Annotated in this window: 55 protein-coding genes (1 of these 55 cut by a window edge); 23 read left to right on the forward strand and 32 right to left on the reverse strand. The window is 73.2% G+C overall.

The features are described 5' to 3' along the window. Positions 1-112: 112 nt before the first annotated feature. Positions 113-691, reverse strand: a complete 579-nt coding sequence (locus AC27L3_RS26960) for a hypothetical protein (protein WP_487236670.1) — start codon at positions 689-691, stop codon at positions 113-115. A gap of 88 nt (positions 692-779) precedes the next feature. Between AC27L3_RS26960 and AC27L3_RS26965 the strand changes: the two genes are divergently transcribed. Then, complete coding sequence (locus AC27L3_RS26965) at positions 780-1,451, forward strand: ATP-binding protein (protein ID WP_487236671.1); 672 nt, start codon at positions 780-782, stop codon at positions 1,449-1,451. 249 nt (positions 1,452-1,700) lie between these two features. Here the strand turns inward: AC27L3_RS26965 and AC27L3_RS26970 are convergent, their stop codons facing one another. Beyond that, a complete protein-coding gene (locus AC27L3_RS26970; RefSeq protein WP_487236672.1) occupies positions 1,701-2,468 on the reverse strand; it encodes a SigE family RNA polymerase sigma factor in 768 nt (255 codons plus the stop codon). Positions 2,469-2,684: 216 nt separating this feature from the next. On the opposite strand from AC27L3_RS26970, the gene afsQ1 reads away from it, so the two are divergent. From afsQ1 to AC27L3_RS26995, 5 genes are all read left to right on the forward strand, one after another. Next, positions 2,685-3,365 (forward strand): two-component system response regulator AfsQ1, encoded by a 681-nt coding sequence (gene afsQ1, locus AC27L3_RS26975; RefSeq protein ID WP_344432836.1) that lies wholly within the window; start codon positions 2,685-2,687, stop codon positions 3,363-3,365. A gap of 107 nt (positions 3,366-3,472) precedes the next feature. Further along, complete coding sequence (locus tag AC27L3_RS26980) at positions 3,473-4,987, forward strand: ATP-binding protein (protein ID WP_487236673.1); 1,515 nt, start codon at positions 3,473-3,475, stop codon at positions 4,985-4,987. Next, positions 4,984-5,616, forward strand: a complete 633-nt coding sequence (locus tag AC27L3_RS26985; protein ID WP_487236674.1) for a hypothetical protein — start codon at positions 4,984-4,986, stop codon at positions 5,614-5,616. Before AC27L3_RS26980 ends, AC27L3_RS26985 begins: the two co-directional genes overlap by 4 nt. A 126-nt stretch (positions 5,617-5,742) precedes the next feature. After that, positions 5,743-6,297 carry a VanZ family protein gene (locus tag AC27L3_RS26990; RefSeq protein ID WP_487236675.1) on the forward strand — a complete coding sequence of 185 codons (555 nt, stop codon included), beginning with the start codon at positions 5,743-5,745 and terminating at the stop codon, positions 6,295-6,297. A 125-nt stretch (positions 6,298-6,422) separates the two neighbouring features. Further along, positions 6,423-6,641, forward strand: a complete 219-nt coding sequence (locus tag AC27L3_RS26995) for a PspC domain-containing protein (RefSeq protein ID WP_487236676.1) — start codon at positions 6,423-6,425, stop codon at positions 6,639-6,641. Between the two features lie 153 nt (positions 6,642-6,794). Here AC27L3_RS26995 and AC27L3_RS27000 read toward each other — a convergent pair whose 3' ends face one another. Both AC27L3_RS27000 and AC27L3_RS27005 read right to left on the reverse strand, forming a co-directional pair. After that, positions 6,795-7,262, reverse strand: a complete 468-nt coding sequence (locus AC27L3_RS27000) for a hypothetical protein (protein WP_487236677.1) — start codon at positions 7,260-7,262, stop codon at positions 6,795-6,797. A gap of 170 nt (positions 7,263-7,432) precedes the next feature. Further along, positions 7,433-8,587, reverse strand: a complete 1,155-nt coding sequence (locus AC27L3_RS27005) for an adenosine deaminase (RefSeq protein ID WP_487236678.1) — start codon at positions 8,585-8,587, stop codon at positions 7,433-7,435. A 266-nt stretch (positions 8,588-8,853) separates the two neighbouring features. On the opposite strand from AC27L3_RS27005, the gene AC27L3_RS27010 reads away from it, so the two are divergent. Beyond that, positions 8,854-9,534, forward strand: a complete 681-nt coding sequence (locus tag AC27L3_RS27010) for an alpha/beta hydrolase family protein (protein WP_487236732.1) — start codon at positions 8,854-8,856, stop codon at positions 9,532-9,534. A gap of 6 nt (positions 9,535-9,540) precedes the next feature. Here the strand turns inward: AC27L3_RS27010 and AC27L3_RS27015 are convergent, their stop codons facing one another. After that, positions 9,541-10,473 carry a LysR family transcriptional regulator gene (locus AC27L3_RS27015; protein ID WP_487236679.1) on the reverse strand — a complete coding sequence of 311 codons (933 nt, stop codon included), beginning with the start codon at positions 10,471-10,473 and terminating at the stop codon, positions 9,541-9,543. A 135-nt stretch (positions 10,474-10,608) separates the two neighbouring features. Here AC27L3_RS27015 and AC27L3_RS27020 point away from each other — a divergent pair, with 135 nt between their 5' ends. The 3 genes from AC27L3_RS27020 to AC27L3_RS27030 all read left to right on the forward strand — a co-directional run bounded on the left by AC27L3_RS27020 (position 10,609) and on the right by AC27L3_RS27030 (position 13,006). Continuing rightward, entirely contained in the window at positions 10,609-11,913 is a 1,305-nt protein-coding gene (locus tag AC27L3_RS27020; protein ID WP_487236680.1) for an MFS transporter, read from the forward strand. Positions 11,914-11,942: 29 nt separating this feature from the next. Beyond that, the gene (locus tag AC27L3_RS27025) at positions 11,943-12,482 is read left to right on the forward strand and encodes a DUF1697 domain-containing protein (RefSeq protein WP_487236681.1); all 540 of its coding nucleotides are present in this window, start codon (positions 11,943-11,945) and stop codon (positions 12,480-12,482) included. Between the two features lie 302 nt (positions 12,483-12,784). Further along, a complete protein-coding gene (locus AC27L3_RS27030) occupies positions 12,785-13,006 on the forward strand; it encodes a hypothetical protein (protein WP_487236682.1) in 222 nt (73 codons plus the stop codon). Between the two features lie 392 nt (positions 13,007-13,398). Here the strand turns inward: AC27L3_RS27030 and AC27L3_RS27035 are convergent, their stop codons facing one another. After that, positions 13,399-13,614, reverse strand: a complete 216-nt coding sequence (locus AC27L3_RS27035) for a hypothetical protein (RefSeq protein ID WP_487236683.1) — start codon at positions 13,612-13,614, stop codon at positions 13,399-13,401. Positions 13,615-13,749: 135 nt separating this feature from the next. Then, on the reverse strand, positions 13,750-14,832 hold the full coding sequence (locus AC27L3_RS27040; protein ID WP_487236684.1) for a hypothetical protein: 1,083 nt from the start codon (positions 14,830-14,832) through the stop codon (positions 13,750-13,752). 93 nt (positions 14,833-14,925) lie between these two features. On the opposite strand from AC27L3_RS27040, the gene AC27L3_RS27045 reads away from it, so the two are divergent. Together AC27L3_RS27045 and AC27L3_RS27050 are read left to right on the forward strand one after the other, a co-directional pair. After that, on the forward strand, positions 14,926-15,576 hold the full coding sequence (locus AC27L3_RS27045) for an HAD family hydrolase (protein ID WP_487236685.1): 651 nt from the start codon (positions 14,926-14,928) through the stop codon (positions 15,574-15,576). A 127-nt stretch (positions 15,577-15,703) separates the two neighbouring features. Next, the gene (locus AC27L3_RS27050) at positions 15,704-16,492 is read left to right on the forward strand and encodes an SDR family oxidoreductase (protein ID WP_487236686.1); all 789 of its coding nucleotides are present in this window, start codon (positions 15,704-15,706) and stop codon (positions 16,490-16,492) included. 226 nt (positions 16,493-16,718) lie between these two features. Here AC27L3_RS27050 and AC27L3_RS27055 read toward each other — a convergent pair whose 3' ends face one another. Both AC27L3_RS27055 and AC27L3_RS27060 read right to left on the reverse strand, forming a co-directional pair. Then, the gene (locus tag AC27L3_RS27055) at positions 16,719-17,114 is read right to left on the reverse strand and encodes a cupin domain-containing protein (protein WP_487236687.1); all 396 of its coding nucleotides are present in this window, start codon (positions 17,112-17,114) and stop codon (positions 16,719-16,721) included. Between the two features lie 34 nt (positions 17,115-17,148). Further along, positions 17,149-18,090: an alpha/beta hydrolase gene (locus tag AC27L3_RS27060; RefSeq protein ID WP_487236688.1), complete on the reverse strand. Its 942-nt coding sequence runs from the start codon at positions 18,088-18,090 to the stop codon at positions 17,149-17,151. A gap of 102 nt (positions 18,091-18,192) precedes the next feature. Here AC27L3_RS27060 and AC27L3_RS27065 point away from each other — a divergent pair, with 102 nt between their 5' ends. After that, the gene (locus tag AC27L3_RS27065) at positions 18,193-18,810 is read left to right on the forward strand and encodes a TetR/AcrR family transcriptional regulator C-terminal domain-containing protein (RefSeq protein ID WP_487236733.1); all 618 of its coding nucleotides are present in this window, start codon (positions 18,193-18,195) and stop codon (positions 18,808-18,810) included. On the opposite strand, the gene AC27L3_RS27070 is transcribed toward AC27L3_RS27065, so the two are convergent. Beyond that, positions 18,797-20,308 (reverse strand): oxidoreductase, encoded by a 1,512-nt coding sequence (locus AC27L3_RS27070; RefSeq protein WP_487236689.1) that lies wholly within the window; start codon positions 20,306-20,308, stop codon positions 18,797-18,799. The two genes, AC27L3_RS27065 and AC27L3_RS27070, sit on opposite strands and share 14 nt — an antisense overlap. A gap of 174 nt (positions 20,309-20,482) precedes the next feature. Between AC27L3_RS27070 and AC27L3_RS27075 the strand changes: the two genes are divergently transcribed. Both AC27L3_RS27075 and AC27L3_RS27080 read left to right on the forward strand, forming a co-directional pair. After that, a complete protein-coding gene (locus tag AC27L3_RS27075; protein ID WP_487236690.1) occupies positions 20,483-21,373 on the forward strand; it encodes an RICIN domain-containing protein in 891 nt (296 codons plus the stop codon). Between the two features lie 41 nt (positions 21,374-21,414). Next, positions 21,415-22,128: a ribonuclease H family protein gene (locus AC27L3_RS27080; RefSeq protein WP_487236691.1), complete on the forward strand. Its 714-nt coding sequence runs from the start codon at positions 21,415-21,417 to the stop codon at positions 22,126-22,128. 21 nt (positions 22,129-22,149) lie between these two features. On the opposite strand, the gene AC27L3_RS27085 is transcribed toward AC27L3_RS27080, so the two are convergent. Both AC27L3_RS27085 and AC27L3_RS27090 read right to left on the reverse strand, forming a co-directional pair. Next, positions 22,150-22,812, reverse strand: a complete 663-nt coding sequence (locus AC27L3_RS27085) for a DUF2690 domain-containing protein (protein ID WP_487236692.1) — start codon at positions 22,810-22,812, stop codon at positions 22,150-22,152. A gap of 53 nt (positions 22,813-22,865) precedes the next feature. Continuing rightward, the gene (locus tag AC27L3_RS27090; protein ID WP_487236693.1) at positions 22,866-23,528 is read right to left on the reverse strand and encodes a TRADD-N-associated membrane domain-containing protein; all 663 of its coding nucleotides are present in this window, start codon (positions 23,526-23,528) and stop codon (positions 22,866-22,868) included. Between the two features lie 359 nt (positions 23,529-23,887). On the opposite strand from AC27L3_RS27090, the gene AC27L3_RS27095 reads away from it, so the two are divergent. Further along, positions 23,888-24,031 (forward strand): hypothetical protein, encoded by a 144-nt coding sequence (locus AC27L3_RS27095; RefSeq protein WP_487236694.1) that lies wholly within the window; start codon positions 23,888-23,890, stop codon positions 24,029-24,031. Between the two features lie 8 nt (positions 24,032-24,039). Here the strand turns inward: AC27L3_RS27095 and AC27L3_RS27100 are convergent, their stop codons facing one another. Together AC27L3_RS27100 and AC27L3_RS27105 are read right to left on the reverse strand one after the other, a co-directional pair. Continuing rightward, positions 24,040-25,221 (reverse strand): MFS transporter, encoded by a 1,182-nt coding sequence (locus AC27L3_RS27100; protein ID WP_487236695.1) that lies wholly within the window; start codon positions 25,219-25,221, stop codon positions 24,040-24,042. A 52-nt stretch (positions 25,222-25,273) separates the two neighbouring features. Beyond that, complete coding sequence (locus AC27L3_RS27105; RefSeq protein ID WP_487236696.1) at positions 25,274-25,876, reverse strand: hypothetical protein; 603 nt, start codon at positions 25,874-25,876, stop codon at positions 25,274-25,276. A gap of 197 nt (positions 25,877-26,073) precedes the next feature. Here AC27L3_RS27105 and AC27L3_RS27110 point away from each other — a divergent pair, with 197 nt between their 5' ends. Next, positions 26,074-26,649, forward strand: coding sequence for a GNAT family N-acetyltransferase (locus AC27L3_RS27110; RefSeq protein WP_487236697.1), 576 nt, complete (start codon positions 26,074-26,076; stop codon positions 26,647-26,649). A 135-nt stretch (positions 26,650-26,784) separates the two neighbouring features. On the opposite strand, the gene AC27L3_RS27115 is transcribed toward AC27L3_RS27110, so the two are convergent. The 11 genes from AC27L3_RS27115 to AC27L3_RS27165 form a co-directional block, all read right to left on the reverse strand. After that, positions 26,785-28,068: a thymidine phosphorylase gene (locus AC27L3_RS27115; protein WP_487236698.1), complete on the reverse strand. Its 1,284-nt coding sequence runs from the start codon at positions 28,066-28,068 to the stop codon at positions 26,785-26,787. A gap of 95 nt (positions 28,069-28,163) precedes the next feature. Next, positions 28,164-28,565, reverse strand: coding sequence for a cytidine deaminase (locus AC27L3_RS27120; protein WP_487236699.1), 402 nt, complete (start codon positions 28,563-28,565; stop codon positions 28,164-28,166). Continuing rightward, complete coding sequence (locus AC27L3_RS27125) at positions 28,562-29,848, reverse strand: ABC transporter permease (RefSeq protein WP_487236700.1); 1,287 nt, start codon at positions 29,846-29,848, stop codon at positions 28,562-28,564. The genes AC27L3_RS27120 and AC27L3_RS27125 overlap by 4 nt, the downstream gene beginning before the upstream one ends. Continuing rightward, entirely contained in the window at positions 29,845-30,951 is a 1,107-nt protein-coding gene (locus AC27L3_RS27130) for an ABC transporter permease (protein ID WP_487236701.1), read from the reverse strand. Before AC27L3_RS27130 ends, AC27L3_RS27125 begins: the two co-directional genes overlap by 4 nt. Continuing rightward, positions 30,948-32,567, reverse strand: a complete 1,620-nt coding sequence (locus tag AC27L3_RS27135) for an ABC transporter ATP-binding protein (RefSeq protein WP_487236702.1) — start codon at positions 32,565-32,567, stop codon at positions 30,948-30,950. The genes AC27L3_RS27130 and AC27L3_RS27135 overlap by 4 nt, the downstream gene beginning before the upstream one ends. A 296-nt stretch (positions 32,568-32,863) precedes the next feature. Further along, positions 32,864-33,898 carry a BMP family lipoprotein gene (locus AC27L3_RS27140; RefSeq protein WP_487236703.1) on the reverse strand — a complete coding sequence of 345 codons (1,035 nt, stop codon included), beginning with the start codon at positions 33,896-33,898 and terminating at the stop codon, positions 32,864-32,866. Positions 33,899-34,032: 134 nt separating this feature from the next. Then, entirely contained in the window at positions 34,033-35,265 is a 1,233-nt protein-coding gene (locus AC27L3_RS27145; RefSeq protein WP_487236734.1) for an amidohydrolase, read from the reverse strand. A 106-nt stretch (positions 35,266-35,371) separates the two neighbouring features. After that, positions 35,372-36,517 carry a hypothetical protein gene (locus AC27L3_RS27150; protein ID WP_487236704.1) on the reverse strand — a complete coding sequence of 382 codons (1,146 nt, stop codon included), beginning with the start codon at positions 36,515-36,517 and terminating at the stop codon, positions 35,372-35,374. Between the two features lie 13 nt (positions 36,518-36,530). After that, the gene (locus AC27L3_RS27155; RefSeq protein WP_487236735.1) at positions 36,531-37,397 is read right to left on the reverse strand and encodes an N-acetylneuraminate synthase family protein; all 867 of its coding nucleotides are present in this window, start codon (positions 37,395-37,397) and stop codon (positions 36,531-36,533) included. 45 nt (positions 37,398-37,442) lie between these two features. Beyond that, positions 37,443-38,723 (reverse strand): cytidylyltransferase domain-containing protein, encoded by a 1,281-nt coding sequence (locus AC27L3_RS27160; protein ID WP_487236705.1) that lies wholly within the window; start codon positions 38,721-38,723, stop codon positions 37,443-37,445. Further along, positions 38,723-40,039, reverse strand: a complete 1,317-nt coding sequence (locus AC27L3_RS27165) for a DUF6716 putative glycosyltransferase (protein WP_487236706.1) — start codon at positions 40,037-40,039, stop codon at positions 38,723-38,725. Before AC27L3_RS27165 ends, AC27L3_RS27160 begins: the two co-directional genes overlap by 1 nt. A 187-nt stretch (positions 40,040-40,226) precedes the next feature. Here AC27L3_RS27165 and AC27L3_RS27170 point away from each other — a divergent pair, with 187 nt between their 5' ends. The 3 genes from AC27L3_RS27170 to AC27L3_RS27180 are packed head-to-tail and all read left to right on the forward strand — an operon-like array spanning position 40,227 to position 43,659. Further along, complete coding sequence (locus tag AC27L3_RS27170; RefSeq protein ID WP_487236707.1) at positions 40,227-41,204, forward strand: glycosyltransferase family 2 protein; 978 nt, start codon at positions 40,227-40,229, stop codon at positions 41,202-41,204. Further along, complete coding sequence (locus AC27L3_RS27175) at positions 41,204-42,556, forward strand: polysialyltransferase family glycosyltransferase (protein ID WP_487236708.1); 1,353 nt, start codon at positions 41,204-41,206, stop codon at positions 42,554-42,556. Before AC27L3_RS27170 ends, AC27L3_RS27175 begins: the two co-directional genes overlap by 1 nt. Continuing rightward, on the forward strand, positions 42,553-43,659 hold the full coding sequence (locus AC27L3_RS27180; protein WP_487236709.1) for an acyltransferase family protein: 1,107 nt from the start codon (positions 42,553-42,555) through the stop codon (positions 43,657-43,659). The genes AC27L3_RS27175 and AC27L3_RS27180 overlap by 4 nt, the downstream gene beginning before the upstream one ends. Here the strand turns inward: AC27L3_RS27180 and AC27L3_RS27185 are convergent. Continuing rightward, complete coding sequence (locus AC27L3_RS27185; RefSeq protein WP_487236710.1) at positions 43,645-44,289, reverse strand: TetR/AcrR family transcriptional regulator C-terminal domain-containing protein; 645 nt, start codon at positions 44,287-44,289, stop codon at positions 43,645-43,647. The genes AC27L3_RS27180 and AC27L3_RS27185 overlap by 15 nt on opposite strands. 80 nt (positions 44,290-44,369) lie before the next feature. Between AC27L3_RS27185 and AC27L3_RS27190 the strand changes: the two genes are divergently transcribed. Continuing rightward, on the forward strand, positions 44,370-45,836 hold the full coding sequence (locus AC27L3_RS27190) for an FAD-dependent monooxygenase (protein WP_487236711.1): 1,467 nt from the start codon (positions 44,370-44,372) through the stop codon (positions 45,834-45,836). A 154-nt stretch (positions 45,837-45,990) separates the two neighbouring features. Here AC27L3_RS27190 and AC27L3_RS27195 read toward each other — a convergent pair whose 3' ends face one another. Then, on the reverse strand, positions 45,991-47,379 hold the full coding sequence (locus AC27L3_RS27195) for a GntP family permease (protein WP_487236712.1): 1,389 nt from the start codon (positions 47,377-47,379) through the stop codon (positions 45,991-45,993). Positions 47,380-47,405: 26 nt separating this feature from the next. Further along, positions 47,406-47,891 carry a gluconokinase gene (locus AC27L3_RS27200; RefSeq protein WP_487236736.1) on the reverse strand — a complete coding sequence of 162 codons (486 nt, stop codon included), beginning with the start codon at positions 47,889-47,891 and terminating at the stop codon, positions 47,406-47,408. A 112-nt stretch (positions 47,892-48,003) separates the two neighbouring features. Here AC27L3_RS27200 and AC27L3_RS27205 point away from each other — a divergent pair, with 112 nt between their 5' ends. Next, a complete protein-coding gene (locus tag AC27L3_RS27205) occupies positions 48,004-48,696 on the forward strand; it encodes a FadR/GntR family transcriptional regulator (protein WP_487236713.1) in 693 nt (230 codons plus the stop codon). Positions 48,697-48,713: 17 nt separating this feature from the next. Here the strand turns inward: AC27L3_RS27205 and AC27L3_RS27210 are convergent, their stop codons facing one another. Next, a complete protein-coding gene (locus AC27L3_RS27210) occupies positions 48,714-50,132 on the reverse strand; it encodes an amidase (protein ID WP_487236714.1) in 1,419 nt (472 codons plus the stop codon). A 221-nt stretch (positions 50,133-50,353) separates the two neighbouring features. On the opposite strand from AC27L3_RS27210, the gene AC27L3_RS27215 reads away from it, so the two are divergent. Next, positions 50,354-52,597: a HelD family protein gene (locus AC27L3_RS27215; protein WP_487236737.1), complete on the forward strand. Its 2,244-nt coding sequence runs from the start codon at positions 50,354-50,356 to the stop codon at positions 52,595-52,597. 65 nt (positions 52,598-52,662) lie between these two features. On the opposite strand, the gene AC27L3_RS27220 is transcribed toward AC27L3_RS27215, so the two are convergent. From AC27L3_RS27220 to AC27L3_RS27230, 3 genes are all read right to left on the reverse strand, one after another. Next, the gene (locus AC27L3_RS27220; protein WP_487236715.1) at positions 52,663-52,878 is read right to left on the reverse strand and encodes a hypothetical protein; all 216 of its coding nucleotides are present in this window, start codon (positions 52,876-52,878) and stop codon (positions 52,663-52,665) included. A gap of 19 nt (positions 52,879-52,897) precedes the next feature. Beyond that, positions 52,898-54,487 (reverse strand): acyl-CoA mutase large subunit family protein, encoded by a 1,590-nt coding sequence (locus AC27L3_RS27225; RefSeq protein ID WP_487236716.1) that lies wholly within the window; start codon positions 54,485-54,487, stop codon positions 52,898-52,900. A 270-nt stretch (positions 54,488-54,757) separates the two neighbouring features. After that, positions 54,758-55,627, reverse strand: the 3' portion of a protein-coding gene (locus AC27L3_RS27230; protein ID WP_487236717.1) for a hypothetical protein. 129 nt of this gene lie beyond the right edge of the window; the window shows 870 of its 999 coding nt (coding positions 130-999); its start codon lies beyond the right edge, outside the window; it ends in the stop codon at positions 54,758-54,760.

The following is a 55,627-nucleotide window of genomic DNA, read 5'->3' on the forward strand; positions in this document are numbered from 1 at the left end:
CCCACGGCCGCCCCTCGTCGGGGGGGGGGGGGGGCTCCCCCGCCCCCCCCCACCGCCGTTGTCGTCCCTGCGTCCTGTATCCGCTCTGCCCGCCGTGCCCGCCGTGTCCGCCTCAGCCGATGAGGCCCTTGCCGGGCGGGCCGAAGAGGGCCTGGCCCTCGCCCTGCCCCAGGGGCGCGTCACCGGTGCTCAGGGGGCCCACGCTGTTGTGGCCGAGCGGGCCGACCTGGCCCGTACCGTCCGCGCCGACCGGCGCGAGGGGGGCGTTCGCGCCGGGCAGGGCGCCCAGGACCTGGCCGACCACGGGCAGGTCGCCGAGCTGACCGCGCTTGGTGACGGGAGAGGTCACCATGTCGGTGCCGACCGGCTTGAAGTCGGCGACCTTGGTACGGGCGCCGTTGTTGAGCGGGTCCACGGGCGTGGCGGCGAGCGGGTGGTACTTGAAGGTCTTGAGCACCGGTGACAGCCCCTCCACCGACTTCTGCAGCGCGATGCCGGTGCCCACGAAGGCCGCCCCGACGTCCGTGCGGCCCAGGGTCGCGGTGGGCGGCTGGGTCTGGGCGCTCGCCTGCGCCGCGCCGCCCGCCGCGAGCGCCGCGCCCGCGGAGACGGTCAGCCCGACGCGCATCAGCGCGCGGCGGCGCGGGGGTGGGGGAACAGCGGTGCGTGCGTGACGTGCGTGGGAGGCCATGGTCACCTGCCGTGAGAAGGATCGGATCGACAACGCAACGTAGTGGATGCGTTACTGCCTGCGCACGCCCGACCCGGGGGGATCCCCCATGCGGCGGAATGCCTCACACTGGTATCCCGTGACCTCCCTCCTGTCCTCCGCGCGCGTCATCCTGCTCACCGGGCCCTCGGGCTCCGGCAAGTCGTCCCTCGCCGCCCGCACCGGGCTGCCCGTGCTCAACCTCGACGACTTCTACAAGGAGGGGCACGACCCCACCCTGCCCCTGCTCGCCGACGGCAGCGGCACGGACTGGGACTCGCCGCTGTCGTGGGACGCGGACGCCGCCGTCGCAGCCATCGACGCCCTGTGCCGCACCGCGCGTACGACGGTGCCGGTGTACGACATCTCGACGAGCTCGCGCGTGGCCGAGGGCGTCCTGGACATCGGCCGGACACCGGTGTTCATAGCCGAGGGCATCTTCGCCGCCGACATCATCGAGCGCTGCCGCGAGCTGGGCCACCTCGCCGACGCGCTGTGCCTGCGGGGACGGCCGTCGACGACGTTCCGCCGCCGCCTGATGCGCGACCTGACCGAGGCCCGCAAGCCGGTGCCGGTGCTCATCCGGCGCGGCCTGCGCCTGATGCGCGCCGAACGCGGCATCGTGGCCCGCCAGACGGCGCTGGGCGCCTTCGCCTGCGGCCGGGACACGGCGATGGGCCGCATCGCCGCCGCGGCGGCCGGCCGCCGCGAGGACGTCCGCGCCCAGCCGTCGGCGGCGTAGCGCCCCGTAGGGGCGCGGGGAACTGCGCGATCAGCCACCGACGGCCCGCAGTCGAGGCGCCATCCCGGGTGCCGGGCGCAACACGGCATTGCGTCTGCGGACGCGTCGTGGTTGCTCGCGCAGTTCCCCGCGCCCCTACGGGCGCGTGCGTGCGAAAACAACGGAAGCGGGTCCGGCAATCCCCCCGGCTGCCGGCCCGCTTCCGTCTCCCCCGTGTTCCCCCGTTCCCCCCGTGTTTCCCCCCTCGGCTCAGGCCACGAGTTCCCCGAAGGACTCGCGTACCCCCCGGCCCTTGCCGATGGCCTCGTCGTCGCGCAGGCGACGCAGCGAGCGCCAGATGCTGCTCTTGACCGTGCCGACGCTGATGTCGAGGATCTCCGCGATCTCCGGGTCCGTGCGGCCCTCGTAGTAGCGCAGGACGAGCATCGTGCGCTGGAGTTCGGGCAGCCGGGCCAGGGCCTGCCACAGGACGGCGCGGAGTTCGGTGCCGCGCATGGCGTCGCTCTCGCCGGCCGTCTCGGGCAGTTCCTCGGTCGGGTACTCGTTGAGCTTGCGGCGGCGCCAGGCGCTGATGTGCAGGTTGGTCATCGTGCGGCGCAGGTAGCCGCCGATGGCCGCCTTGTCGGAGATGCGGTCCCAGGCGCGGTAGGTGGAGAACAGCGCGCTCTGCAGCAGGTCCTCGGCCTCGTGCCGGTCGCCGGTCAGGTGGTACGCGGTGGCGTACAGCGCGGCGCGGCGTTCCTGGACGTAGGCGGTGAAGGCGGCCTCGGCGGACTCGCCGCTCTGGCGCGACACGCCGGTGCGCTCCGTCGTCGCGGCCGCAGGGGCGCCCCCCGCGCCCGGCGCGGCCTCGCCGTACGTGATCGCGTCGACCGCGACCATGTACGGCGGACGGATGCGTCCGGTGCCGCGAGCGCACCCCCGCCCGCCCACGGCACCGGACATCTCGGTGCTCCGTCCGGCGTCGTGCAGGCGCGTGCGAACTGCGCTGGTCGCGGTGCTGTGCAGTGTGTTCATCTCGCGCCCCCCGTCGGTGGAGCCAACTCGGTCCGGCTGTGACCGGACGTCGGTGGTGCCCGGTGGACATCAGCCTGCCGGGCCAGTTTCATGGCGCTGTCCGCCGACTGTCACAGCCCTGCAACAGCCTCGGCGCGCGGCGTTGCGCAGGTCCCCGGTGGCCGCCGCGGTGTCCTCGGTCGAACTACCGGCCACTCTTGGGCCAGAATGACCACTGTGCCTTTCCTGTTGCTGATCGAGGACGACGACGCCATCCGTACGGCTCTGGAGTTCTCCCTGTCCCGCCAGGGTCACCGCGTGGTGACCGCGGCGTCGGGCGAGGACGGTCTGAAGATGCTGCGCGAGCAGCGGCCCGACCTCGTCGTGCTGGATGTGATGCTGCCCGGCATCGACGGCTTCGAGGTGTGCCGGCGCATCCGCCGGACCGACCAGTTGCCGATCATCCTGCTGACCGCGCGCAGCGACGACATCGACGTGGTGGTGGGTCTGGAGTCCGGTGCGGACGACTATGTCGTCAAGCCCGTGCAGGGCCGGGTGCTGGACGCCCGGATCCGGGCGGTGCTGCGCCGGGGGGAGCGGGAGTCCAGCGATTCGGCGGCGTTCGGTTCGCTGGTCATCGACCGGTCGGCGATGACGGTGACGAAGAACGGCCAGGATCTGCAGCTGACCCCGACGGAGCTGCGGCTGCTGCTGGAGCTCAGCCGCCGGCCGGGGCAGGCGCTGTCGCGCCAGCAGTTGCTGCGCCTGGTGTGGGAGCACGACTACCTGGGCGACTCCCGGCTGGTGGACGCGTGTGTGCAGCGGCTGCGCGCGAAGGTGGAGGACGTGCCGTCCTCGCCCACGCTGATCCGTACGGTCCGCGGCGTGGGCTACCGGCTGGACGCCCCGCAGCAGTGATCCGGCGCATCCGCGCCGTACGCACGACGTCGAACGAACACGAGGACTGAGAGCACACAGTGACAAAGGAGCCCGGTCGGGTGGGGGGCTGGGCGGCGGCCAGGAGGATGCCGAGGCCGAGCTTGCGGTGGATCAGCCTGCGGCTGCGCCTGATGCTCGTCTTCGCGCTGGTGGCGCTCGCCGCCGCGGTGTCGGCGTCGGGGATCGCGTACTGGCTCAACCGCGACGCCGTGCTCACGCGCACCCAGGACGCGGCCCTGGAGGACTTTCGCAAGTCGCTGCAGGACAACACCGGTTCCCTGCCGCTGTCGCCGACGTGCCCGGAGCTGCAGGAGGCCGCCGACCGGATGGCGGCGACCTCGCAGAAGTACGAGGTGCTGCTGATCGGCAAGGTCAAGGGCGGCGGGAGGTGCGCGGCGCCGTCCGACCGCGACCTGTTCACGCTGGCGACGGTGCCGAAGACGCTGGTGACGGCGGTCAACCGGGAGCGGAAGGTCACCGAGTCCAACCCGTACCCGTACCACCTGTACTGGCAGCGGATCACGCTGAACGGCAAGCCGTACCTCGTCGGCGGCGCCAAGGTCATCGGCGGCGGGCCGACCGGCTACCTGCTGAAGTCGCTGGAGAACGAGCGGGCCGACCTCAACTCGCTGGCCTGGTCGCTGGGCATCGCCACGGGCCTGGCCCTGATCGGCTCGGCCCTGCTGGCGCAGGCCGCGGCCTCCACCGTGCTGCGGCCCGTGCAGCGGCTGGGGGACGCCGCCCGCCGGCTCGGCGAGGGCAAGCTGGACACCCGGCTGCGGGTGTCGGGCACCGACGAGCTGGCCGACCTGTCGCGGACGTTCAACAGGACGGCCGAGTCGCTGCAGAAGCGCGTGGAGGACCTCAGCTCCCGGGAGGCCGCGAGCCGGCGCTTCGTCGCCGACATGTCGCACGAGCTGCGCACCCCGCTGACGGCCATCACCGCGGTGACGGAGGTGCTGGAGGACGAGGCCGACTCGCTCGACCCGATGATCGCCCCCGCCGTGCAGCTCGTGGTCAGCGAGACCCGCCGCCTGAACGACCTCGTGGAGAACCTGATGGAGGTCACCCGCTTCGACGCGGGCACGGCCCGCCTGGTGCTGGACGACGTGGACGTCGCCGACCAGATCACCGCGTGCATCGACGCCCGCGCCTGGCTGGACGCGGTGGAGCTGGACGCCGAGCGCGGCACCATGGCCCGGCTCGACCCGCGCCGCCTGGACGTGATCCTCGCCAACCTCATCGGCAACGCCCTCAAGCACGGCGGCTCGCCGGTGCGGGTGTCGGTGCGCGCCGACGACCGGCAGGTCGTCATCGCCGTGCGCGACCACGGCCCCGGCATCCCCGAGGACGTCCTGCCGCACGTCTTCGACCGTTTCTACAAGGCCAGCGCCTCCCGGCCGCGTTCCGAGGGCAGCGGCCTGGGCCTGTCCATCGCGCTGGAGAACGCCCACATCCACGGCGGTGAGATCACCGCCGCCAACTCCCCCGACGGCGGCGCCGTCTTCACCCTGACGCTGCCGCGCGACGCCTCCGGCATCGAGCCGGGCTCCGGTGACGGGGCGGGCGGCGGCGACCGCGCGGAAGGGGACGCACAGTGAGAACGGCAGCACGTGACGGCAGGAGCAGACCCGGCCGGGCCCTGGTGGCGGCCGGGGCCGCGCTCGGCGGGCTCGCCATGCTCGCCGGCTGCGGCATCCGCGGCACGACCGTGCCCGTGGACGCGGGCAGCGCGCCCTCCCGGGCCACCTGCGTCGTCCCGTCGCACGACGCGCAGCCGCAGCCGTCCGCGCCGTCGAGCAGCGCGACCACCACGGTGCAGCTGGTGTGCACCTCGCAGCTGCTGCCGGTGACCCGGCAGGTGACCGTGCCCGAGGGCGGCGACCCGCTGGCCCTGGCCCGGACGCTGCTCGCCGAGCTGAAGCGGCAGCCCACGCCCGCCGAGGAGGAGGCCGGTTTCTCCACCGAGGTGCCCCAGGCGCTGGCCGTGAACGCGGCCCGCCGCGGCGACCCCGCCGGCACGCTGCGGCTGAGCAGCGAACCGGACGACCTGCCGGCGGTGGCCCTGGCGCAGCTGGTGTGCACGTACGCGGGCACGCCGGCGGCCGACGGGCGCAGCACGGTGGCGCTGGGCGGCCCGGGCGAGGAGCGGCCGCGCGGCTACGCCTGCACGGACGAGACGCGCACGCGCCCGGAGTCGGCGCGCGGCAGCGGTACGACCCTTCCCTGACGGCGCCCCCTCGGGGTGGGGCGCGGGATTCCCGGGCGCCTCCGGACGCCCCCCGTCGGCAACGGGCGCTGACTCTCCGTACCCGCACGCGGAACCGCGCGCCCCGCGTGCGGCGTCATGGGGGGCGTGCAGCGTCATGGCTACGGCGGTACGCCCGCCCTCCGATACCGCTACCGCGTGGCGGGCGGTGTCCTCCTGGCCGTTCATCTCCTGGTCCTCGGCTGGCTCGCGCTGCGTCCGCTGACCGCCCCGTGGGTGAGTGCGGCGCACCTGGAGCCGCTGGCCACGATCCGCGCCGACCTGGCGCTGGGGCCGTGGGAGGCGGCGCGGTCGATCGCGGCCGGGGTACTGCCGCTGGCCCCGCTGGGGGTGCTGCTGCCGTGGGTGGGGGGCCGGATCTCGGCGTCCGTCGTGGGGTCGCTGGCGCGCACGGTGTTCACGGCCGCGATGCTCTCGCTGCTGCTGCAGGTGGTGCGCAGCGGGGTGATGGGGCAGGTCCTGGACGTCGACGCGTTGTTGCTGAACGTGACGGGGGTGACGGTGGCGCACCTGGCGGTGGTGCCGGCGGTACGGGCGCGGCTCCGTCGCAGGGCCGAGGCGCGCCCGGCGCGTGCCCCCCGCCGGGAGGAGGCGGACCGGGGGCTGACCCCGACGATCCCCAGGGTCGGGATCGCCCCGTAGAGGGACGTTACGGCGGGGGCTGCGGCCTTAGCGTTGAAGTGTCGGGAAGGCCGGAGACGGCGAACCGTTCCCGCACCGCCTGCGCACCGCGCCGAGCACACGGCGCCGACCCGAGGAGTCCCGCCATGTCCCGCCCGCTGGTCCGTCCCCGCCACCACAGGATGATCGCCGGTGTCTGCGCCGGCCTGGCCGAGCGCTTCGGCATCTCCCGCACGACGATGCGACTGATCTTCCTGCTGTCGTGCCTGCTGCCCGGCCCGCAGTTCGTGCTCTACATCGCGCTGTGGGTGCTCATCCCGGCCGAGGGCAGCCCGCGGGCCGCCGCGAAGGCGACCGACTGGTGACCCGCCGGCGCCGTGCCGCCGGACAGCACAGCGGGCCGCGCATCCCTTGAGGGTGCGCGGCCCGCTGCCGTGCCGTACGCGCCGGCCAAGCCGTCCGTGTGCAGGTGTCGCTCCGACGGATCGCGTCGAGGTGCCCGTTCCCGATCCGGTCCGTCAGTGCACGGGGGTGTTGGGGGTGCCCAGGCCCGGCAGGGACAGGCCGTTGGGGGCGATGCCCTTGGTGGGCAGGGCGCCCAGGAGGCCGGCGTTGCCCTTGTTGTCGGCGGGGGCCGTGGTGGGGGCGTTGGCCGTGGCCGTGGCCTTGTGGTGGGAGGTGCCGGCGAGCTTCTCGGCGGGGCCGGCGAGCTTGTCGGTGTGCAGGTGCGGGTTCAGGGCCGTGTCCGCGGCCCGGGCGCCCTGCTCCAGCAGCCCGGACTTCACCGTGCGGTCGGTGGCCGAGGCGACCGGGCCGCCCGCGGGCAGGAGGGTGGTGGCGGTCTCCATGGGGAGGCCCTTGTATGCGCCGGTGGCCGTGGTGGTGAGGGACTCGAGCGTGCCGGCGGAGGCGGTACCCGCCGCGCCGACGGCGATGGCGGCACCGGCGAGTGCGACGCCGAGTGCCCTGAGAGATACCTGCTTCATCGGAATCCGTCCTCGTGTCGGAATGACGGGGGTGCGGGAAAGCTAGCCACCTTTCCCGCACCCCCGCAAACGACGACACGGCCGAAGAGGCGGCCGGGGGAGGAATTCCCGGCCGCCTCTTCGTTATTTCCCGCCCGGCCGACCGGCCGGGTATTCCGGGGAATTGCTGGTCAGGCGCTCTCGACGATCGGCGTGCGGAACAGCCACTCCGACTTGAGCTCGGCGTAGCCGGGCTTGATGACCTCGTTGATCATGGCGAGACGTTCGTCGAATGGGATGAACGCCGACTTCATCGCGTTGACGGTGAACCACTGCATGTCGTCCAGCGTGTAGCCGAACGCCTTGACCAGGTGCTCGAACTCCAGGCTCATGCTGGTGCCGCTCATCAGACGATTATCGGTGTTCACGGTGAGCCGGAAATGCAGTTTCCGCAGCAGTCCGATGGGGTGCTCTTCGTACGAAGCGGCGGCGGCCGTCTGGAGATTGGAGGTGGGGCACATCTCCAGCGGAATGCGCTTGTCGCGCACATACGCGGCGAGGCGACCCAGCTCGACCGAGCCGTCCTCCTTGACCTCGATGTCGTCGATGATGCGCACGCCGTGGCCGAGCCGGTCGGCGCCGCACCACTGCAGGGCCTGCCAGATCGACGGCAGGCCGAAGGCCTCGCCGGCGTGGATGGTGAAGTGGTTGTTCTCCCGCTTGAGGTACTCGAAGGCGTCGAGGTGGCGGGTGGGAGGGAAGCCGGCCTCGGCGCCCGCGATGTCGAAGCCGACGACGCCCGAGTCGCGGTGCTTGTTGGCCAGTTCCGCGATCTCCAGGGCGCGTGCCGCGTGCCGCATGGCGGTCAGCAGGGCGCCGACGCGGATGCGGTGGCCGCCTGCCCGGGCGCGCCGCTCGCCCTCACGGAAGCCCTCGTTCACGGCCTCGACGACCTCGTCGAGGCTCAGGCCGGCCTCCAGGTGCTGCTCGGGGGCGTAGCGCACCTCGGCGTAGACGACGCCGTCCTCGGCGAGGTCCTCGGCGCACTCGGCGGCCACGCGGAAGAGCGCCTCGCGGGTCTGCATCACGGCGCAGGTGTGCGCGAAGGTCTCCAGGTAGCGCTCCAGCGAGCCGGAGTCGGCCGCCTCGCGGAACCAGACGCCGAGCCGGTCGGCGTCGGTCTCGGGGAGCTTGTCGTAGCCGACGGCGTCGGCCAGTTCGATGACCGTGCCCGGGCGCAGGCCACCGTCGAGGTGATCGTGCAGCAGGACCTTGGGCGCGCGCCGGATCTGGTCGGGGGTGGGTCGGGACGCGGAGTGCGATGCGAACGGGGTCTCGGTCGTCATCTGCGCACTGTAGCCCCTACGCGCGTAGATGGTGGCGAACGATACGGAACGGTGACCCGTCGGCGGGGTGGACACCACCCGTCCTTCTGCCATGGTTGTCTGCCATGGTCCAGCAAGCGTTGCCGCAGCGAGACCCACGGGATCCCCGGGACCCGCAGACCTCACAGATCCCGGCGATCACCGCCGTAGCCCCGGCCATCGCCACCACCGCCCGCCTCGGCCCGCCCCTGGGCGCGGCCGGCCGCTCCGACGGCACGGTGCAGGGCGTGGCCCTGCTCCTCCCCGACGGCAGACCCACCGGCGAGCGCCGCCCCTCCCTCCTGGCCCTGCGCGCGCAGCGCCCCCTCGCCCGGCTGCTGAGCGGGTCCGGCGCGGCCGAGGGCCTGGTCGTGCACGTCGTGCGCTACCGCCACCGCGGCTGGAACGGCTCCGCCGCGCACCCCGTGCGGGACGCCGAGTGGGCCGCGGACGAGGTGGTGCGGCGCTACGGCGACGTACCGGTGTGCCTCGTCGGTACGGGCATGGGCGCCCGCGCCGCCCTGCGCGCCGGCGGGCACGCGGCCGTCACCTCCGTGCTGGCCGTCGCGCCGTGGCTGCCGGAGCCCGACGCCCTCCTCGCCCCCGACCCCGTACGGCAGTTGACGGGCCGGTGCGTGCTGCTGGTGCACGGCACCAACGACGAGCGCACCGACCCCGACCTGTCGTACCGGCTCGCCGAGCGGGCCAAGAAGATCAACCGGCAGGTGTGCCGCTTCGAGGTGCACTCCGACGGCCACGCCCTGCGCCAGCACCGCCCCGAAGTCCTGGCGCTGGCCGCGGACTTCGTCCGGGGCTGCCTGCTGGGCCACCCCTATGCCCGCCCGCTCGCGGACGCGCTGGCGGCCCCGCCGCCGCTGGGGCTGCGGATGCCGCTGGCATCGGGCTTCGGGGAGTCCCTGCGGCACTGAGGCCGCTCACCTGTGCAGCAGGAGCTGCCCTCGCCGCGAGAGCAGGAACCGTTTGAACGCCGCGACCGGCGGCGTGTCGGGGTGCCCGTCCAGCCAGGCCACCCCGATCTCCCGCACCGCCCGCGGCGCGGTCACCGCCAGCTCGACCACCCCGGGCCGCGGCACCGCGGGTGGCGGCAGCAGCGCCACGCCCAGGCCGGCGGCCACCAGGCCCCGCAGCGTCTCCGGGTCCTCGCCCTCGAACGCCACCTTCGGCGAGAACCCGGCCTCCGCGCACAGCGCGTCGGTGATGCGCCGCAGACCGTAGCCGGGTTCGAGGGTGACGAACAGTTCGGTTGCCGCCTCCGCCAGCCGGATGCGCTTGCGGACTGCCAGCGGATGGTCCTCCGGCACCACCAGCCGCAGTTTCTGCTCGTCCAGCCGGCGGGCGACGAGATCCGGCTCGTCCGGCACGGGCGAGGTCAGGCACAGGTCGAGGTCGCCGGCCCGCAGCCGCTCGATCATCGCCTCGCCGTAGTTCTGCACGAGCTGGAAGCGCACGCGCGGGTGGTCGGCGCGGAAGGCGCGGATGAGTTCGGGTACGGTCTCCGAGCCCATGGTGTGCAGGAAGCCGAACGCGACCTTGCCGGCGGCCGGGTCGGCGTCCGCCCGTACGGTCTCGGCGGCGCGCTCCACCTCGTACAACGCCCGCTCGACGGTCGCGAGGAACGCGCGGCCCGCGGCGGTCAGCGACACCGTGCGCCCGTGCCGGGCGAACAGCGCCACGCCCAGGTCGGCCTCCAGCCGGGCCATCGACCGGCTCAGCGTCGACTGCGGCATGCCGAGTTGGTGCGCGGCCCGGGTGACGTGCTCGTGCCGCGCCACCGCGGCGAACTGCGCCAGGCGCGGGGCCAGGGTCGCCGCCCAGGAGCCCTCCTCCAGCCCGGCCGTTGGCGTCACATCAAAGTTTTGGGTAACACTCCTGTTGCCAGTCGGTGACACAGACGGCCGTGACCTGCGCTCATGCTCCACGGGAACGATTATGACGAGTCTGTGCATTGGACGCATCAGATGCGCCGTACATACGTTTGGGGCATGCCTCCTGCCGATATCAGGGCATCCGGCGCCGCTGTGCGTACGGGTGCCGCTGTCTCGCCGTCCCCTTCCTCCTCTTCCGACACCGCCGACTCCCGGCTGGTGCCCGGCGGCCCTGCCTACCGCCGGATGACGATCGCGCTCTTCGCCGCAGGCGTCGCGACCTTCGCCCTCCTCTACTCCACGCAGGCCCTGCTCCCGGCGATCTCCACCGGCCTCGGCGTCACCGCCGACCAGGCCAGCTGGACCGTCTCCGCCGCGACCGCGGGCCTCGCCCTCGCCGTCATCCCGCTGAGCGCCCTCTCCGAGCGCCACGGCCGGCGCGCGACGATGACGGCCGCGCTGTGCGTCGCCGCCGTCCTCGGCCTCCTGGTCCCCCTCGCCCCCGACCTGGGCACCCTCACCGCACTGCGCGCGCTGCAGGGCGCGGCACTGGCCGGCGTGCCGGCCTCGGCAATGGCATACCTGGCGGAGGAAGTCCGCCCCAAGGCGCTGGTCGGCGCCATCGGCCTGTTCGTGGCCGGCAACTCCATCGGCGGCATGTCCGGCCGCATCCTCGCCGGCTGGGTCGCCCAGGCATGGGGCTGGCGCGCGGGCCTGGCCGCCGTGGGCGCACTCGCCGTGGTCTGCGCCGTCGCCTTCCGCGCACTGATCCCCAAGGCGCGCCACTTCACGCCCGCCACGGTCTCCGCGCGCTCCCTCGGCCGTACGCTGCGCACCCACCTCTCCGACCCGCTGCTGTGCCGCCTCTACGCGATCGGCGCGCTGTTCATGACCGTCTTCGGCGCGGTCTACACCGTGATCGGCTACCGCCTGGCCGGGGAGCCCTTCTCCCTCCCCCAGGGCGTCGTCGGCTCCGTCTTCCTCGTCTACCTGGTCGGCACGCTCTCCTCGGCCGCCGCCGGCACGCTCGTCGGCCGCCTCGGCCGGCGCGGCGCGCTCTACCTCGCCGTCGGCACCACGGCCACCGGCCTGCTGCTGACCGTCTCCACCTCCCTCCTCGCGGTGCTCGCCGGCCTCGTGCTCATCACGGCGGGCTTCTTCGCCGGCCACGCCGTCGCCTCCTCCGCCGTCTCCCGCACCGCGAAGTCCGGCCGCGCCCAGGCCTCGGCGCTCTACCAGATGGCGTACTACATCGGCAGCTCCGTGGGCGGCACCCTCGGCGCCCTCGCCTTCGGCGCGGGCGGCTGGGACGGCACCGTCGTCCTCGGCCTCGCGGCGATGGTCGCGGCCGCGTCGATCACCCTGTACGCGACCCGCCGCGCCATCGCCGAGCGCCGCATCCCGGCGACGGCCCGGCGCTGATGTCAGTGCCCCGCCGTACGGTGGGGCCCATGGCGACCAAGGCGTACGCGGCCCTCCTGCGCGGCATCAACGTGGGCGGCCACAAGAAGGTCCCGATGGCCGAGCTGCGCTCCCTGCTGGAGCAGCTCGGCCACGGCGACGTCCGCACCTACCTGCAGAGCGGCAACGCCGTCTTCACCAGCGCGCAGCCGGATGAGGACGTGCTGGCCGCGCAGCTGCGCGACGCTCTTGCGACCCGCTTCGGCTTCCCCGTGGACGTCATCGTCCGCGACCACGCGTACCTGGCGGCCGTGGCGGCGGCATGCCCCTTCCCGGCGGCGGAACTGGAGGGCCGGCAGCTGCACGTGACGTACTTCGCCGAGGCCGTACCGCAGTTGGCGGTGGAACGCGCCGACTTCCTCCCCGAGGACTTCGCCCTCGGCGACCGGGCCCTGTACCTGTACACCCCCGACGGCCTGGGCCGCTCCCCCCTGGGCGACACCCTCAACCGAGCGGTGGCCAGAACGGGCGCCCTGGCCACGAGCCGCAACTGGAACACGGTCCTGAAGCTGACGGAGATGACGGCGTAGGACGCGTCCGGCGGCTGCCGCCGCGTGGGTGCGACACGGCGCCCCGTCTGCGGGTGCGTCGTGGTCGTTCGCGCAGTTCCCCGCGCCCCTACGGGGCGCCCCGTAGGGGCGCGGGGAACTGCGCGAACGACCACCGACGGCTCGCAGTCGACGCACCACCCCCAGGCCCGGGCCAAGGGACAACGCCCCCGCAACGAAGACGAAGACCCGCAGGGGATCGCGGCACTTGCCGTGCTCCGCTCCAGGCATCCGTGCACCCCGCGACGGGCGTTTCCCCAGCCACGCGGAAGGAGACCTTCCCCGTGTGTTCCACGGCATGTGCCGCCGTTACCCCCGGGAGGTCCGCCATCAACCGCATCCGACGTACCGTCGCCGCAGCTGTCACCGGCATCCTGCTGTCCATCGCGAGCGTGGCCGTCGCCACACCGGCCCACGCGGACAACGAGTTCGCGAAGCTGCTCTGTGCGGCCGTCAAGGCCGGCTACGCCCCTGCCCAGCCGCAAGTGTGCGACGGCCTGGAGTGACACCACCTCCGCGACAGTGCCCACGGCACCCCCTCACGGGGCGCCGTGGTGCCTGTCGTAGCCGATGACGCCCGCGGCCAGTTCCTCCGCCGTGATCTCCGTGGCCCACCCCTCGGGCGGCTCCGAATACGGCGAACACGCCCCGCACGCCCCACAGGCCCACCGCCCGTAGATCCCGTGCACATCGGCACCGCACCCCGTGCACGAGTGAGTCGTGTAGTACGGAATCCCCTCCACGCGCCTCGCCTCCCCGTGCCGTGTCCGCGCTGCGGCCATTGTCACCCGACGCGACCGCCGCCCGCGCCACGAATCACCCGAACGGGAAGGCAGTCAGCGCTCGCCCCTGCAACTGGGCGCCGGCCAAGGGGTGTTCCCGCATGCGGACGACGGTGTCAGAGGATGCCGCCGGCGGCCGCTGCCATGCTGGCTGCGATGCCGTCCGCGGCCTGTGCCATGGCAGCGGCGGCCGCCCTGGAACTGGTGGCGGCCTGCGCGACGGCCCGACCGACGCCTCCCTGCGCCTGGGCGGGTGCGGCCGTCGCGATGCATCCCAGGGTCAGGAGCATGCTGGCGGAAAGGGTGATGATGACGCGGCGCACTCGGTTCATACCGGTCCTCCTTGGCGGTGACGGGTGAACGCTGTCGTCAGCCAGGCTTCCCGGACGGTGCGCATCCGTGCTTCACGGAGGGAGCGCACGGGGGCTGGCGGGGGCGCGCCGCCGCCTTGACGCGCAGCGACCCGCCTACACCGCTTCCTGCGGTTCGCGGCCCGCGCCCGCCGGCGTACCCGTGTGCGGGCAGCCGATGGCGTTCATCACGGCCAGGCCCTGGTCGTCGACGAACTTGGTGAACACCTGCTGCGCGTAGCCGAAGATCAGGGCCCAGGCGATGATCTGGGCGGAGGAGTCCAGGGCGCTGAGGCCGGGGACGAAGTCGCCGCGCATCAGGAGCAGGCCCAGCAGGGCGGTCAGCGCTCCCATGGGGAGTTTGAGCAGGGCCAGCGCCACCGGCACGTTGTACGGGGCGGACGTTCCGCGGATGTGGCGCAGGGACACCGCGGCGGCCACGGAGGCCGCCACCGTCCCGGTCATCTCGACCACGGGGTAGTCCCAGGTGGAGGCGGCTCGACCGAAGGCGACGTCGAGGTCCTTCGCGTTCGAGGGGGGTTCCATGCCGGTCGGGCAGACGATGCCGATGCCCTCCGGCCGGAAGCACAGCGGCACCACGTCCGGCGCCCAGACGCCGAGCACCGCGACCGTGACCGCCATCACCGCCAGCCCGAGACTGACGATCAGCACGATGCGGACGAAGCTCAGTGCGCGCAGCTTCTCGCGCTGCAGGGCCTGCTGGGCGGTGACGACCGCGCCGACGAGTGCCGCCCGCTGGGCCGGGGCGAGGGGGGCGTCGCGCACTTCCCGGGCGATCTCCTCGACCCGCTTGCGCCGCTCGTCGGTGACCGGCAACTGCTCGCGTACGACGGCCACGAGGCCGGGCATGAGGGCCTGGACGTCGGCGAGCGGGGCCAGCCGCAGCAGCAGGCTGTACGCGGCGTCGATGTGGACGTTCGCGACGGCCAGGTGCTTGTTCGGCCGGTGCCCGGGGTGGGTGCCGTGGCTGAGGGCGTCCTCCGCCGCCTGGAGTTCGGCGTACGCCTCGTCCGCCAGCGCGGGGGCCGCGGCCCGCACCCCCGGGTCGGCGTCGTCGAGCGCCCTGCCCTTCGCGACCTGGACGCGTGCACGCAGTTCGCCGATGCGGGAGCGGGCTCCTTCACGGAGCTCCCAGGTGCCCTTCTCGTAGCGGCGCTGATGATGTCGGTTCCCGGCCATACCGGCGAATATCGCCGATCGGAAACCCGGACAGGGCCCAATACTCCCTGATTAGTCCCATTGGTCCACCGGCGGGCCGCCTATCCTGCCGGGATGATCAAGCCGATTGAACTCGTCATATTCGACTGCGACGGCGTCCTCGTCGACAGCGAACGCATTGCCGTCCGCGTCCAGGTCGCCCTCGGCGCGGAACTGGGATGGCCGCTCACCGAGGAGGAGGTCGTCGACCGGTTCCTCGGCCGCTCGCACGCCGCCATCCGCGAGCAGATCGCCGCCCGGCTCGGCGAGGAGACCGCGGGCATCTGGTCGGACCGGTTCGAGCAGCTGCACCGCGAGGCGGTGGACGCCGAGCTGACCCCCGTCGAGGGGCTGCCCGAGGCACTCGACGCGATCACCCTGCCGACCTGCGTGGCCTCCAGCGGCTCCCACGACAAGATGCGCCACACCCTGGGCCGCACCGGCCTGTACGACCGCTTCGCCGGGCGCATCTACAGCGCCACCGACGTCGGACGCGGCAAGCCCGCCCCGGACCTGTTCCTGCACGCCGCCCGGCAGATGGGCGTCGACCCGGCCGCCTGCGTGGTGGTCGAGGACAGCCACCCCGGCGTCCTGGCCGCCCGGGCCGCCGGCATGCGCGCCTTCGGCTACGCGGGCGGACTCACCCCGGCCGAACGCCTCGAAGGCCCCGGCACCACCGTCTTCCACGACATGCGCAAACTGCCCGTCCTCATCGCCGAACGGTGAACCGGTACGGGGCTGCGCCCCCTCCCTGGTGGTGGCACCACCAGGACAACCGCCCTCCTGGTTGCCCGGGCTCCCGCCCCGCAGAGTGGAACCACCCCAACCCCACTCCACTCCCCCAGGAGCCCCCATGAGCCACGCCGGTCACGCCAGCCACGCCAGCTACTCCGCCCTCGCCGGACGCACCGCCGTCGTCACCGGAGCCGCCAGCGGCATGGGCGAGGCCACCGCCCGCCTGCTGGCCGCCAACGGTGCGCGCGTGGCGCTGCTTTCCCGCCGCCGCGACCGGCTCGACGACCTCGCCGCGAAGATCGTCGCCGACGGCGGACAGGCCCTCGTCGTCCCCGTGGACGTCACCGACCAGGCGTCCGTCGACACGGCGGTCGCCGCCGTCCACGAGGCGTACGGCCCGGCCGACCTCGTCGTCAACAACGCCGGCGTCATGCTGCCGAACCCGATCGACAGCGGCCGCATCGACGAGTGGACGCGGATGATCGACACCAACGTCACCGGCGCCCTGCGCATCATCCGCGCCTTCACCGCCGACCTCGTCGCCGCGGCCGCGGAGGGCCGTACCGCCGACCTGGTCAACGTTTCCTCGATCGGCGCGCACCTGATGTACCCGAACTACGCGGTGTACAGCGCCACGAAGGCCGCGCTGACCCACCTGTCGGCCGTGCTCCGCACCGAGCTGGGCCCGCGCGACGTCCGCATCACGAACGTCGAGCCGGGCATGACGGAGACGGAGCTGGGCGAGCACATGGACAACGCGGCGCTCGCCGAGGAGCTGCGGGGGATGCAGGAGGTGGTCGGCAAGCTGTCGTCCGAGGAGATCGCCGACGTCATCGGCTTCGTCACGAGCCGCGCCCGGCACGTGAACCTGCGCCAGGTGATGATCCAGCCGACCCGCCAGGCGTAGGGCCTGCCGGCCGGAGCCGACCTTGCGGCTGCCGCCGCGTGGGCGCGACACGGCACCCGTCTGCGGGCGCGTCGTGGCTGGTGCAGCGCCCCGTCAGGGGCGCGGGGCGGTATCGATCTGCGGCTGCCGCCGCGAGGGCGCGATCGGCCACCGACGGCCCGCAGTCGAACGCGCCACCCCGGGGCCCGGGCGAAGCACGGCACCGCGCCCCCTACGGGGCACTGCCCTACGCGCCGGTGTTGGTCCGTTCCTCCAGGCGGCTGCCCTGCGGCAGGGTGATGCTCAGGATGTCGCCGGGCGTGACGAGTTCGATGCGGTGCCAGCGTCCGCGCGGCACGATGGCCGCCTTTCCGGCGGCCAACTCGACCGCTTCCTCCCCCGTTTCACCCTCCACCGGCCGGAAACAGAGGCGTATCCGTCCGGTGAGGCAGGAGACGACCTCGTCCGCCTGGGGATGGATCTCCCAGTGATCGGCGTGGAGGTCGGCGTCGGTGGCGATGTGGAACGCCATCACCTGCCAGCCGTCCCGCTCGGGGTCGAAGGCCGGCTGCTCGGCGTGCACCCGGCCGTCGGGGCGAAGGTGCAGAAAGGACTCGAAGAGATCGATCGTGGCGATGGACATGTCGGTTTTCCTCCTCCTTCGGGCCCCGGCCGCTTCAGGCCAGGGCGCGGCGTAGTACTCCGGCGAGCTCGTCGATCTGCCGCCGGGACACCTCGGCGGACACCGCCGCTTGCGACCCGTGGAAGGTGCCGGCCCACTGGTGCAGGTCGACGGGGACGCCTGCCTGCAGCAGCCGCAGCGCGTAGTCGATGGCCTCGTCGCGGTTCGGGTCGAACTGCGCGGTGGCGATGTGGGCGGCCGGCAGGCCGCGCAGGTCGGTGGCCCGTGCCGGGGCGGCGTACGGCGAAACGGGCGCCGCGTCCGCTTGCGGTCCCAGGTAGTGCCGCCACGACGCGGCGGCCTTCTCTCGTGTCATGAACGGGGTCGCGGTGAAGTTCCGGGCCGACCACGTCTGCTGGCGGTCGTCGAGCGCGGGCTGGTTGAGCAGTTGGAAGCGGATGGGCGGTCCCTTCCGGTCACGTACGCGCAGTGCGGCGGCGGCCGCGAGCGTCGCGCCGGCGCCGTGGCCTCCGACGGCGATCCGCGCCGGGTCGATGCCGAGTTCGGCGGCGTGGCCCGCCGCCCAGGCCAGCGCGGCGCAGGTGTCGTCGAGGGCGGCCGGGTAGGGGTGTTCCGGGGCGCGCCGGTAGCCCACGGAGATCACCACGGCGCCGGAGCCCTGGGCGATCCGGACGGCCCATGGGTGCTCGGTGTCCAGATCGCCCATGACGAATCCGCCGCCGTGCAGCCAGAGGATCGCACCCCGGGCCCCGTGCGGGCGGTAGATGCGCACCGGCACCTGCGCGGCCACGGTGCACTCTCCGATCTCCAAGCCGCTGGTGTCGGGGGCGGGGCCGGTGGCGGCCAGCCGGGCGAGGCCGTCGCGTGCGGCGACGGGATCGCTCAGGTCGGCGCGGGGGAAGGCCGGGAGAGCGGCTTCCAGTTCGGGGTCGAGGCCGGATGAGCCCGTACCCGCTCTTGCAGTCGGTTGGTTCATTGCGCCCCCCTGACGTGCGTGAACGTTGTTCACGGTGAACAACGTTCACGCTAGGGATAGACTGAACCCCTGTCAAGAGACTGCGAAGAAGGGATCGTGCGCATGCTGCGCCGGGCGAATGTCGTAGCCGGGGCCCTCGACCTCCTCGACACCGAGGGGCTCGACGGCCTGACCATGCGCAAGCTCGGCGTCGCGCTCGACGTCCAGGCCGGTGCGCTCTACCGCCACTTCCCCAACAAGGAGGCGCTGCTCGACGCGATGGCCGACCAGCTGCTGGAAGGGGTCGACGCGCCGCTGCCGCCCCGCCTTCCCTGGCCCGAACAGCTGGAGCTCCTGGGCGAACGGCTGCACACGGCGCTGCTGAGCCGCCGCGACGGCGCCCGCGTGGTCTCCGGGACCTTCGCCCCCGGGCCGCACACGATGGCCGTGAGCCGGCGTGCGGCACAGGTGCTCACCGAGGCCGGATTCCCGCCGGACCGGGCCTGGGAGATCACGTTCGCGGTGTTCTACTTCATCCTCGGCCACACCATCGAGGAACAGGCCCAGTCCCGCATGCCGGCCGTCGACAACTGGACGGCGCGGCTGGCGGCCGCCGGACTGGACACCGACGACCCGCTGGCAACAGGGCTGAGGAAACTGGCCGTTGCCGACCCCGGCGAGCGGTTCTCCTACGGCCTGCGCGTCTTCATCGCCGGCGTGCGGTCGCTCAGCTCCGGTTGAGGGTCCGGGTCACGCCCGACACCACCGCCGTGGTCAGGACCCAGCCCGCGGCGACCAGCGCATTGGCCAGCCACCGGCAGGTGCCGTCCGACCAGTACCAGGCGTTGCGCTGGCCCAGACCGCCGACGGGGACGAGCAGGTCGACGGTGTACACGACGGCGTGGAACGGGCCGCCCTCCCCCGGCTTCACGGGTGCCGGCGTGTGCGTTGCGAAGACGACCGCGCCGAGGAGGGTGAGCGCGGCGAGCCACAGGCCGGCCTTCCACGGCCGGTAGCCGTAGCCCACCGTGACGTCGAGGATCCGGCTCCACACCCTGCCGCCCGGGTGCAGGGTGCGGCGGCGGTGCCGCTGCTTGGCGACGAGGACGCGGCGCGCGTGGTCGTCGTGCCCTATCTGCCGGTACCAGAGGGCGAGTTGCTCGTACACCTGCGGGACGTAGCCGGGGTTGCGCCCGATCCAGGCGAGGCGGCGCCGGACGTCGTCCGGTCGGTCCGACCCGGCGTGGAGGGAGCCGTAGACCAGGCCGTCCAGCCGTACGTCCTGCGGCCAGCTGTGTGCGCCGTCCCGGAGCGTGGTCACGTGGGCGCCGCGCAGGTCCACGGTCCCCGCGGGCGGGGTCGCGGGCGTGAAGGCGAGCTCCTCGGCGTGCAGCCGGGCGCAGACGACGGTGCCGACGGCGTCGAGCGCCGCGCCGTCGAAGGTGAGGAGATCGGAGACGCGGACGCCGCGCAGGCTCACGGCTCCCAGGGCGGTGAAGCCCTGGGAGCAGTCGAGCGTCGTGGTCGTCACCATGTCTGCGGTGAGGGCGTTGCCGCCCGGGTTGGCGAGGTGTGCGCCCTGCAGGAAGAGGCCGCCGGAGAGCCGGGCGCCCAGCAGGCGGACCTCGCCGTGTGCCGTGAATCCGTCCCTGCAGAAGACGCCGCCTTCGGCGACGAGACCGCCGGCCGCCACGGCCAGTCCTCCGGGCGCGTCGATGCGCGTGCCGTTGAGCAGCACTTCGCCGTGCACGTGGGCGTGGTTGAGCTGCAGGGAGGTCACCCGGCCTCGCAGGCGCGAGAGCGGCCCGCCGTCCAGTGACGAGCGCTGCAGGTCGAGGCGGCCCTGGATGCGGGCGGAGCCGGCCATGAGGCCGGGGATCCGGCAGCCCCTCATGGCCACGATCGCCGTCGACGCCCCGAAGAGGTCCACTTCGCGTTCGAGCCAGCAGTCCTCGAGGCTGAGGAGGTGGTCGATCTGCGCGCCGGCCAGGTACAGCTGTCCGGTGATGCGGGCACCGGACAGCCGCACTGCGGGTACGGCGCCGGAGCGCTCGGTGTTCGCCCCCAGCAGCAGGGCGGCCACGACGGCCGCCCGTACCGTACGCTCCGGCCCCCACCGCGCTCCCCCGTCGGCGCGGTCGGCGTCGGCCGCCCCGGCCCGCAGGTCCACCGGGCGCCCTTCGGGGAAGGCGTTCCACAGCTCCCGTTCGGGCGGCGCCAGATCCTCGTACGTCAGCATGCGGCGCAGCGTAGTGACGGCCCGCCCGGAAGGACCCCGGTCGGACGGCTGTCCGGAGCGGATCCGGACAGAACGGTTGCCCTATGGCATGCCCACCGCAACCATGTGGGCATGGGGAGCCAGGGGGAGCCGGCCCCGCGGGATGCGCACGAAGCGCGGGATGCCGCCGAGTTCATGGCACTGCTCAGACAGTTGAAGGACGCCTCGGGGCTGACCTACCGGCAGTTGGAGGCCCGCGCCGCCGACGGCGGGGACGTGCTGCCGCGCAGCACGCTCGCCGATGTACTGCGGCAGGACGCGCTGCCGCGGGCCGAGCTGCTGGCGGCGTTCGTCCGCGCGTGCGGGCAGGGGGACCACGTACAGGAGTGGCTGGCGGCGCGGGAGCGGCTCGCCTCGCGGCAGCAAGGGTCCGCGCCGGCCCCACCACCCGGGCGGCGCAGCATCACCCGGTACGGCCGGGCCCTGGGTGTCCTGCTGGTGCTGCTGGCCCTGGTGGGCGGCGGCACGTACCTGGCCATGGACCGGTCGGGCGGCGACCACGGACGGCCGAGGCGCACCGCCGCCTCCAGCACTCCGCCCGCCGCCGCACCCGCCCCCGGCACGTACCGCATCCGTGCGGCCGTCTCGTCCCTGTGCCTGTCCGAGCGGGACGGCCAGGGCGCGGGGAACGTCTACCAGGCGGACTGCCGCGGCAGCGTCCCCACGTACGCGCTGGAGGAGGCGGACGGCGGGACGTACCGGATCCGCAGCCTGCACCCCGTCTTCGGGTACGGGTGCCTGGGCGTGGGCAACGGCAGCGCGAAGGGGGGCGCGCAGATGATGGACGACTACTGCGGTCACCGCGGCGCCGCCGAGAGCTTCCGCCTGCGGCAAGAGGGGACGACGGCGGGCGGGTACCGCGTCATGCCGCTGCACACGGGGGCGTGCCTGTCGGTGCCCGGCGGTTCGAAGCAGCAGTGGGCGCCGGTGCTGCAGCTGCCGTGCGCCGCCGGGGACGCGGGGCAGGTCTTCCACTTCGACCCGGTCGCCTCCCCGCACCCGATCCCGACGATCAGCCGCAACTGAGGCGTGTCGGGGCACGGCGCCGGCGCTGGCATGATCGGAGGATGTCCGATCGCTTCATCGCCGCCTGTGACGGCGCCTGCAAGGGGAATCCCGGGCCCGCCGCCTGGGCGTACGTGGTTGCCGACGCCCGGGGCGTCCCGCAGCGCTGGGAGGCCGGCCCGCTGGGCCGGGCCACGAACAACGTCGCCGAGCTGACCGCCCTGCAGCGGCTCCTGGAGGTCACCGACCCCGCCGTGCCGCTGGAGGTGCGGATGGACTCGCAGTACGCCATGAACGCGGTCACCAAGTGGCTGCCCGGGTGGAAGCGCAACGGCTGGAGGACGGCGGCGGGCAAGCCCGTGGCCAACCAGGAGCTGGTCGTGCGCATCGACGCCCTCCTGGCCGGCCGCGACGTGGACTTCGTGTACGTCGCGGCGCACCGCGTCGACGGCGATCCCCTCAACGCCCTCGCCGACCAGGCCGCCAGCGACGCCGCGACGGCGCAGCGGGCGGCGGGCACGGTCCACGGCGACGTGGACCTGCCCGTCGTCGACCTGCGGGCGGCGGTCCGCCCGTCCGCGTCGAAGCCGGCGAAGGCGTCCAAGCCGTCGCGGCCGGCCACGGCGAAGCGTGCGTCGTCGGGTGCGGTGATCAAGGCGAAGTTCGCGGGCCGCTGCCACCAGTGCGGCGAGTCCTACGCCGCGAAGGACCCGATCGCCAAGGGTCCCCGCGGCTGGGGCCACCCCGACTGCCGTACGGGGCTGGCGCCGGCCTGAGCGCGCCTGCGGCCGGGCCGGTCAGCGCGTGGGCTGCGCGGCGGCGTCGTCGTGGTCCGCCCCGACGCGGAGGGTGTAGCCGGCCGGGATGCCGTGCTCCGGATCGCCCTTGACCGATACGGCGGAGACCTGGGCCGAGAACTGCCGGCCGACCGGCAGCATCGGCGTGTACTTGGTGTGCCCGGAGAGGACGACCGCCCGCTGCCGTTGCTCGGGCGACGTCGCGATCTCCATCGTGTCGCCGACCTGCGCGCCGGTGAGCTTGCCCCACACGACGCGGCAGCGGCTGCTGAACCGGATCTCCAGGTGCATCGTGGAGACCCAGTCGTCCGCGATCGTCACGGCCGCGTCCGCGCATCCGGCGTCCTTCGGGTCCACGCCCGCGCAGGTGGTGTCGAAGCAGGACGGGGCGGAGGCCGACGCGGCCGCCGGGGAGACCGCGGATGCCGCCGGCGGGGCGGGCTTGTCGTCGTCGCCGCCGGCCAACGACGTCGCCAGGGCGCCGGCCACCGAGCCCACCACGGCCACGATCAGCGCGCCCACCAGGGTCTGCGGCCCGTACCGGCCGAGCCGCGACCGGCGGGCCGTACCGGTGTCCTGCGAGTGCTCGGCGTCCTCGGAGTGCTCGGCGGACTGCCGGCGGACGGGGTCGTCCGCGGCGTCACCGTCAACGGTCGGAGGCATGCCGGGAGGGTAAGCGGAGGGACGGAGGACAGGAAGGGCAGTTCGAGACCGAATCACCCTTTCGAGCGATCGCCGAACACGCCCTCCACGGTGTCGGGCACCGGAGGCGCCACGGGAGCTCCGGGAAGCACCGGCAACTTGGCGGTGGAGAACTTCAGGATCAGCGCCGCCTGGAGCTGCGCCTTGAGGGCGGGGTCGTCGACCTCGCCGAGGAGGCGCACGGCCTCCCCCGCGTCGCGCTCGACCTTCATGTCCTGGCGCAGCAGTTGGGTCTGGGACTCCATGTGCTTCAGCGCCCGGTCGGCACGCCGGTGGAAGAGGGTGCCGATGGCAGTGGTCAGGACGCCCGCGACGCTGGCCACGACGGAGGCGTACTGCTCGCCGTGGCCGCCGCCGGCCTTGAAGATGGCCAGTGCCACGCCGGCTATGAGGACGAGCCCGCCCAGCACCGAGCACGCCAGGCTCACGCCGAAGGTGCGGCGGGCCTGGATGAGGCCGTAGGCGTAGTACTCGATGAGCAGGGCGGCGAAGCGGTGGGTGTCGTCGTCGGGGGCCTCCTGTCCGTCCTCGCCCTCCGCCGGTGCGGGGCCGCCCAGGACGGCGGCCCGCAGGCGGTTTCTCTCCCTGTCGATGCCCTTGCTGGTGAGGCGGTCGTAGAGCGACGTCGCGCCGGTGGCGAGGGCGCCGCTGGCGACGGCTGCGCTGAGGGTTGCCACAACTTCCGGGTCCACAACTGCAGCATCTCACGGCACCGTTGACCGGTTCGCTCAAACGAACGAGGAACGACGACGCCGGCGCCGGCGGTGGCGACGAGCCCGGCGCCCGGGGTTGAAGTTGTCGCTGCGGCAGCTTCTACCGTCCCGAACAGGGCCGGAGGGACCGGCCCGGACGTGTGCGAGGGTTCGTCGCGCCCGGCCTGGCGGCCTACCGGCGCGACGCCGTCGCGGCGTACGCGGACGCCCGGCTCGGCTGATCCGGCCGCCGGCCGGGGGTGCATTCACCCTGACGGGCGGCGCGTCGACACACCTCCTCGAATCGAACATTCGTACCCTTTCGATGCGAGGAGGTGTCGTCGATGGGGAGTCATCGAAGGACCGGAAAGCGCGCCGCGCTCGTCGAGCGCGGCCTCGGCTGGGCATTCCGGCTGCTGGTCGCCGTCGTGGCGGCCGTGGCCGGGGAGGTCGCGCGCTGGTGGCTGCAGGCGCGGCACTCGCTGTGAGCGCCGCGTCAGCCGCCGGCCCGGACCACGTACGACCGGGAGGCGATCGTGAGGGTCAGCGACACCACGGCCAGGACGGTCATCGTCGCGGCCGGGGTGAGGTGAAGGGCCAGGCCGCCCGCCGCCGTGGCACCGATGCCCTGCCACGTGATGCGCCCCGCGGACTCGACGCCCTGCACCTGGCCGCGTACGGAATCCGGCGTCAGCGCGAGGAGCTGCTCCTGCAGGGGCAGGGTGGCGGCGAATCCCACGCTGGCGGCGAACACCGCGGCCAGCGCCACCGGCAGCGGCGGGTGGACGGCGAACAGGACGTACGGGGCGGCCAGCAGCAGCCGCAGCGCGAACGCCCGGCGGCGGCGCTGCGCGGCACCGAGCAGCCGGCCGACGGCCAGGTCGCCGGCCAGCATGCCCGCGGCAGCGGCGGCCAGCAGGGCGCCGGCGTGCCGGGGGTCGTACGGGATGAACAGGGCCTCGCAGCCGACGATCAGGCCGTTGGGCACCCAGAGGTTCAGCAGCAGGGCGCGCCGGCCGGGCCGGGAGAGGAGCGCCGCGTTCGTCGTCCACGTCTCCCGCAGCCCCGGGCGGCGCGCGAGGCGGATCGAGCGCTCGCGCACGGTGCCCGCCACGGCGAGGAGCCCGGCCGCGGACAGGGCCGCGGCGAGGAGGAAGACGCCCTGCGCGCCCAGGTGCCCCAGCAGGGGGTCGGCGGCGGCGTAGCCGACGATCGCCGTGCCGCCGGCGGTGAGGTTCATCAGGGAACGGGCGAGGGCGTACGCCGAGTCCGGTACGAGCTCGGCGAGCAGCCCCATGCGCGTACCGGTGCCCAGGGCCTGGAAGAAGCCCACCACCAGCAGCAGCCCGAACCGGGCGGCCAGGGGCAGGCCCGGTATCGCCTGGGCGGCCTGGCTCGCCAGGGAGACGGCCTGCAGGCCGACGAGGGTCCGTCGCGGACGGCCGCCGTCCGCGACGGACATCAGCGTCAGCGCGCCGATCACCGCCGCGAACGTGGCGCCGTACATGCTCACCGCCGTCAGGAGCGGCGATCCGGTCCGGCGGTCGACGAGCGCGCCGAGCGCGTAGCCCGCCAGGCCGCTCGCGGCGGCCGTGAGGACGAAACCGGCGTACATGCCGGCGAATTCGGGGTGGGAGAGGAGAGTGCGGTAACGGTGGTACCGGATTTCCGAAGGCATGAAAAAAGCCTCCGGGGGCCGCACGCGGGCGACTTCCGAAGGCCAACGCGCGTTACTTTACCACCCGGTTGTCGTCGATCCGGTAGCCGCCCGCAATGACTTCCGCATCGGGAGCGGGAGTCATGCACGGGGTGAGCAGGGGCTCGTCCTCGCGCGTGGCGCCGGAAAGACCGATGCGGCTGGGGCCGCCACCTTTCTTGCCCTTTTCTGCGACGTAGAAGCTCACGCCCATGCGAATGGGCTGCTTGTGGTCCTTTCCCCAGTGCAGGAAGGGCTTCCATACCGGGCCGGCGTCGACGAGCGTGCCGGTCACGGTCGCCACCGGTCCGCCGACGGTGACGCAATCGACGGCGAAATCCCCCCAGTTGAACTGCGGCCCCTTGCCCGGCTCGGTCCAGCGGTGCTGGATGCGGAAGGTGCCCCAGGACTTGGCGGGCCGGTTCACGCGGTCCTTCGCGTAGAGGCCGTGGGCGTCGACGAACACCTGGATGTCGTTGCCGGGCACGGGGTAGCCCATGCGGCCCCACCCCTGGACGCCGACGGCCGGTGCGGCCGGTTCCGCGGCGGCGGCGGCCGGAAGGGTCACGGCTGCCGGTGCCAGGGCGGCGAGCGCGACGAGGGCGACGACTCCTGCGGTACGGAACGATCTGCGCACGGTACTTCTCCGATCCCTTGCGGAACTTCCGGGGCACCCCCGAGCCTCGCCGACCGCCACCGCCCCCGGCGTCCCTCCGCGGACCGAGCCGCTTCGCCCGCGCGGCGGAAGCGCGTCCGCCCCGCGGTGGAGAGGGCGCCCGCGCGAACGGGTGTTATTCGCTGGCCGAGGCGGGGCCTGCCCCCGAAGATCCCACCATGGGCATCTTCCTGGAGACCGAGCGCATGACGCTGCGGCCGTTCACGACGAGCGAGCAGGACCTGACCGCACTGGTCGAACTCGACGGCGACCCCGAGGTGATGCGGTACATCAACGGCGGCCGGCCGACGCCCCGCGAGGAGATGCGCGACGAGCGCCTGCCACGCTTCATGCACCGGCATCCGGGCCTGGGGACGTACGGCTACTGGGCCGCGGAGACCAAGGACACGGGCGAGTTCCTGGGCTGGTTCGAGTTCCGGCCGCTGGAGGACGACAGCCCGGACGTCGTCGAGCTCGGCTACCGCCTGCGCCGGGCGGCATGGGGCAAGGGCTACGCGGTCGAGGGCTCCCGCGCCCTGATCCACAAGGGCTTCACGGAGCTGGGCGTCCGCCGCGTGACGGCCAACGCGATGACGGTGCATGCCGCGTCGCGGCGGGTGATGGAGAAGGCGGGCCTGACGTTCACCCGCACGTTCTTCGGCGACTGGCCGGACGTGGTCGAGGGCTCGGAGCACGGCGACGTGGAGTACGAACTGACGAGGGAGGAGTGGGAGCGGCGGCAGCGCTCCGCTTGACGCCGGGCCGGGCACGGACGCGCCCGTGGAGGGCGGCCGGGCGCCGAGCTGATCCCGCCGTACGACGGCGAAGGGGCCGGTGGAGAATCCACCGGCCCCTTCGCCCGCACGAGTGTGCTGCCAGGCAGCAGCCTCTTACGCGATGCGGTCCAGCACGATCGGGTTCGGGACGAACGCCGTGCCCGCCGGGGAGATCTCGACGCCGCCGTCCAGCGCGGCCAGGGCGTAGTCGAACTTCTCGGGGGTGTCCGTGTGCAGCGTCATCAGCGGCTGGCCGGCCGCGACGGTGTCGCCCGGCTTGGCGTGCATCTCGATGCCCGCGCCGGCCTGGACCGGGTCCTCCTTGCGGGCGCGGCCGGCGCCGAGGCGCCAAGCGGAGACGCCGACGGCGTAGGCGTCGAGCTTGGTCAGCACGCCGGACTCCGCCGCCGTGACCACGTGCTGCTCGCGGGCCACCGGCAGGGCCGCGTCGGGGTCGCCGCCCTGGGCGATGATCATGCGGCGCCAGACGTCCATGGCGGAGCCGTCGGCGAGGGCCTTGGCGGGGTCGGCGTCCTTGATGCCGGCCGCGTCGAGCATCTCGCGGGCCAGGGCGACGGTCAGCTCGACGACGTCGGCGGGGCCGCCGCCGGCGAGGACCTCGACCGACTCGCGGACCTCGAGGGCGTTGCCGGCGGTGAGGCCGAGCGGGGTGGACATGTCGGTGAGCAGGGCGACGGTCTTGACGCCGTGGTCGGTGCCGAGGCCGACCATGGTGGAGGCGAGCTCGCGCGCGTCGTCGATGTTCTTCATGAAGGCGCCGGAGCCGACCTTGACGTCGAGCACGAGCGAGCCCGTGCCCTCGGCGATTTTCTTGGACATGATCGAGGAGGCGATCAGCGGGATGGCCTCGACGGTGCCGGTGACGTCGCGCAGGGCGTAGAGCTTCTTGTCGGCGGGGGCCAGGCCGTCGCCGGCGGCGCAGATGACGGAGCCGACGTTGCGCAGGACGTCCATCATCTCGTCGTTGGAGAGCAGGGCGCGCCAGCCGGGGATGGACTCCAGCTTGTCGAGGGTGCCGCCGGTGTGGCCGAGGCCGCGGCCGGAGAGCTGCGGGACGGCCGCGCCGCAGGCGGCGACGAGCGGGGCCAGCGGCAGGGTGATCTTGTCGCCGACGCCGCCGGTGGAGTGCTTGTCCGCGGTGGGGACGGGCAGGGAGGAGAAGTCCATGCGCTCGCCGCTGGCGATCATGGCGGCGGTCCAGCGGGCGATCTCCGCACGATCCATGCCGTTGAGCAGGATCGCCATCGCGAGGGAGGACATCTGCTCGTCGGCGACGACACCGCGCGTGTAGGCGTCGATGACCCAGTCGATCTGCTCGTCGGTCAGACGGCCGCGGTCACGCTTGGTGCGGATAACGGAAATGGCGTCCATCAGCACATTTTCCTTAGGTTCGTAGTCCTCAGGTCTTCCCGGGGCCGGAAAGTGACCCGGACGGGCTGAAAGATCAGCCCGTCCGGCGCTTGGGGATATTTTCAACGATTCAGGTCGGAAGGCCCAAACGCGTCCGGCAGCAGCTCGGACAGCGGGCGGATGCCCGACGCGGTGTCCACGGCCAGCTCCGGGCCGCCGTGCTCCCACAGCAGCTGGCGGCAGCGGCCGCACGGCATCAGGACGTTGCCGTGGCGGTCGCAGCAGGTGAAGTGGGTCAGGCGGCCGCCGCCGGTGGCGATCAGCTCGGAGACCATGCCGCACTCGGCGCACAGGGCGACGCCGTAGGCGGCGTTCTCCACGTTGCAGCCGGTGACGACGCGGCCGTCGTCGACCAGGGCCGCCGAGCCGACGGGGAAGCCGGAGTAGGGGGCGTAGGCCCGGGACATCGCGTCCCGGGCCCGCGCGCGCAGGTCGTCCCAGCCCACGGAAGGTGCGGACGTCACTTGCCCTGACCCTTCCGGTACGGCTTGCCGTCCGCCTTGGGCGGCCGCAGGCGGGTCGCGGACAGCGACAGCACCAGCAGGGTGGCGACGTACGGGGTGGCGTCGACGAACTCGAGCGGCACGGTCTTGGTCAGCGCGTACCAGACGAAGAGCAGCACCGCGACGATGCCGCTGACGACCGCCGCCTTGGTCTTGCTGCCCTTCAGGCGCCACAGGGCCAGGCCCACCAGCAGCACGGCGACGAGCAGCAGCAGCGCGTGGACGGTCGGGCCGCCGGAGCGCAGCTGGAGGCTGTCCATGAAGCCGAACAGGCCGGCGCCCATGGCCACGCCGCCCGGCCGCCAGTTGCCGAAGATCATCGTGGCGAGACCGATGTAGCCGCGGCCACCGGTCTGACCGTCGGAGTACATGTGCGTGCCGATGGCCAGGAAGGCACCGCCGAGGCCGGCGAGGGCGCCGGAGACGACGACGGCCGCGTACTTGTACGTGTAGACGTTCACGCCGAGGGACTCGGCGGCCACCGGGCTCTCGCCGCAGGAGCGCAGGCGCAGGCCGAAGGCCGAGCGCCACAGCACGAAGAACGTGCCGACGAAGAGCAGGACGGCGACGATCGTCAGCCAGGAGACGTCGGAGACCAGGCCGTCGAGGATGCCGGCGAGGTCGGAGACCAGGAACCAGTGGTGCTTCTCGATCGAGTGCAGCCAGTCGGACAGCCCCGGGATGGAGAAGTCCGGCATGTTGGCCATGACCGGCGACTGCTTGTCGTTGCCGCCCGCCTGCTGGGCCGCGCTGCCGGCGGCACCGAACCACAGCTTGGCGAGGTACTGGGTCACGCCCAGCGACAGGATGTTGATCGCGACGCCGGAGATGATGTGGTCGACGTTGAAGGTGACCGTGGCGATCGCGTGGATGAGACCGCCGAGGGCACCGCCGACGACGCCGGCCGCGGCGGCCGCCCAGGGGCCGTACTGCCAGCCCACGGCACCGGCACAGAAGGTGCCGAGCATCATCATGCCTTCGAGGCCGATGTTGACGATGCCGGAGCGCTCGGCCCACAGGCCGCCGAGGCCGGCGAGGCCGATGGGCACGGCCGCGCCGAGCGCGCCGGACCACTGGCCGGAGGAGGTGAGGTCCTCGGCGCCGGTGACGGCCCGCAGCGCGGACAGCAGCACCAGGGCGCCGGCGAGGATCAGCAGGACCACGGGGTAGGAGAGCTTGCGGCCCTCGGGCTTGTTCTTGCCGCTCAGCTTCTCGGTCAGAGCGGCCGTGAAGGTCGTACTCATGCGGCGGCCTCCGCCTTGTCGCTCTTACGGGCCTGGGCGGCGAGCTCCTCGCCGACCTTGCGCTGCTGGACCTTCAGGCCGTAGCGGCGCACGATCTCGTAGGCGATGACGACGCACAGGACGATGACGCCCTGGATCACGCCGACGATCTCCTGGGCGTAGCCCTCGAACTCCAGCTGGGTGCCGGTGCGCTCCAGGAAGCCCCACAGCAGGGCGGCCAGCGCCATGCCGACGGGGTTGTTGCGACCGAGGAGGGCGATGGCGATGCCGGTGAAGCCGATGCCGGTGGGGAAGTCGGTGCCGTAGTTGTACGAGACGCCGAGCAGGGTCGGCATGCCGACGAGACCGGCGACCGCACCGGAGAGCAGCATGGAGGTGATCACCATGCGCTTGACGCTCACACCGCTGGCCTGCGCGGCCGACTCGGACTGGCCGACGGTGCGCAGGTCGAAGCCGAAGCGGGTGCGGTTGAGGACGAACCAGTACGCCGCACCGGCCAGGGCCGCGATCACCACGAAACCGAGGACCGGCTTGGTGGCGGTGGGGAACTCGAAGAAGTGGGAGGAGTCCGGCAGGTAGGGCGTGTGGATCAGGTTGCCCTCCTTCTTCGCCAGCCGCCCGTCCTGCAGGAGGTAACCGATGATCGAGGCGCCGATGGCGTTCAGCATGATCGTGCTGATGACCTCGTTGACGTTGCGGGTCACCTTCAGCAGACCGGCGATGCCGGCCCACACGGCGCCCACGGCCATCGCGACCAGAATGATCACCGGGATCTGGACGATGCCCGGCAGCGTCAGCGCGCCGCCGACGACCGCGGCGAAGAACGCCGCGATGCGGTACTGGCCGTCCACACCGATGTTGAACAGGTTCATCCGGAAGCCGATGGCCACCGCCAGCGCGGACAGGTAGTACGGCGTCGCCTTGTTGATGATCCAGACCTGGCTGTCGGCCTTGGATCCGAAGTCCAGCATGACCTGGTAGGCGTGGAACGGGTCCTTGCCGGTGGCCATGATGATGACCGAGGTGATCACCAGGGCGGTGACGATCGCCAGCACCGGGGCGGCGAGGCCCAGGATCAGCTTGTTCTTGTCGAACTTCTTCACTTCGAGTCACCGCCTTCCTGGGTGTCGTCGCTCTCGTTGTCATCGGTGGAGGTCTCGCCGGAGGAGTCCTCCGGGGTCTCCTCCGCCTGCTCCGCCGCCTCCTCGTGCTCGAGGTGGCCGCTCGCCGCGCCCGTCATGGCCGAGCCCAGCTCCTCCGGCGTGATCGTCGCGGGGTCGGCGTCCGCGACGAGACGGCCGCGGAACATCACCCGCAGCGTGTCGGAGAGGCCGATCAGCTCGTCCAGGTCGGCGGAGATCAGCAGGACCGCCAGGCCCTCGCGGCGCGCCTCGCGGATCTGGTCCCAGATCTGCGCCTGCGCACCGACGTCCACGCCGCGGGTGGGGTGGGCGGCGATGAGGAGCTTGGGGTTGTGGCTCATCTCGCGGCCGACGATCAGCTTCTGCTGGTTGCCGCCGGACAGGGAGGCCGCGGTGACCTCGATGCCGGGGGTGCGCACGTCGTACTCGCGCACGATGCGCTCGGTGTCGGCGCGGGCGGCCTTGTTGTCGAGGAGGGGGCCCCGGGTGTTGGGCTTCTCGGTGACGTGGCCGAGGATGCGGTTCTCCCACAGCGGCGCCTCGAGCAGCAGGCCGTGGCGGTGGCGGTCCTCGGGGATGTAGCCGATGCCGCCCTCGCGGCGCTTGCGCGTCGGGGCGGTGGTGATGTCCGCCCCGTCGAGGGTGACGACGCCGCCGTCGGGGGTGCGCATGCCCATGATGGCCTCGACGAGCTCGGCCTGGCCGTTGCCCTCCACACCCGCGAGGCCGAGGACCTCGCCCTTGTGGATGGTGAAGGTGATGCCGTCGAGGACGGCGCGCACGACGCCGTCGGAGTCGGTGGCCGACAGGTGCAGGCCGTCGACGGTGAGCATGGGCACGTCGGTGACCGTGGACTCACGGGTCTCCGGCGAGGGCAGCTCCTCGCCGACCATCAGCTCGGCCAGCTGCTTGGGCGTGGTCTCGCTGGGGACGGCGGTGCCGACGGTGGTGCCACGCCGGATGACGGTGATGTCGTCGGCGACGGAGAGCACCTCGCCCAGCTTGTGCGAGATGAAGATGACCGTCAGGCCCTCGGACTTGAGCTCGCGCAGGTTGTCGAAGAGTGCGTCGACCTCCTGGGGGACCAGGACGGCGGTCGGCTCGTCGAGGATGAGCGTGCGCGCACCCCGGTAGAGGACCTTGAGGATCTCCACGCGCTGGCGGTCGGCGACGCCGAGGTCCTCGACGAGGACGTCGGGGCGCACACCCAGGCCGTACGCGTCGGAGATCTCCTTGATCTTCTTGCGGGCCTTGTTGCCGATGCCGTGGAGCTTCTCGGCGCCGAGGACGACGTTCTCCAGGACGGTGAGGTTGTCGGCGAGCATGAAGTGCTGGTGCACCATGCCGATGCCACGCGCGATGGCGTCGGCCGGGCTGTTCAGGGTGACCTGCTCGCCGTCCAGGGTGATGGTGCCCTCGTCCGGCTTCTGCATGCCGTAGAGGATCTTCATCAGGGTCGACTTGCCGGCGCCGTTCTCGCCGCACAGGGCGTGGACGGTGCCGCGGCGGACCGTGAGGCGGATGTCGTGGTTGGCGACGACACCGGGGAAGCGCTTGGTGATGCCGGCGAGCTCCACCGCATTGGCGGTGGCTGCGCCGGATTCGGGGCTGGACGCTTTGATGGCGCACTCTCCTCGAGGGGAAGGGAGCGGGGGGCCGGACCGGCCGTGCGGGGGTCGGCGGTACGACGGGGCGGGGGACGACGCTACACGCGTCAATACGGTGCTACGCGCGTAGCGTGGGGGCACCGCCCAGCGTTAGCTGGGGGATCGTATGTACGGGCCCGGCCGTGAGGGTACTCCCTCACCACCGGGCCCGCGGGTCTTCCGGGACCGGTCCGAACCGGCTCGGGGCCGATTCGGACCGGGCAGGATCACGGGGAGGTCTTGACCTTGACCTGGCCCTCGACGATCTGCTTCTTCGCGGCCTCGACCTTGTCCTTGATGTCGTCGATGAAGCCACCGGAGGTGGCCAGCGACACGCCGCCGTCCTTCAGCAGGTACTGGTGCGGGCCCGTCAGCGGCTTGCCGTCCTTGACGCTCTTGGCGAGGTCGTACACGGAGACGTCCACGTTCTTCACCACGGAGGTGAGGATGGAGCCCTTGTACTTGTCCAGACCCGGCTGCTGGTACTGGTCGGAGTCGACGCCGATCGCCCAGGCGCCCTTCTGGGCGGCGACGGCCTCGATGGAACCGTTGCCCGACAGACCGGCGGCCGTGTAGATCACGTCGATGCCGCGGTCGAGCATGCCCTTGGCCTTCTCCTTGGCGGCGGCCGGGTCGTTGAAGCCCTTGTCGTTGTTGGCGTACAGGTACTCCGAGGTGACCTCGACACCGGAGTCGGTGGCCTTGGCACCCTGCTCGAAGCCCGCCTGGAACTTCTGGATCAGCGCGTTGTTCACACCGCCGATGAAGCCGACCTTGTGGTTCTTCGACTTCAGCGCGGCGGCGACACCGGCGAGGTAGGAGCCCTCGTGCTCACCGAAGGTGATGCTGTCGATGTTGTTGCCGGGGGCAACCGAGTCCACGACCGCGAAGGTGGTCTTGGGGAAGTCCTTGGCGACCTTCTCCACCGACTTGGAGTAGTTGAAGCCCACGCCGATGACCGGGTTGTAACCCGCCTCGGCCAGGGAGCTCAGCCGCTGCTCGCGGTCGGCCTCGGTCTCGCCGTTCTTGGCGGTCATGGCCTTGCTGGTGTAGCCGAACTCCTTGTCGGCCTTGTCCATGCCACGAGCGGCGGACTCGTTGAAGGAGTGGTCGTCACGGCCGCCGACGTCGAAGGCAAGGCCGATGCCCTTGCCCTTGCCGCCGCCTCCGGACTCGGTCGAGGACTCACCACAGGCGGTGAGAGTGAATGCGAGAGCCGCGGTGGCAATGCCCGCGACAGTGATCGTGGATACCCGGCGCACGAGGGGGCCCCTTCACTCGAAGCGCCTCCATTGGCGCTGTCTTTCGCCGGGAATCGTAACGCGCGTAGATGGAGATAAAAGGGGTGCAAGGAAGCCGTTATCGTTTCGTCGTCAACCCTTCTTGACCCGAATGCCTACATTCGGTTGCCGTCCAGCAAGGCGGCGGCCGTGAACAGCTCCACTCCGACCTCGATCGCGCCCTCGTCCACGTCGAAATCACCACAGTGCAGGTCACGGCGGGTCGTATCCCCCACCGGCCGCACTCCCAGCCGGGCCATGGCGCCCGGGACGTGCTCCAGGTACCAGGAGAAGTCCTCCCCGCCCAGGCTCTGCTCGGTGTCCTCCACGGCGTAGCGGCCCCGGCGCGCGGTCATGGCGCGCCGCAGCAGGGAGGTGACCTCGGCGTCGTTGACCACCGGCGGCACCCCGCGCAGGTAGCTGATCTCCGACTTGGCGTTGTGCAGGGCGGCGACCTCGTCCACCGCGGCGTGCACCAGGTCCGGCGCCTGGCGCCAGGTGTGCACGTCCAGGCAGCGGACCGTGCCGGCGAGCTCGGCGCGCTGCGGGATGACGTTGCAGGCGTGGCCCGTCTCCAGCCGGCCCCAGGTCACCGACAGGCCCGAGCGGGCGTCGGCGCGCCGGGAGAGCACGGCGGGCACGTCGGTGGCCACCCGGGCGGCGGCGGTCACCAGGTCGGTGGTCAGGTGCGGGCGGGCGGTGTGGCCGCCGGGGCCCGAGAGGGTGACCTCCACCCGGTCGCAGGCCGAGGTGATCGCGCCGGCGCGCAGGCCCAGCCGGCCGACCTCGACCTTGGGGTCGCAGTGCACGGCCAGGATGCGGCCCACGCCGTCCAGCGCGCCGCACTCGATCGCGTCGAGGGCGCCGCCGGGCAGCACCTCCTCGGCGGGCTGGAAGATCAGCCGCACGGGGTGGGGCAGCAGGCCCTGCTCGGCGAGGTCGGCCAGGACCAGGCCGGCGCCCAGCACGACGGTGGTGTGCACGTCGTGGCCGCAGGCGTGGGCCATCTTCGGGACCGTCGAGCGGTACGGGACGGTCTTGGTGTCGGGGATGGGCAGCGCGTCCAGGTCGGCGCGCAGGGCGAGCACCGGCCGGCCGGACGCCCGGAACGAGGCGCTGTCGCGGCCGATGTCGCAGATCAGGCCGGTGCCGGCGGCGAGCGTACGCGGTCTGAGCCCTGCCTTCTCGAGCCGGGCCCGCACCGCGGCGGTGGTGCGGAATTCGCGGTTGCCCAGCTCGGGGTGCATGTGCAAGTCGCGACGGAAGGCGATGAGTTCGCTGCGGAGCCCGGGCGGAAGCGCGCCGGGAAGTCGGCTGTCGGTGGTTTGGGGATCGGCTTCGCAGGGCATCAGGTGATTCACCCTGCGAAGGTTAGAGCCCCGAATGGGGCAACTGCCCCTTGATCACAAAAAGTTCAGCCGCATGGATGGGTCGCGCGGGGGGTATGACCCGTATTTACGGCGTACCTTCGGCGACACGCGGCTGCGGAACGGGCGCGTACGGAAGCCGGCGCACTGCGCGTGCGCTCCCCGTGACCCCCGCGAGGAAGCCCTCGGCGCGGGGCGAGGCGTGGGCGGTGAGCCAGGCGGGGTCCACGTCGCAGACGGCGACGGTCACCCCGGTGCCGGCCAGGGCCAGCGGCAGGGTGTGCACGACAGTGGAGGGGAAGCTGAGGATGGTGCGGCCTATGGGGCCCCGCCGGGCCACCAGCTCCAGGGGCAGCGTCGGCCGGACGATCTCCACGTCCAGCCGCTCGGCTATGCGGCGCAGCTTGGCCGGGGCCTCGCGGCGGTGGGCGAAGTAGCGGGTGGCGCCGTGGGCGCGGGCCAGGGCGGCCACGGCCTCCAGGTAGCACTCGGGGTCGACGACGCCGGTCTCCACCAGGGAGGTGCCCACCAGGTCCGTCCCCCGGGTGAGGGAGGGCGGGCCGTGCGCGGCCCGGGTCCAGGCGAAGTCGTTGGCCGTGACGGTCACTCCCGGTGGCGCATCGAGAGGCATGGCGGTGAAGATCTGCACCGTACGACGGTCGTCGGGCGTGAGCTTCCGGCGCATGGAAGCGGACACCGGCGCGAACATCAGATCGCGCGCCCCCTGTGCACCACTGCGGTGCCATCGCACCAGACGCTCCCCGCGGGCGAGTTGACCGGCGAACTCCATGGTGGCCGTGCCGTCGTCCACCACCACCAGCTCCCGGGCCCGCGTGATCGTCAGCAGCAACTGCACGTACCGCGAGAACGGGTCGCCGATCACCACCCGCCGCGCCGCCCGCAGCGGCCCGGCGAGACCCCCGATCGTGCCCACCGGGGCCATCGGCCCGCCCCGGGCCTCCTCCCAGCGCAGCCGGTGCCCCTGATCCCGCGCCAGCTCCGCCATCCGGCGCAACTGGCCGCGCGTCATCGGGTCGTGCGGGGCCAGCACGACCACCAGCAGGTCGCCGGCCAGCGGGGTGATGTCCCGGGCCCCCGGCTGCCGGGGCAGGCCGTCGCACAACCGACGGGACGGCGGGTCGTGCGCTGCGTGGTACGCCCATTCGAGGACGTTCAGCAACTGCACCGGGCTCTCGACGAAGGCCAGCGTGGAGGCGGGGGACTCCCTGGTCACCGGCTGCGGCCGCTCAGACGGCGGCCACGCGGCGCAGTTTGCGCATCGGGCCCAGTTCGCTGTCGTACACCCGCTTGATCCCGTCGCCCAGGGCCTCCTCCACCACCCGGATGTCGCGCACCAGGCGCTGCAGGCCGCCCGGTTCGACGGAGGCCGCCTGGTCCGAGCCCCACATCGCGCGGTCGAGGGTGATGTGCCGCTCGACGAACGCCGCGCCGAGCGCCACCGCGGCGAGCGTGGTCTGCAGGCCCGTCTCATGACCGGAGTAACCGATGGGCACATTGGGGTACTCGGCCATCAGAGTGCCGATCACCCGCAGATTGAGCTCGGCCGCCTTCGCCGGGTACGTGGACGTGGCGTGGCAGAGCACGATGTTCTCGCTGCCCAGCACCTCCACGGCGTGCCGGATCTGCTGCGGCGTCGACATGCCCGTCGACAGCACGACGGTACGGCCCGTCGCCCGCAGGGCGCGCAACAACTCGTCGTCCGTGAGCGAGGCCGAGGCCACCTTGTGCGCCGGCACGTCGAACTTCTCCAGGAACGCCACCGACTCGACGTCCCACGGCGAGGCGAACCACGCGACGCCGCGCAGGCGGCAGTGCTCGTCGATCGCCCGGTACTCCTCCTCGCCGAACTCGACGCGGTGCCGGTAGTCGATGTACGCCATGCGGCCCCAGGGCGTGTCGCGCTCCAGCTGCCACTGGTCACGCGGCGTGCACACCTCGGGCGTGCGCTTCTGGAACTTCACGGCGTCACAGCCGGCGGCGGCCGCCGCGTCGATCAACGCGAGGGCGGTGGTGAGATCACCGTTGTGGTTGATGCCGATCTCACCGGTGACATAGACGGGGTGGCCGGGGCCCACGGGGCGGTCGCCGAGCATCCGGGTCCGGGTACGCGGAGCGAGGGTCGTCACGGAGGTTCTTCCTTAGGGCTGGGGAGGTGAGGACTGCTGCAGGGAAGGTCCGAGGAGCCAGGCCGCGATCTCGCGCACCGCGCCGCGCCCGCCACGGGCCACGGTCACGGCCCGGGCCGCGGCCCGCACCACCGGATGCGCATCGGCCACCGCGACCGGCCAGCCGGCGAGCGCCATGCACGGCAGATCGTTGACGTCGTTCCCGGCGTACAGCACGCGATCCGGATCGACGCCCTGCTCGGCACACCACTGCTTGAGCGCGACGTCCTTGCGCTCACTGCCGTGGATCACGGGCACCCCGAGCTTGCGGGCACGGGCGGCCACCACGGGATTCGTCTCCGACGACAGGACCAGCACCGCCAGCCCCGCCCGGCGCAGCGCCGCCACGCCCAGGCCGTCGCCGCGATGCACGGCGACCAGCTCGCGGCCGTCGGCGTCGATCAGGACGCGGTCGTCCGTCTGCGTGCCGTCGAAGTCGAGGACGACCGCGTCGACGGCGTCGCGGGCGGGCAGCACGGGCGGGTCCAGCAGGGGGACGAGGGCGCGGGCGCGCGCCAGGTCGTGCGGGTCGTCTATCTCGCACACGCGGGAGGGGTCGGTGACGACGAGGTCGGTACGGCCGAAGAAACGGTGCCGGGTGGTGCGGAAGCGGTCGGCGCGCATGGCGTAGGCGGCGCCGGTCTCCAGGAACTCGGGGGTGCGGTCCTGGCGGCGGGGGCGGAACGCGACGTCATGGTTGACCCCGGTGCCGGGCACGCCTGCGGCGGGCCTCTCCCCCACCCCGCCCTCTCCCCGTCTCCCGGGGGCTCCGCCCCCGGACCCCCGGTCCTCAAGCGCCGGACGGGCCGGGGGTGGTACCCGCCACACGAAGCCGTGGAACGGGGCCACCGTCAGGGCGGTGTCCGCGCCGTCGTGGAGGACGGCGGCTGCGACGCCGTCGATGTCGGCCGCCGTCAGGAAGGGGCTGGTGCACTGCACCAGCAGCACGACGTCCACGCGGCACTCGTGCACCCCCTCGTACGCCTCCATCGCATGCACCACCGCCCCCTCGCTGCTCGCCTCGTCCCCCGACAGTTCCGCCGGCCGGTGGACGGTCTCCGCTCCGGCGGCCCGGGCGGCCGCGGCGACGGCGGGGTCGTCGGTGGAGACGACGACGTCGGTCACGAGGCGTGCCGCGAGGCATTCGCGTACCGCCCGGGCCACGAGGGGCACGCCGCCCACCTGTGCGAGGTTCTTCGCGGGGACGCCCTTGGAGCCGCCGCGGGCGGGAATGACCGCCAGGACAACAGCCATCAGAGTTCTCCCAACCGGCGCACGACCGGCGCCACGCGCTGCACTCCGTGCCGGTACGCCCCGCGGGCCGCGTCGCGCAGGGCGCCGCGGACGGCTTCGCGGAGGGCTCCCTGCCGTGGTGGGGCGGGGTCGCGCAGGGGGCGGCCCCGGGTGTCGAAGCCGTGGCGGGCGAGGATGCCCGGGAGGTAGCCGGGGGCCGTCTGCACGGAGTAGTAGGGGGTCATGGGCGGCAGGGCCGGCGCGGCGGCGAGTTCGGCGACGCGGGTGCGGGCCGCGTCGAAGGCCCGGGCGTAGGAGCCGTCCGGTGCCACGCCCTGCCGGGCGGCCCAGGCGGGGTCGGCCGTGGGCAGGTGGCCGGCGTCGAGGTCGTCCCAGGAGGCGAGGCAGCCGGAGCCGAGGAAGTGGTGGTTGCCGAGGGTTTCGCGGATGCCGAGGTCGGTGAGGACGGCGGTGGGGATGCCGCGGTGGAGGGCTTCGAGGGCGGCGGTGGAGCTGACGGTGACCAGGAGGTCGGTGCGGTCGAGGACGTCGCTCATGTTGCCGTGGACGAGGCGGCAGTTGGGTGGGAGTCCGCCCGGGATCCGGCCCGCGAGCTTCTGGTACGGGAGCTCTTCGATGTGCGTCGTGTGTTCGCCGGGGCGGCTGCGCAGTTTGACGAGCACCTCGCGGCCGGGGTGGGCGCGTGCGTGGCGGACGGCGCGTTCGAGCAGGTAGCTGCGGTCGGCGCGGTGGTCCGGCACGGAGGGCTGGGCGGCGAAGACGACGGTGAAGGGCCGCCGGGCGTCCGGCGCGTACGGGGCGCCGCCCAGGAACGGCAGGGCGCACTCGGTGACCGCGTCGGCGGACGCGCCGGCGCCCTCGTAGACGGCGCGGAAGCGCTCGGCGTCGTGGCGGGAGTTGGCGAGGACGACGTCCGCGCCGTGCCGCAGCAGCAGGCCGTCGGCGAGCTTCTCGTAGACGACGCCGACGTAGCCGGTGACGACGACGGGCCGGTGCGGCGTGTCCCGCCAGGCGTGCCGCAGCCCGTGCAGGAGGGCCTGAACGGCGCCGCCGACGCAGGCGAGCACCACGACGTCGTACCGGTCCCGGCCGGCCGCGGCGGCGAAGGCGCCGCCGGTGACCTCGCGCAGGCTGTCCGCGCGGACGCCGACCTCGGTCAGCTGCCGTACGGTCGGTGTCGCCCGGCCCCGCAGCAGGTGGCCGTGCAGCCGACCGTCGGGGGCGAGGCGGTGCGCGGTGAGCGCGCCCCATTTCCACCGGGTGTCGGAGTCCGCGAGCACGGCGACGCGCCGCGGGAATTCGGTACGTGATGGCACGTCGCCGACGATAGGAATACATTCCGTTTCACTGCCCAACGCCACTTCAACAAGCGGTGAACAACACGTCGACGCCCGGCGAAGCTGCCGGCGGAACAAGGTGGTTCATCGATCCGCCGCGCTTCGTTCACTTCCGATTCCGCCCACTGTCAGGGCGAATGCCGGGGCAGGGCCTAATGTGCGGCGCGTGGTCAAGCTCTCGGTCATCGTGCCGTTCTTCAACGTGCAGACATATGCCGCCGACACACTGAGAAGCCTGGAGGCGAACAGTTTCGAGGGTGTCGAATTCCTGCTCGTCGACGACTGTTCGACGGACGGCACGGCGGCCCTGCTGGAGCGGGCCGCCCGCCGGCTGCCGGGCGCCCGGCTGCTGCGGCACGTGCACAACGAGGGGCTGGCCACGGCCCGCAACACCGGGCTCGACGCGGCGCGCGGGCAGTACGTCACCTTCCTCGACGGCGACGACTGGCTGGCCCCCGGCCACTACGGGCGGCTGCTGGCGGCGGCCGAGGAGCTGGGCGTGGACTTCGTGCGCACCGACCACGTGCAGTGCACCGGCCGCGCCCGGACCGTCCAGCGGGTGCCCGTGGGCCCGCGCGGGGTGGCGCTGGCGCCGCGGGAGGCGATCCTGCCGGCCGACCGCTCGACCTCCGTCGACTATCCGTACGCCTGGGCCGGCATCTACCACCGGCGGCTGCTGGAGGCGGGGCTGCTGCATTTCGTGCCCGGGCTGCGCACCGCCGAGGACCGGCCGTGGATCTGGCGTCTGCACCGCGAGGCGCAATCCTTCGCCGTCAGCGGACTGCTGGGGGTTTTCTACCGCCGCGGTGTGGCCACCTCGCTCACCCAAATCGGTGACGAACGCCAACTCGATTTCCTTTGCGCATTCGACCGGGTAATCGAGGAGACGGCCGCCGACCGGGACGCCGGAGAACTCCTGCCGAAAGCCGTGCGCACCTATTGCGCGATCATTTCCCACCACCTCGGGAACATCGAACGATTCGAACCCGCGGTCGCCCGGAAACTGCGCGCGCGAAGCGCCGCCGCCCTCCGACGCCTGCCCCGGCCGCTGGTGGACGGCGCGCTGGACGCCATGGACACGGACCGCGCCGTTCCGCTGCGCCGGCTGCGCCGCCGCCCGTTCGCCGCGAAGGCGGCCGCCTGATGCCGGCGCCCGCGCCGCGCCGGCGCACGCAGCTGTTCCTCGCCTCCACCCTGTACGGCGCCGCCACCCTGGCCGCCGCCCTCGACGCCGGGCTCTTCCCCGCCGCCGACCGCCGCCTGCTGGTGGTCGCCAACACCGCGGCCGTGCCCGAGACCACGCCCGCCTTCGACACCGCCCCCGGCTTCGAGCGGCTGCGCTCCCGCTTCGACGGCGTGCTGTCGTGGAACGAGGCGATCGCCCCCCTGCACCCCACCGGCTGGTCCCCGCGCCCGGACGACGTCCCCCTGTGGGAGCGGCACCTGCGGCTGCTGTGGGGGCTGGAGGCGGACGAGATCTCCCTCGCCCTGGAGTCCCTGCAGGTCAGCCCGGCCCTCGCGGTGGCCCAGGTGTTCGCGGACGCGGCCCTGGACGTCTACGCCGACGGGCTCATGAGCTACGGCCCCACCCGCAGCAGACTCGACCCGCTGATCGGCACCCGGGTGGGCCGCCTGCTCCACCTCGATCTGGTGCCGGGCCTGGAACCGCTGCTGCTGACCGAGTTCGGCGTGCCGCGGGTGATCGTGCCGGGCGAGGTCTTCACCAAGGTGCTGGCCGAGCTCGCGGACGCGTGCGCCGCCGGGCTGCCCGCCGCGCCCGAGGGCGCGGCCCTGGTGCTCGGCCAGTACCTGTCGGCCCTGGACATCCTCTCCGCCGAGGAGGAGGAACGCCTGCACGTGCGCATGCTGCGCGGCGCGGTCGGCCGCGGGCACCGCGACGTGCTCTTCAAACCGCACCCCTCGGCCCCGGCCCGCTGGTCGACGCTGCTGGAGGAGGAGGCGCAGCGGCTCGGCGCCCGGCTGACCGTCCTCGACGCGCCCGTCCTCGCCGAGGTCGTCTACCAGCGGCTGCGGCCCGCGCTCGTCGTCGCCTGCTTCTCCACGGCCCTGCTCACCGCGCGTGCCTTCTACGACCTGCCGGTGGCGCGCGCGGGCACCGGCCTGCTGCTGGAGCGGCTCACCCCGTACCAGAACAGCAACCGCATACCCGTCACGCTCGTCGACGCGCTCCTCGACGACATCGAGGAGCGCGTCGACAAAGGCGGCGCCCCGCCCCCGGCCGACCTCGAAGGACTGCTGGCCGCCGTCGGCTTCGCGATGCAGCCGCAGGTGCTGCCCGCGCTGCGCCCCGCCGCCGAGCGCTACCTCGCCGCCCGCCTCGACGCCCGTACCCGCCGCTACTTCAAACGGCGCCGCCTGACCGCGCTGGGCCTTCCCGGCGGCGCCGTCCCGGCCCCGCTCGCCCTGCTGTCCCGCAGCCCGCGCGTGCGCAGGCTGGTGCGCCGGGTGCGGGCCCTGCGCCGGAGGGCGGCATGACGCTTCTCGACGTCCCCGCGCAGGCCGCGCAACCGCAGCCGGAACCCGCCCGGCCCGCCGGGCGGCTGTACGCCCTGGACGGGCTGCGGCTGGTGGCCGCACTGATGGTGGCGCTGTACCACTACGGCGGCCGGGACGGGGACGTCTCGCGCGCCTGGGGCGCCTCGCCGCGCCACGAGTTCCCGCGACTCTCGACGGTGTTCGCCTACGGCTGCCTGGGCGTGCAGATCTTCTTCGTCATCAGCGGCTTCGTGATCTGCATGAGCGGCTGGGGCCGCCCGCTGCGCGCGTTCTTCGCCTCGCGCGCCGCCCGTCTCTTCCCCGCCTACTGGGCGGCCGTCGTGCTGGTCACGCTGGTCTTCGCGCTGCCGTGGGTGGCGTACAAAACGGTCTCCCCCAGCGACGCGCTCGTCAACCTCACCATGCTCCAGCAGCCCGCGGGCGCCGAGCGGGTGCTCGGGGTGTGCTGGACGCTGTGGGCGGAGGTGCGCTTCTACGCCCTCTTCGCGCTGTTCGTCGTGCTGCCCGGGGCCTCGCGCCGGCGCGTGGTGCTGTTCTGCGCGGTGTGGACCCTGATGACGGTCGTCACCACGGCGTCGCACGTGGAGTTCCTGCGGGTGGTGTTCATGCCGGAGCACGCGATGTTCTTCGTCGGCGGCATCGGCCTGTACCTGGTGCACCGCTTCGGCAACGACGCGACCGCCTGGGGCATCGTGGGCGTGAGCTTCCTGCTGGGCCAGCACTATGCGGTGGCGGGGCTGTGGCACCCGCCGGGCCCGGGCCACTTCTCGTACCGCTCGGCGTACGGCATCATCGCCGTCCTCGCCCTCGGGTACGCGGCCGTCGCGGCGGTGGCCACGGGCCGCACCGGCCGGGCCCGCTGGCGGTGGCTGCCGTTCGCGGGCGCGCTGACGTACCCGTTCTACCTGGTGCACGAGCACCTGGGGTGGGTGGTGATCGGCGCCCTGCACCGGGGGCTGGGGATCCCGTCGTACGCGACGTTCGCGCTGACGCTGCTGGTGATGCTGGTGACGGCGTGGGCGCTGCACCGGTTCGTGGAGCGGCGGTTCACCCCCCTGCTGCGCAGGTCACTGAGCGGGTAGCAGGGTCGCCTCGATGCCGGCGACGACGGCCCGCAGGCCGGTCTCGAAGCCCGCCTCCAGGTCGCCGAACACCTCCCAGCCCGCCTCGGTGGCCAGCGGATGCCCCTCGATGCGGCGGGCGCGCTCGCTCAGGTCGTAGACGGGGTCGCGCTCCCCGCCGGGCACGGGGTAGACCGACTGCTCCTCCATGACGTGACCCATGGTGTACGTGTTGACGGTGAACCAGGCGCGGGCGGCCGTGCGCGGCGTGAAGCCCGCGGCCACCAGCACCTGCATCGCCCTCTCCAGCGGTCCCGCATAGCTGTCGTCCGTGAAGCGGGTGCCGCCGAAGACCTTGGCGCCGTCGCGGTACTCGAGCAGGGCGCGGCGCTGCACCCGCGCGCAGTCGGCCAGGAACTCCCGCCAGTCGCCCCGGTCGAGGGCGGTCAGGTCGTCCGCCATGCGACGGAAGATCACCGTCGCCATCTCGTCGAGCAGTTCCTGCTTGTTCTTGAAGTGCCAGTACAGGGCCGGGGCGCGGCAGTCGAGTTCCTGGGCGATCCGGCGCAGGGTCAGGCCCTCCAGGCCCACGTCGTTCAGCAGCCGGAGCGCGGTGTCGGCCACGAGGGACCGGTCGATGCGAGAAGCCACGCTTGACACCTTAACGCCGTTCAGTTCAGGCTGACAGCGCCATGAACTTAACAACGTTAAGCGAAAGGGAGGGGCGCCCCATGGACGCCGAGCACACCGAGGTCCTGATCGCCGGAGCCGGCCCCACCGGCCTCGTCCTCGCCATCGACCTCGCCCGCCGCGGCATACCCCACCGCCTCGTCGAACGCTCCGGAGCCACCTTCCCCGGCTCCCGGGGCAGCGGCATCCAGCCGCGCACCCTCGAAATGTTCGACGACCTCGGCGTGGTGGAAGCCGTCCTCGCCGACAGCGGCCCCATCAAGCCCCTGCAGATGTGGGACGGCCCCCGGCGCGGCGAAGCCCGGCCCCTGGCCGAACCCGCCGCCGACTCCCCCGGCATCCCCTACCGCACCGCGCGGCTGCTGCCCCAATGGCGCACCGTCGCCATCCTGCGGGCACGCCTCGAAGAACTCGGCGGACGCGTCGAGTTCGACACCGAACTCACCGGCTTCCACCAGGACGCCGACGGCGTCACCGCCACCCTCGGCACCGGCGCCACCGTACGAGCCCGCTACCTCGTCGCCACCGACGGCGGACGCAGCACCGTCCGCAAGGCCCTCGGCGTGCCCTTCCACGGCAACGACGTCGCCAGCGGCGGCGCCGTCATCGCCGACCTCGTCCTCGACGGACCCGACGCCGGCGCCCTCGACACCGACCACTGGCACATGTGGCCGCGGGCCGAGGGCGGACTGGTCGGCATCAACCAGCTGCCCGGCGCCGCCTCGAAGCAGACCATCATCATCTTCGAGGACCCCGACCGCGACCTGTCCGTCGAACACGACGCCACGCCCGAGGCGCTGGGACGACTGCTGACCAAACGCACCGGACACCGGCTCGCGGTCCGCGAGGTCCACTGGGCCTCGGTCTACCGGCCGCGCGTGGCCATGGCCGAACGCTTCCGCGTGGGCCATGTACTGCTGGCCGGCGACGCGGCCCACGTCCACCCGCCGTCCGGCGGCCAGGGCCTCAACACCAGCGTCCAGGACGCGTACAACCTGGGCTGGAAGCTCGAAGCCGTCCTGCGGCGCGGAGCCGACGACACGCTGCTCGACACCTACGACGAGGAACGGCGCGGCATCGCCGGCGGCGTCCTCGGCCTCTCCCAGCGCGTCTTCCGCGCCGACCGGGCCGACGGGGGCTTCTCCGTCCGCGGCCCCGAGACGCACCAGCTGACACTGGGGTACCGGGGCGCGGCGCTCAGCCGCGAGACCCGGCGGGGGCCGGGCCTCGGGGCCGACGCCCTCACGGCGGGCGACCGGGCGCCGGACGCGGACGGGGTGCTCTTCGATGCGTTCCGGGGGCCGCACTTCACGGTGCTGGTGGTGGGGGACGAGGCGCTCACGGTCCCGGTGCCGGAGTGGGTGCGGGTGTGCCGGGTGCCGGCGGAAGGGTTCGTGAAGGAGACCTACGGGCCGGGGGTGTTCGTGATCCGGCCGGACGGGTACGTGGGGTTGGCGGCGGACGACGCGGCGGGTGTGGGCAAGTACCTGCGGGTGGTGGGCGGGTAGCCCTGCGGGCGGCCGAGCCCCTGTCCCGCCCTTTCACCGTTTCCCGGGGGCAAGCCCCCCGGACCCCCGGACCGGGCTTCGCCCGGTGTCCTCAAACGCCGGACGGGCTGATTTCAGCCCGTCCGGCGTTTGAGGACCGGGGTCGCCGCAGGCGCTACAGCACCGTCGACAAGCCGAGCACGCTCACCAGCCCCGTCACCGAGACCACCGTCTCCATCAGGGACCACGTCCGCACCGTCTCCCCCACCGTCATCCCGAAGTACTCCTTCACCATCCAGAACCCCGCATCGTTCACGTGCGAGAAGAACAGCGAGCCCGCCCCCACCGCCAGCACCAGCAGGGCCGTGTGCGTCGTGCTCATGTCCGCCGCGAGGGGGGCGACGAGGCCGGCGGCCGAGATCGTGGCGACCGTCGCGGAGCCGGTCGCCAGGCGGATGGCGACGGCGATGAGCCAGGCCAGGAGCAGCGGGGAGAGGGACCAGTCCTTGGAGATCTCCAGGATCATCCGGCCGACGCCCGCGTCCACGAGGGTCTGCTTGAAGCCGCCACCGGCACCGACGATGAGGAGGATGCCGGCGATGGGGGCGAACGCCTTCTCGACGGAGGCGGGGACGGAGTCCGTGGCGCGGCCGAGCGTGGCCATGCCCACCAGGACGGCCAGCAGCAGTGCGATCAGGGGTGAGCCGATGACGTCGGCCGCGCGCTGTACGGGGTGGTGGGGGTCGTCGACGACGACGTCCGTGACGGCCTTGGCCAGCATGAGGGCCACCGGCAGCAGCACGGTCGCGACGGAGGCGGCGAAGCCGGGGCGGGGGCGGTCCGGCGCCTGCTCCGGGGCGTCCGGTATCAGCGCCTGCGGCGGCGCGACGTCCACCCACCGCGCCGCGTACCGCGCGAACAGCGGCCCGGCGATCACCGCCGTCGGCACGGCGACCAGGACGCCGAGGGCGAGGGTGACGCCGAGGTCGGCGCCGATGGCGTCGACGGCGGCGAGCGGTCCGGGGTGGGGCGGGACGAGGCCGTGCATGACGGACAGGCCGGCCAGGGCGGGGATGCCGATGCGCATCAGGGAGTGGCCGCCGCGCCGGGCGACGAGCAGGACGACCGGTACCAGCAGCACGATGCCGACCTCGAAGAAGAGGGGCAGTCCGATGACGCCGGCGATGAGCACCATGGCCCAGGGCATGGTGCGCGTGCCGGCCCTGGCGAGGATGGTGTCGACGATGCGGTCGGCGCCGCCGGAGTCGGCGAGCAGCCGGCCGAGGATCGATCCGAGGGCGATGAGCACGCCGACGCCCGCGACGGTCGAGCCGAGTCCGGTGGTGAAGGAGGTGACGGTCTTCTCCAGCGGTGCGCCGGCCGCGACGCCCAGGACGAGCGTGCCGACGGTCAGGGCCAGGAAGGCGTGCAGTTTGAACCGGCCGATGAGGACGACGATGACGGCGATGCCGACGAGCACGGCGATGCCGAGCCGGGCATGGCCCGCGGTGGTGATCGGTGCGGCGGGGGCCGCGGCCAGCATCTCGACGCTGAGAGGGCTCACGGGGCTTCCTCGGGGGTGTTCGGGGGTCAGGGGAGTCTGGTCAGGGCGGCGACGGCCCGTTCGGCCACGGTCAGGGGGCCGGGCGCGACGTCGACGGTGACGCCGGCCTCGTCGGCCGCGAGGGGTTCGAGCGTGGCCAACTGCGAGTCGAGCAGGCCGGGTTTCATGAAGTGGCCGGTGCGGGCGGCCATCCGGGCGGCGACGAGGTCGCGGTCGCCGGTGAGGTGGAGGAAGACGGTGCCGGGGGCGGCGGCGCGCAGCCGGTCGCGGTAGGCGCGTTTGAGGGCGGAGCAGCTGACGACGCCGCCGCGGCCGTGGGCGGCCTGTTCGTGCAGCCAGGCGCCGACGGTGTCGAGCCAGGGGGCGCGGTCGGCGTCGTCGAGGGGGATGCCGGCGGTCATCTTGGCGATGTTGGCGGCGGGGTGGAGGTCGTCGCCGTCGGCGTACGGCATGTCCAGGGCCCGGGCCACCAGGGCGCCGACCGTGCTCTTGCCGGTGCCGGAGACGCCCATCACGACAATGCTCTTCACCCGGCCACCCAAACGGATGAGTACGACTTATTCAAGCCACTGTGATGTAAACGTCATACTTATTGCGCTGAGTGGTGGCCCGTACGCTGGGCGCATGGACAACGGACTGCACGCCCGGGTGCTGGACTCCCTGGGGCCCGCGATCACGGCCGGGGAGTACCCGCCCGGCAGCGTGCTGCGCACCGACGAGCTGGAGCAGCGGTTCGAGGTCTCGCGCACCGTCGTCCGCGAGGTCATACGCGTCCTGGAGGCCATGCGCCTGGTCGCCTCCCGGCGCCGGGTCGGGGTGACCGTCCGGCCGACCGAGGAGTGGAACGTCTACGACCCCCAGGTCATCCGCTGGCGGCTGGCCGGACCCGACCGCCCGCGCCAGCTGCGCTCGCTGACCGTGCTGCGCTCGGCGATCGAGCCGGTCGCCGCCGGGCTGGCGGCGCGGCATGCGACCGCGGAGCAGTGCGCGGAGCTGACCGAGCACGCCCTCGGCATGGTCGCCACCTCGCGCGGCCAGCAGCTGGAGGGGTATCTCGTCCACGACGTCGCCTTCCACCGGGTGATCCTGCAGTCCTCGGGGAACGAGATGTTCGCGCAGCTCGGGGACGTGGTGGCCGAGGTGCTCACGGGCCGCACCCGCCATCACGTGATGTTCACCGACCCCGACCCGGCCGCGGTCACCCTGCACGTGCGCGTGGCCGAAGCGGTGCGCGAGCACGACGCGGGGCGGGCGGAGGCCCTGACGCGGGAGATCGTCACGGGCGCGATGGCGGAGCTCGACGTCCTCGCCCCGTAGGGGCGCGGGGAACTGCCCTAGCGCGGGTGGCCCGGCGGCCAGCTGTCGTACCAGCGCTGGTCGGCCTCCAGCTGGGCGGCCAGGGAGATCAGCAGCGGTTCGCTGTTGGAGGGGCCGAGCAGCTGGACGCCCGTCGGCAGCCCCTCCTCCGTCAGGCCCGACGGCACGCTGACCGCCGGCCAGCCGAGGACGTTCCACGGCCAGGCGTACGGGCAGGCGGCGATCATGCGGGAGTTGGTGTCACGGTTGCGCAGCCCGGCCAGGTCGCCGGTGCGCAGCGGCGGTACGGCGGTGGTCGGGGTCAGCACGGCGTCGAACCGCCAGAACAGCTCGCCGATCCGGCGCCGCAGCGGCGCCTCCGCCGCGCGGGCCGCGCGCAGCACCTCGCCGCCGAGGAGCAGCCCGCCGCGCGCGTTGGCGCGCGTACGGGCGTCGAGCAGCGCGCGGTCGGGCACGCGCGCCGTCCAGTCGCGTACACCCGCCATGGAGCGGGGGACGAAGGCGAGCCCGATGGGCCCGTAGCGCAGCTCCTCCTCCACCACCTCGTGCCCGAGGAGGGCCAGCCGGTCGGCGATGCGCAGGGTCGCGGCGCGCACGGCGGGGTGCAGCCAGTGGCGTACGGCGGCGAAGGCGGGGCGCAGGGAGAGGGCGATGCGCAGCCGGCGGCGGGGCTCGTGGCCGGCGGCGGCGAGGACGTCGACGGCGGGCGGGCGGTGCAGGTCGCCCTCGTGGGAGCCGGCGGCGGCGTGCAGCAGCAGGGCGGCGTCGGCGACGCTGCGGGCCAGCGGCCCGTCGCAGGTGATGCCGCGGAAGGCCTCGCGGTGGGGCCAGGTGGAGATGCGGCCGCGCTGCGGCTTGATGCCGACCAGGTGCGTCCAGGCGGCGGGGATCCGGATGGAGCCGGCCCCGTCGGAGCCGAGGGCCGCGGGGACGAGGCCGGCCGCGACGGCGGCGGCGGAGCCGCCGGAGGAGCCGCCGGGGGTGTGCTTGAGGTTCCAGGGGTTGCGGGTCACCCCGAAGGCGGGGCCGTCGGTGACGGGCCACTGGCCGAGCTCGGGGGTGTTCGTCTTGCCGACGACGACGGCGCCGGCGGCGCGTAATCGGCGCACGGCCTCGCAGTCGGTGCGCTGCGGCGGGAAGATCCCGGGGCAGCCGAAGGCGGTGGGTTCGCCGGCGAGGTCCATGTCGTCCTTGACGGCCACGGGCACGCCCAGGAGCGGCAGGCGTTCGCCGGCGGCAAGGCGCTCGTCGGCCGCGCGGGCCTCCTGGAGCGCCCGTTCGGCGCGGACGAGCCGGAAGGCGTTGATCGTGCTCTGGGTGGCCTCGATCCTGCGCAGGGCCCGCTCGACGAGCTCGCGCGCACTGACCTCGCGCTCGGCGAGGGCCCGGGCCTGGGCGGCGAGGCCCTCGGGCCATTCACTTCCGTAACCGGTCACGGGGGTTCCCTTCCCGTGGCCGAACTGGTGTTAACCGTACGGGCGTTTGCCGCGGCCGCCGGGCTCCGCGAACAACAAAAATCCCCGACCGAAATCCGGCCGGGGTATATTGGTTGTTTCCATGCCTGAGGCCCAACTCAACGCATGGGGAAGCTTGATGAGGCCATCATATCCGTGCGGGAGCCGAATTGTCAATCGCCGAAACCGCGGTGAACGCGGAAATGCGTCGTGAGCAGGAATTCATCGACCTGCTGCACGAACGCCTCACCGAACTGCGCACCCGGTCGGAAGCCGCGCTGCGCGCAGCGCTCGTGCCCGCCGGGAACACCTTCCAGGCGCGGCTGGAGCGCGACGTGCTGGTGGCCGAGCAGACGGGGCTGCTGGCGGCCTTCGACGCCGGGGAGCACGGGCTGTGCTTCGGCCGCCTGGCCTTCCGCGACGGGCGCGACCACCACATCGGCCGGATCGGCATCCGGCGCGACGACCCCGACCGCACGCCGCTGGTCGTCGACTGGCGCGCCGAGATCGCCCGGCCGTTCTACCTGGCCACCGGGCACACGCCCATGGGGCTGCGGCGCCGCCGGCACATCGGCATGCAGGGCCGGCGGGTCACCGCCCTGCACGACGAGATCCTGGACCTGACCGACACCGAGCGCACCGGGCACGAGGGCAGCGACGCCGACGCGGTGCTGCTCGCCGCGCTGGACGCGGCGCGCACCGGGCGGATGCACGACATCGTGCAGACCATCCAGGCCGAGCAGGACCGCATCATCCGCGCCCCGCACCGCGGCGTGCTCGTCGTGGAGGGCGGCCCCGGCACCGGCAAGACCGTCGTCGCCCTGCACCGGGCGGCGTACCTGCTCTACGCCCACCGCGAGCAGCTCGCCCGGCGGGCCGTGCTGATCGTCGGCCCCAACCCGGCCTTCCTCGGCTACATCGGCGAGGTGCTGCCCTCGCTCGGCGAGACCGGCGTCCTGCTGGCCACGCCCGGCGAGCTGTTCCCCGGGGTGCGGGCGACGGCGGCGGACACGCCCCGCGCCGCCGAGGTCAAGGGCCGGGCCGCGATGGCGGACGCCCTCGCCGCGTACGTGCGCGACCGGCAGGTCCTGCCCGACCCGGAGCTGCGCATCGCGCACGAGGACGGCGAGCTGCTGCTGACCGCGGACATCGCCCGCGCGGCCCGGCAGGCGGCCCGCGCCACGAAGCTGCCGCACAACCTCGCCCGCCCCTACTTCGCCTTCCACGTCATCGACGCACTCACCGCCCAGCTCGCCGACCGGATCGGCGCCGACCCCTACGGCGGGCCCAACTTCCTCGGCCCCGACGACGTCGCCCAGCTCGGCAAGGCCGTCGCGGGCAGCAGCGAGGTGCACGCCGCGATCGAGGAGCTGTGGCCCTCCCTCGTCCCGCAGCAGCTCGTCGCGGACTTCCTCGACGAGCCCTGCCACCTGCCCGAGGCCGACGCGGAGGCCGTCCGCCGGCCCGCGGCCGGCTGGGACGGTTCCTGGACGCCCGCCGACGTGCCGCTGCTGGACGAGGCCGCCGAACTCCTCGGCGAGGACGACTCCGCCGCCCGCGCCGCCGCCGAGGCCGAGCGGCAGGAACGCATCGCCTACGCCCAGGGCGTGCTCGACCTGTCGTACGGCTCGCGCACCCAGGAGTTCGAGGACCGCGAGGACGAGGACTCCGAGGTGCTGGCCGCGCACGACCTGGTCGACGCCGAGCGCCTGGCCGAACGCCACGAGGAGGCCGACCACCGCAGCGCCGCCGAGCGCGCGGCCGCCGACCGCACCTGGGCATTCGGCCATGTGATCGTCGACGAGGCGCAGGAGTTGTCGGCGATGGCCTGGCGGCTGCTGATGCGCCGCTGCCCGACCCGCTCGATGACGCTCGTCGGCGACCCGGCCCAGACCGCCGAACCGGGCGGCGTCGGCTCCTGGGAGGCGGCCCTCGCGCCGTACGTCGGCGACCGCTTCGAGCATGTGCGCCTGGGCGTCAACTACCGGACGCCCGCGGAAATCATGGAGGTCGCGGCGGCCGTCCTGCGCGCGTCCGGCGACCCCGCCGCCGCTCCGCCGCGCTCGGTCCGCTCGACGGGCGTACGGCCCTGGGCGCTGCACACCACCGACGTCCCCGGCGCGGTGGCCGCGGCGGTGGCCCGGGAGGCGGACGGGACCGGCCGCCTGGCGGTGATCGCCCCGGCCCCCCTGCTCCCGGCCCTGGCCGCGGCCCTGCCGGACGCCTCGTGGGGCCCGGCCCCCGACCTGACGCGCCCGGTGGTCCTGCTGGACCCGCGCCAGGCCAAGGGCCTGGAGTTCGACACGGTGCTCGTGGCGGAACCGGCGGAGTTCGGCGGCAGTGACCTGTACGTCGCCCTGACCCGGGCGACGCAGCGCCTCGGCGTGATACACGCCTCCCCCCTGCCGACGCCGCTTGCGGACTCCCTGACAGCTCCCCGAAGTTGACCGTTCGCCCCGTCAGGGGCGCGGGGAGTTCCCCGCGCCCCTGACGGGGCCCGTACCGGCTGCCGCTAGAACAGCTGCTGCTGCCCCTGCATCGGGGGTTCCTCCGGGTCGAACAGGCGGGGTTCCGTCGCGAGGAGGGGGGCCGAGCGGCGCGAGCCCGGGCAGGAGATCAGCTCGTACGTGGCCACGCGGCGGCCCGGCGGGTCGTGGCGGGCGTAGCGGCCGCCGACGACGGCGATCTCTCGGGAACAGACGGGACAGCTGCGGCGCGGGGAGGACATTCCACCAGTGTCTCCCACCTCAGTGCATGCCGGAGGGCGTGTGGGAGCCCCACACCTCGCGCAGGGCCCCGCACACCTCCCCCACCGTCGCCCGCGCCCGCAGGGCCTCCTTCATCGGGGGGAGGACGTTCCGCGTGCCGGCGGCGGCCGTGCGCAGGTCGGTGAGGGTGCGTTCGACAGCCGTGGCGTCGCGGTCGGCGCGCAGCCGGGCGAGCCGTTCGCGTTGCCGGGCCTCGATGGCGGGGTCGACGCGCAGCGGTTCGTACGGTTCCTCCTCGTCGAGGCGGAAGCGGTTGACGCCGACGACGATCCGCTCGCCGCGGTCGGTCTCCTGCGCGATGCGGTAGGCGTTGCGTTCGATCTCGTCCTTCTGGAAGCCCTGTTCGATGGCGGCCACGGCGCCGCCGCGGCCCTCCACTTCGTCCATCAATTCCAGTGCGGCGAATTCGAGTTCGTCGGTGAGGGTTTCGACGGCGTAGGAGCCCGCGAAGGGGTCGACGGTGGCGGGGACGTCCGTCTCGTACGCCAGGACCTGCTGGGTGCGCAGCGCGAGCCGGGCGGCTTTCTCCGTGGGCAGGGCGATGGCCTCGTCGTAGGAGTTGGTGTGCAGCGACTGGGTGCCGCCGAGGACGGCGGCCAGTGCCTGGACGGTGACGCGGGCGAGGTTGACCTCGGGCTGCTGGGCGGTCAGCTGCACGCCCGCGGTCTGGGTGTGGAAGCGCAGCATCTGCGACTTGGGGTCGTGGGCGCCGAATTCGTCGCGCATGATCCGGGCCCAGATGCGCCGGGCCGCGCGGAACTTGGCGACTTCCTCCAGGAGGGTGGTGCGTGCCACGAAGAAGAAGGAGATCCTGGGCGCGAAGTCGTCGATGTGCATGCCGGCGGCGAGGGCGGTACGGACGTAGGCGACGGCGTTCGCGAGCGTGAAGGCGACCTCCTGCACGGGCGAGGCGCCGGCCTCGGCCATGTGGTAGCCGGAGACGGAGATGGTGTTCCAGCGCGGCAGCTCGGAGCGGCAGTGGGCGAAGATGTCGGCGGTCAGGCGCAGGGAGGGCTGGGGCGGGAAGATGTAGGTGCCGCGGGCGATGTACTCCTTGAGCACGTCGTTCTGCACGGTGCCGGTCAGCCGCTCGCCGGGTACGCCCTGCTCCTCGGCCACCAGCTGGTAGAGCAGCAGCAACAGGGCCGCCGGGGCGTTGATGGTCATGGACGTGGAGACCTCGTCCAGCGGGATGCCGTCGAAGAGCACCCGCATGTCCTCGATCGAGTCGACGGCGACGCCCACCTTGCCGACCTCGCCCGCCGCCTGCGGGGCGTCGGAGTCGTAGCCCATCTGCGTCGGCAGGTCGAAGGCGACGGACAGCCCGTGCCCGCCGGCGGCGATGAGCTGCCGGTAGCGGGCGTTGGACTCGGCGGCCGTGCCGAAGCCGGCGTACTGGCGCATGGTCCAGGGCCGGCCGGTGTACATGTCCGGGTGGATGCCGCGGGTGTACGGGTACGCGCCGGGGGCGCCGAGCCGGTCGGCGGGGTCCCAGCCGGCGAGGGCCTCGGGGCCGTAGACGGACCGGACGGGCAGCCCGGACTCGGTCGATCGCGCTCGGGTCGTCATGGTGCACGCCTCCCGCTCTCCGTCGGAGGCAGCGTCCGGGCCGTGCGTTCCGGGGCTTCGGCCGGCCCCGGGCCCGGGCCTCCGCTTGGACTGTAGCGGCCGCGCGGGCCCGGTCCGGGCCGCCACGCACCGGTGACCAAACCGGGCGTGCGAGGGGGGCGCGGGCAGGACCGGGGGAAGAGCCCCGCCCGCGCCTCAGGGCGCGTGGAGCCGGCTTTGCATGGGGGGAACTCCGGCTCCTGCGCAGCCGATGACCAGTCGGCTCATTTCCTACAGCGTCGTGGTGCCCGAAAGTGTCACACCCTGGGCGAGGGCGGGCTGGGAGACGTCCGGACGGGGGAGGCTGCGGTTGCGCGGAGCGCCGCCGCGCAGCAGGTCGTCCAGGCCGGAACCGCCGCCCGTGGTGCCGGTGTCGAGCCCGGCGAGCAGGCGCTCGCAGTACGCGCGCACGGCGCCGGCGCCGCCGCCCGCACTGCGTTCCAGGGCACGCACGCCGTCCTCGTCGACGCCCTTGCCGCCGCCGGTGCGCTTGCCGTCGGCCAGGAAGTCCCGGCACAGCTGGGCGACCGTGGCGCGGGCGCTGCCGGTGACGTCACCGGTGGTGTCCTCGCCGGTGCCCTTGCCGGGCTTGCCGTCCTCGCGCCGGCTGGGCGAGGGCCCGTCGGGGCCGGGCTCGATGCTCGGCCCGCCGGGCTTGCCCGCGCCGCGGCCCGGGGTGCCGGATGCCTCGGGGCTGCGCCCGGGGCGCGGGCCGGGCGTGCCGCCGTGCGAGGGGCCGGGGGTGGCGGGCGCGGTGGTGCGCGGGCCGCCGCCGTCGGCGACGGCCACGCTGGCGGTGGGCGCCGGCTCGCCGTCGGACCGTCCGAAGGGCCCGGGCAGCACCCCGGCTCCGGCCGCGACGGCCACTCCGCCGACCGCGCACCCGGCGAGGGCCAGCGCGAGCGCCTTGGTGGGCCGGTCGAGGAACGCCCGTACGGCGGCGAACGGCGTGCGCCGCACGGGGGCGCCGGCTTCGGAGCGGGCGGCGGCACGGGCCTCGCGGAAGGCGGCCAGGGCCGCCTCCTCGCCGGGCAGCGGGGCATCCGCGGCGCGCGCCGCCGTGCCCGGCGCACCGGCCGGTTCCGTCAGGGCACGCAGGGC

This window comes from Streptomyces sp. PKA51 (assembly GCF_057552455.1).

Bases quoted from the DNA above. Each gene is read 5' to 3' on its own strand.
- AC27L3_RS27085 (WP_487236692.1), bottom strand. From the start codon at position 22,812: ATGCCTCCGACCGTTGACGGTGACGCCGCGGACGACCCCGTCCGCCGG.
- AC27L3_RS27145 (WP_487236734.1), bottom strand. From the start codon at position 35,265: ATGCCCTGCGAAGCCGATCCCCAAACCACCGACAGCCGACTTCCCGGC.
- AC27L3_RS27160 (WP_487236705.1), bottom strand. From the start codon at position 38,723: ATGGCTGTTGTCCTGGCGGTCATTCCCGCCCGCGGCGGCTCCAAGGGC.
- AC27L3_RS27110 (WP_487236697.1), top strand. From the start codon at position 26,074: ATGGGCATCTTCCTGGAGACCGAGCGCATGACGCTGCGGCCGTTCACG.
- AC27L3_RS27190 (WP_487236711.1), top strand. From the start codon at position 44,370: ATGGACGCCGAGCACACCGAGGTCCTGATCGCCGGAGCCGGCCCCACC.
- AC27L3_RS27180 (WP_487236709.1), top strand. From the start codon at position 42,553: ATGACGCTTCTCGACGTCCCCGCGCAGGCCGCGCAACCGCAGCCGGAA.
- AC27L3_RS27055 (WP_487236687.1), bottom strand. From the start codon at position 17,114: ATGTCCATCGCCACGATCGATCTCTTCGAGTCCTTTCTGCACCTTCGC.
- AC27L3_RS26995 (WP_487236676.1), top strand. From the start codon at position 6,423: ATGTCCCGCCCGCTGGTCCGTCCCCGCCACCACAGGATGATCGCCGGT.
- AC27L3_RS27040 (WP_487236684.1), bottom strand. From the start codon at position 14,832: ATGGCCGGGAACCGACATCATCAGCGCCGCTACGAGAAGGGCACCTGG.
- AC27L3_RS26960 (WP_487236670.1), bottom strand. From the start codon at position 691: ATGGCCTCCCACGCACGTCACGCACGCACCGCTGTTCCCCCACCCCCG.
- AC27L3_RS27000 (WP_487236677.1), bottom strand. From the start codon at position 7,262: ATGAAGCAGGTATCTCTCAGGGCACTCGGCGTCGCACTCGCCGGTGCC.
- AC27L3_RS27225 (WP_487236716.1), bottom strand. From the start codon at position 54,487: ATGACGACCCGAGCGCGATCGACCGAGTCCGGGCTGCCCGTCCGGTCC.
- AC27L3_RS27095 (WP_487236694.1), top strand. From the start codon at position 23,888: ATGGGGAGTCATCGAAGGACCGGAAAGCGCGCCGCGCTCGTCGAGCGC.
- AC27L3_RS27205 (WP_487236713.1), top strand. From the start codon at position 48,004: ATGGACAACGGACTGCACGCCCGGGTGCTGGACTCCCTGGGGCCCGCG.
- AC27L3_RS27050 (WP_487236686.1), top strand. From the start codon at position 15,704: ATGAGCCACGCCGGTCACGCCAGCCACGCCAGCTACTCCGCCCTCGCC.
- AC27L3_RS27060 (WP_487236688.1), bottom strand. From the start codon at position 18,090: ATGAACCAACCGACTGCAAGAGCGGGTACGGGCTCATCCGGCCTCGAC.
- AC27L3_RS27155 (WP_487236735.1), bottom strand. From the start codon at position 37,397: ATGCTCGGCGACCGCCCCGTGGGCCCCGGCCACCCCGTCTATGTCACC.
- AC27L3_RS26980 (WP_487236673.1), top strand. From the start codon at position 3,473: ATGCCGAGGCCGAGCTTGCGGTGGATCAGCCTGCGGCTGCGCCTGATG.
- AC27L3_RS27020 (WP_487236680.1), top strand. From the start codon at position 10,609: ATGCCTCCTGCCGATATCAGGGCATCCGGCGCCGCTGTGCGTACGGGT.
- AC27L3_RS27070 (WP_487236689.1), bottom strand. From the start codon at position 20,308: ATGCTGACGTACGAGGATCTGGCGCCGCCCGAACGGGAGCTGTGGAAC.
- AC27L3_RS27075 (WP_487236690.1), top strand. From the start codon at position 20,483: ATGGCACTGCTCAGACAGTTGAAGGACGCCTCGGGGCTGACCTACCGG.
- AC27L3_RS27100 (WP_487236695.1), bottom strand. From the start codon at position 25,221: ATGCCTTCGGAAATCCGGTACCACCGTTACCGCACTCTCCTCTCCCAC.
- AC27L3_RS26970 (WP_487236672.1), bottom strand. From the start codon at position 2,468: ATGAACACACTGCACAGCACCGCGACCAGCGCAGTTCGCACGCGCCTG.
- AC27L3_RS27065 (WP_487236733.1), top strand. From the start codon at position 18,193: ATGCTGCGCCGGGCGAATGTCGTAGCCGGGGCCCTCGACCTCCTCGAC.
- AC27L3_RS27080 (WP_487236691.1), top strand. From the start codon at position 21,415: ATGTCCGATCGCTTCATCGCCGCCTGTGACGGCGCCTGCAAGGGGAAT.
- AC27L3_RS27175 (WP_487236708.1), top strand. From the start codon at position 41,204: ATGCCGGCGCCCGCGCCGCGCCGGCGCACGCAGCTGTTCCTCGCCTCC.
- AC27L3_RS27045 (WP_487236685.1), top strand. From the start codon at position 14,926: ATGATCAAGCCGATTGAACTCGTCATATTCGACTGCGACGGCGTCCTC.
- AC27L3_RS27035 (WP_487236683.1), bottom strand. From the start codon at position 13,614: ATGAACCGAGTGCGCCGCGTCATCATCACCCTTTCCGCCAGCATGCTC.
- AC27L3_RS26965 (WP_487236671.1), top strand. From the start codon at position 780: ATGCGGCGGAATGCCTCACACTGGTATCCCGTGACCTCCCTCCTGTCC.
- AC27L3_RS27200 (WP_487236736.1), bottom strand. From the start codon at position 47,891: ATGGGCGTCTCCGGCACCGGCAAGAGCACGGTCGGCGCCCTGGTGGCC.
- AC27L3_RS27215 (WP_487236737.1), top strand. From the start codon at position 50,354: ATGCGTCGTGAGCAGGAATTCATCGACCTGCTGCACGAACGCCTCACC.
- AC27L3_RS27125 (WP_487236700.1), bottom strand. From the start codon at position 29,848: ATGAGTACGACCTTCACGGCCGCTCTGACCGAGAAGCTGAGCGGCAAG.
- AC27L3_RS27220 (WP_487236715.1), bottom strand. From the start codon at position 52,878: ATGTCCTCCCCGCGCCGCAGCTGTCCCGTCTGTTCCCGAGAGATCGCC.
- AC27L3_RS27025 (WP_487236681.1), top strand. From the start codon at position 11,943: ATGGCGACCAAGGCGTACGCGGCCCTCCTGCGCGGCATCAACGTGGGC.
- AC27L3_RS27005 (WP_487236678.1), bottom strand. From the start codon at position 8,587: ATGACGACCGAGACCCCGTTCGCATCGCACTCCGCGTCCCGACCCACC.